Here is a 41002-nt window from a genome sequence, read left to right as displayed (position 1 = left end):
GGATCCTGGTCGAGGCCTTCGTGCCCCGCCGGTCCCGCTACTACGTCCAGGTGTTCCTCGCCGTCGGCGCGCGGGCCGCGGCCGTGGCGGCGGGGGGGGGGCCAGCGGCCCCCCCGGGGGGGGGGGCCCCGCTTCTCGTTGTGCCCACCGGCTGGAACGGCCGAGCGTCGCCGGGGGCCGCTGCGGTACCCTGACGCCATGCGTGCCGTACGCCTTCTGCTTACCGAGCCGCGCTGATCAGTACCGACCCGTCAGACGGTCGGCATCGGCGCGGCGTCCCCTCCTGTGCGAGGGGTTTTTTCGTTTGGGCAGGCAGAGACGGCAGAGACGATCGATGGAGCTTCAGAAATCATGAGCGAGACGAACACCCCGGCCCCCGAGGCGGCCGAGGCGCACCGCTACACGGCTGCCATGGCCGCCGACATCGAGGCACGCTGGCAGGACGCCTGGGACGCGCAGGGGACGTACGAGGCGCCGAACCCGACCGGTGACCTGGCCGGGGACCCGGCGATGGCCGCGCGGCCCAAGAAGTTCATCATGGACATGTTCCCGTACCCGTCCGGCGCGGGCCTGCACGTGGGCCACCCGCTGGGGTACATCGCCACCGACGTCTTCGCCCGCCACCAGCGCATGACCGGGCACAACGTCCTGCACACCCTGGGCTTCGACGCCTTCGGCCTGCCGGCGGAGCAGTACGCCGTGCAGACCGGAACGCACCCGCGCGTCTCGACCGAGGCGAACATCGAGAACATGAAGGTCCAGCTGCGCCGGCTGGGCCTGGGCCACGACAAGCGCCGCTCGTTCGCCACGATCGACCCGGACTACTACAAGTGGACCCAGTGGATCTTCCTGCAGATCTACAACTCCTGGTACGACGCGGAAGCGGGCAGGGCCCGCCCGATCGCCGAGCTGGTCGCCGCCTTCGAGGACGGCTCCCGAGAGGTCGGCGACGGCCGCGCCTGGAGCGGGCTGAGCGCCGCCGAGCGCGCCGAGGTGCTGGGCGGGTACCGGCTGGCGTACTCCTCCGACGCGCCCGTCAACTGGTGCCCCGGCCTGGGCACCGTGCTGGCGAACGAGGAGGTCACCTCGGACGGCCGCTCCGAGCGCGGCAACTTCCCCGTCTTCAAGTCCCGGCTCAGCCAGTGGAACATGCGGATCACCGCGTACGCCGACCGGCTGCTGGACGACCTGGACGAGCTGGACTGGCCCGAGGCCATCAAGCTGCAGCAGCGGAACTGGATCGGCCGCTCCGAGGGCGCCCGCGTCGACTTCGCGCTGGGCGACGAGGCCATCACCGTCTTCACCACCCGCCCCGACACCCTGTTCGGCGCGACCTACATGGTCCTGGCGCCCGAGCACCCGCTGGTGGAGAAGTTCATCCCGGCCGCCTGGCCGGAGGGCACCCGCCAGGTGTGGACCGGCGGGCACGCCACCCCCGCCGAGGCCGTCGCCGCGTACCGCAAGCAGGCCGCCTCCAAGTCGGACGTGGAGCGGCAGGCCGAGGCCAAGGACAAGACCGGCGTCTTCACCGGCGAGTACGCGGTGAACCCGGTCAGCGGCGACAAGGTCCCCGTCTTCATCGCCGACTACGTGCTGATGGGCTACGGCACCGGCGCGATCATGGCCGTCCCGGCGCACGACAGCCGCGACTTCGAGTTCGCGCGCGCCTTCGAGCTGCCCATGCGGTGCGTGGTCGAGCCCTCCGACGACCGCGGCACCGACCCGGGCGACTGGGACGACGCGTTCGTCTCGTACGACGCCAGGCTGGTCAACTCGACCGGCTCCGGCATCGCCCTGGACGGCCTGGACGTCGTCGAGGCCAAGGCCGCCATCACCTCTTGGCTGGAGGAGCGGGGCATCGGCCGGGGCACCGTCAACTTCCGTCTGCGCGACTGGCTGTTCAGCCGCCAGCGGTACTGGGGCGAGCCCTTCCCGATCGTCTACGACGAGGACGGCGTGGCGCACGCGCTGCCCGAGAGCATGCTGCCGCTGGAACTGCCGGAGGTCGACGACTACTCGCCGCGCACCTTCGCGCCGGACGACGCGGACTCCCAGCCGGAGACCCCGCTGTCGCGCCGCGAGGACTGGGTCAACGTGGAGCTCGACCTGGGCGACGGGGTCAAGCGCTACCGGCGCGAGACCAACACCATGCCCAACTGGGCCGGTTCCTGCTGGTACGAGCTGCGCTACCTGGACCCGAACAACTCCGAGGCGCTGGTCGACCCCGCGATCGAGCAGTACTGGATGGGCCCGCGCGAGGGCGCGCCCCACGGCGGCGTCGACCTGTACGTCGGTGGCGCCGAGCACGCCGTGCTGCACCTGCTGTACGCGCGCTTCTGGTCCAAGGTGCTGTTCGACCTGGGCCACGTCTCCTCGGCGGAGCCGTTCCACAAGCTGTTCAACCAGGGCATGATCCAGGCCTACGCCTACACCGACGCACGCGGTGTGTACGTCCCCGCGGCCGAGGTCGAGGAGCGCGACGGCGGCTACTACTACCAGGGCGAGCCGGTCAAGCGTGAGCACGGCAAGATGGGCAAGTCCCTGAAGAACGCCGTCACCCCGGACGAGATCTGCGAGGAGTACGGGGCGGACACGCTGCGCCTGTACGAGATGGCGATGGGCCCGCTGGACGTCTCGCGGCCGTGGGACACGCGGGCCGTCGTCGGTCAGTACCGGCTGCTGCAGCGCCTGTGGCGCAACATCGTGGACGAGGAGACGGGCGCGGTGACGGTCGTCGACGCCGAGCCCGCCGAGGACACCCTGCGCGCCCTGCACAAGGCGATCGACGGGGCGGGGGCGGACCTGGCGGGGCTGCGGTTCAACACCGCCATCGCGAAGATCACCGAGCTGAACAACGCCCTGACGAAGGCGGGCCGCCCGCTGGAGCGCTCGGTCGCCGAGCGGCTGGTGCTGCTGGTGGCCCCGCTGGCCCCGCACATCGCGGAGGAGCTGTGGCACCGCCTGGGCCACAGCGAGTCCGTGGTCCACCAGGACTTCCCGGTCGCGGACCCGGCGTACGTCGTGGACGAGAGCGTGACGTGCGTGGTGCAGGTCAAGGGCAAGGTCAAGGCGCGGCTGGAGGTGTCGCCGACGATCTCGGAGGCGGAGCTGGAGCGGCTGGCGGTGACCGACGAGGGCGTGGTCGCGGCGCTGGGCGGTGCGGAGATCCGCAAGGTGATCGTGCGCGCGCCGAAGCTGGTGAACATCGTCGTCTGACGACCCCGCATGGGGGATGTCCCGTACGGGCAGGTTGGGGGTTCGAAGGGAACCCCTGGCCTGCCTGTGGCGTTTACGGTGGGGGAAGAAGGAAACAGCTGTCCGGCACTGGGGAAGGGACACTCATGGAGGCCGCGTTGATCATCTTCGCGCTGATGGTGCTTTTCGCCTTCCTGGGCCTGGGGGCCTACACGACCGTCAAGGTGGTCGGGGCGGCGAAGCGCGGAGTGGACCGGACCCTCACGCAGGCGCGGCGGACGGTCGAGGACACCACCCTCCGGGCGAAGAGCCTGGGACAGGTCGGGGTCGCGGGGGCGCTGGCGCAGCTGCGGCTGGACCTGCGGACGTCGATGCGGTCCACGCAGGCGACCCTGCACGACGGAGTCCGCACCGACCCCTCCCTGAGGGAGTCCCTCGGACTGTTCCAGCGGCTCAGCGAGCACGGGCGGGAGCTGGACGACGAGCTGAAGCGGCTGGAGCAGGAGCCGGACCGCAAGCGGACGGCGGAGAGCCTGCCCGCACTGCGCGAGCGCGTCGCACAGATCACGAAGGCGGCCGAATCGCTGCGGTGGGCGGCCCGCGACCGGGCCCGGCAGTTCGCGAACGACGACCTGTCCACCCTGTCGGCACAGATCGAGATGGAGTCGGGCGCGCTGCGGGACTGGTCCCGGGAGCCGGTCGACGAGCTGGCGGCGGCCGCCGACGCCTGGGACGCGGCGCAGGCCGCGGGGACGGCGAGCGGGCCCGCCGCGACCCGGGAGGACGCGCCGGACGGCGCCGCGTCAGCCGGCGGACGGGGCACGGGACCGCAGCAGGCGGCCCTGAACCCGGCCGCACCGGCGGCACCGTACCCGTGGCACAAGGCGCGCCGGCCGGAGAGCACCACCTGAACCGGGTCGTGAGTCGGGGCCGGGCGCGGTCCGCGCGGTCCGGCGCCGCGTAGGGTCTCGGGGGCGTACGGTCCGGGGCTGCGTCGGGCACGGGTGGTGCGGGGCTCGTCCGGGCACGGGCGGTGCTGGGGCGGGTGGCCGCGGTGGAGCCGACCGCGGGCCCGGGCTGCCGTAGCGCCCCCACGGGCGGTAACCTCCGGCTCATGTCCCGCCATGTCGCCATCGTCACCGATTCCACGGCCTACCTGCCCCGACCGGCCATGGCGAGGCACGGAATCACCTCCGTTCCGCTCACCGTGGTCCTCGGCGGCGAGGCACTGGAGGACGGCACCGAGATCTCGGCCCGCAAGCTCGCGCTGACCCTGCAGAAGCGCCGCTCGGTCACCACGTCGAAGCCCGGCCCGGAGGACTTCGCCCGGGCCTACCGCTCCGCCGCCGACGCCGGCGCGAGCGCCGTCGTCAGCCTGCACCTGTCCGCCGAGCTGTCCGGGACCTACGACTCCGCCGTGGTCGCCGCCAGGACCGCGCCCGTACCGGTGCGCGTCGTGGACACCGGCATGGTCGCGATGGCCCTCGGCTTCTGCGCCCTGGCGGCCGCCGAGGCGGCCGAGGCCGGCGGCTCCGTCGACGAGTCCGTGGCCGCCGCCGAGAAGCGGGCGTCGGACATGGGCGCCTACTTCTACGTCGACACCCTCGAATACCTGCGCCGGGGCGGTCGGATCGGCGCCGCGCAAGCCCTCCTGGGGTCGGCGCTGGCGGTGAAACCGCTGCTCATGCTGAACGACGGGCGGATCGAGATGCTGGAGAAGGTACGGACGGCGTCCAAGGCTATTGCCCGCCTGGAGGAGCTCGCCGTGGAGCGTGCGGGCTCGGCCGGCGTGGATGTGGCCGTGCACCACCTGGCGGCCCCCGAGCGGGCCGAGAAGCTCGCCCAGCGGCTCCGTGAGCGCATCCCCGGCCTGGTCGAGCTGCACGTCAGCGAGGTCGGCGCGGTGATCGGCGCGCACACCGGTCCGGGCCTGCTCGCCGCGGTCGTCTCGCCGCGCTGATCACCGGAACGGGTGACCCGGTTATCCACAACGGGCCCGCCATCCACCGGAATTGAAGGTTCCGAGCGGGCTTCGCCGGCCGTCCCTACCGTCGTGGCATGACTCTGCGAACGCGCAACCCCTATCCCTCCCGGGCCACCAGTGGACCCGGACGACCCCGCCTCTCCGACGGCCGCCTGTCCGACGGCCGTCTCGCCGACAGCCGGTTCCGGCGCCGTGGGGGCCGCCGGCCCCCTCACCCCGCCGCGGGCGCGGAGCGACGGCGGGCCGAGGCCCTGCTGGGCGGCGAGGCGAGTCCGCCGACGGTGCCGGTCCCGCCCCTGCCGCCGCCCTCCCCTCCGCCTGAGTGGGCGGGCACCGGTGCGCCGTCCAGGTCCGCGGTGCCGCCGGAGGCGGACGGCTCGGGGGAGCCGTCCGCCGGCGGGACCGGTTTGTCGGCGGGGGCCGCGCGGCGGCTGGCCGTACGGGAGCGGTTGCCCGTGTGGCTCCAGGCCCGCTGCGGGATGGAGCCGCGCACGGTGGCCGCCGTGGCGGTGGTGCTCGTCGGTGCGGTCGGCTTCGCCGCGCAGCAGTACTGGTCGGCGCGGCCGACCCCGGTCACACCGGCTGCGGTCGTGGCACCGGCAGCGGGCACGGGACCGGCCTCGGGACCGGGACCGGCCTCGGGACCGGGGCAGGTGAGGGCCCCAGGGCAGGGGTGGGCGGATCCGGTCCCGGCGGGGGCCGTGGCCGGCGCGGCGGTGACCGCCGAGGCGGGACGGATCGTCGTGGACATCGGAGGCAAGGTCCGTGACCCGGGGGTGCGCAGACTGCCCGCCGGTTCGCGGGTGGAGGACGCGCTCGCGGCCGCCGGGGGAGTGCGGCCCGGTACGGACACCACCGGCCTCAACCGGGCCCGGGTGCTCGTGGACGGTGAACAGGTGCTGGTGGGCGTCGTGGCGCAACCGCCCCCCGCGGGGGCGGGCGCACCGCCCGGCCCGCCCAGCCCGCTGAGCCTGGGATCGGCGACCGTCGAGCAGCTCGACGGCCTGCCGGGGGTCGGGCCGGTGCTCGCGCAGCACATCGTGGACTTCCGCACGGCCCGCGGGGGCTTCCGGTCCGTCGAGGAGCTCCGCCAGGTCAACGGCATCGGCGAGCGGCGCTTCGCCGACCTGCGGGCGCTGGTGCGGCCGTGAGCGGGGCCGAGGCCGCCGGCCCGGTGGACCTGCGGATCGCGGGGCCGGCCCTGGCCGCATGGGGCGCCGCGGCGCTCGCGCTGGACGCTCCCGCCGGATGGGCAGCGGCCGGGGCGGGGCTGGGCGCCGCCGGCGCGGGGCTGCTTCTGCTGGCGGGGTACCGCCGTCCCACCGGCCGCGGCCGGTGGCGGGCCGGGACCGCCGTGGCCGCCGCCCTGCTGTGCGCGGCGGCCGCGGCGGGAGTGGCGGGCCTCCAGCGGGCCGAGGCGCGGGCCGGGCCTGTCGTCGGGCTGGCCGGGGAGCACGCCCGTGTCCTCGCCGTGCTCACCGTGGCCACCGACCCGCGCGTCACCGGGGGCGGAAGCGGCCCGCCCGTGGTGGTGCTGGACGCGGTGGTACGGGAGGTCACCGGGCCCGACGGGGCACGCACACGGGTCGAGACACCGGTGCGGGTCCTCGCCGGGCACCCCGGATGGGCCCGGCTGCTGCCCTCCACCCGCGTGGAGGCCGTGGCCCGGCTGGCCCCGGGGCGGGACGGGGAGCGCGCCGTCGCACTGCTGCGGCCGGCCGGGGACACCCCGCCCCGGGTGACCGCCGGCCCCGACACCGCGCAGCGGCTCGCCGGGCGGCTGCGGGCCGGGCTGCGCGAAGCCACCGAGACGCTGGCCCCGGACGCCCGGGCCCTGCTGCCCGGGCTGGTGGTCGGGGACACCTCCCGGGTGCCCGCCGATCTGCACGAGGCGTTCCGGGCCACCGATCTGCTGCACTTGCTGGCGGTGTCCGGATCCAACCTGACCGTGGTGCTGTTCCTGCTCATCGGGCCCCCGTCCCGCGCGCAGCGGGCCGAGCGGCGCGGGCTGGCGCCCCGCCTCGGGCTCTCGCTGCGGACGACGGCCCTGGGCGGCGCGGCCCTGACGCTGGCCTTCGTGGTGGTGTGCCGGCCCGAGCCGAGCGTGCTGCGGGCCGCGGCCTGCGGCGCGGTCACCCTGCTGGCCATCGCCACCGGGCGGCGGCGGTCCCTGATCCCGGCCCTGGGCGCCGCCGTGCTGCTGCTCGTGCTGTGGGACCCGTGGCTGGCCCGAAGCTACGGCTTCCTGCTGTCCGTCCTGGCCACCGGGGCCCTGCTGACCCTCGCGCCCCGGGCGAGCGAGGCGCTGCGGCGCAGGGGAGTGCCGTCCCGGTTGGCCGAGGCGCTCGGGGCCGCCGCGGCCGCCCAGGCGGTGTGCGCTCCCGTGGTCGCCGTGCTGTCCGCCCGGGTCAGCCTGGTGGCGGTGCCCTGCAACCTGCTGGCCGAGCTCGCGGCGGGTCCGGCGACCGTGCTCGGCTTCGCCGCGCTGGGGGCGGCCCCGCTGTGGATGCCCGCCGCGGAGCTGCTCGCCCGGTGCGCCGGGGTGCCGGCCGGGTGGATCGCCGCCGTGGCACGGGCCGGGGCGGGGTTCCCGGGGGCGGAGCTGGCCTGGCCCGGCGGCCTCCGCGGCGGCCTGCTGCTCGCCGCCGCGACCGTGGCCCTCGTAGCGCTGGCAGCGCGGTACAGCCGGCGGACGTGGGCGCGGCTGTGGGCGTGCCCCGTCCTCGCCGTGCTGCTGCTCCTGGCGGTGCTGCGGCCGCCGCAGCTGACCCGTACCCTCACGGGCTGGCCGCCGCCCGACTGGAGCTACGTGCAGTGCGCGGTGGGGCAGGGGGACGCCGCAGTCCTCGCCGTCGGTCCCGGTGAGGCCGTGGTCGTGGACACCGGCCCGGTTCCGGGCCCGGTGGACGCGTGCCTGCGCGCCCTGGGGGTGCGGCGGGTTCCGCTGCTCCTGCTGACGCACTTTCACGCCGACCACGTGGGCGGGCTCGCCGGGGTGCTCCGGGGCCGGTCCGTGGATGTGATCCAGACCACCGCGTGGGAAGAGCCCCCGGGGCGGGCCGAGTTCGTCCGCAGGACCGCGGCGGCCGCGAGAGTCCCCGTGGTCCGGGCGTCGGCGGGGGAGCGGCGCAGGGCCGGGCGGCTGGAGTGGCGGGTGCTGTGGCCGCAGGCGGCCGGACCGCCCGCCGGGGGACCCAACGACGCGAGCGTCACCCTGCTCGTGCGCTCGGCGGGACTCACCCTGCTGCTGCTCGGAGACCTCGAACCCCCCGCGCAGCAGGCCCTGTTGAGGAGCCATCCCGAACTCGGGCCGGTCGACGTCCTCAAGGTCGCCCACCACGGGTCCGCCCACCAGGACCCCGCACTGCACGCCAGGGTCCGGCCGCGGCTGGCCATCGTGCCGGTGGGTGCGGGCAACCGCTACGGCCACCCCGCGCCCGGCACGCTCGCGCGGCTGCGGGCACTGGGGGCGACAGTGCTGCGTACCGACACCCACGGGGCGGTCGCTGTCGCGGGAACGGGCCCGGGGATGCGAGCATTTACCGTCGACCGGCGGCGAAACCGGCGCGGGTACGGAAGGCGTGTCCCTTCTCGTCGCCCACTGTCCGACCGCATGATCGAATGCGTCTTCGCCGACGCGGTCCAAGTCCACGGAGCACGGGGGTGCATCAGCCATGTTCAGTCGCCGACGGGGAATGGAGACGGTCGGAGGGTCCAGCCCGACCACGTCCGCCACGCTGACGTTGCCGCCGACGGCGCGGCTGCTCAGCTGCCGGGTCCTCGATACCGTCCACCAGCCGGTGCGGCAGGCCAGGTTCGAGGTGACCGACCCGATCGGGCGCCGGATCGTCAGCGGGGAGACCGACCCGTACGGCGGGTTCACGGCCGCCGTTCCGGAGGGGGAGTACCGCCTGTCCGTGACCGCCGAGGGGTACGCCCCGTTCCACGGGACGACGCTCGTCGGGAACCCGGCGCAGCCCGGTACCGGAGAGATCGTCCTGGACGCGGTGGAACCGCCGCTGTTGCCGCAGCCCGGCCACTGGGAGCTCGACCCGACGCACTCGACCATCGCCTTCACCGCGCGCCACATCGGCTTCGCGCGCATCGGCGGCCGGTTCAACACGTTCGCTGGGGCCGTGCGGATAGCCGAGCGCATGGAGGACTCCTCCATGCGCGTGATCATCGACGCGGCGAGCATCGACACCGGGGTGCGGCTGCGGGACGACCACCTGAGGTCAGCGGACTTCCTGGACGCGGCCAGGCATCCGACGGTGGAGTTCTACAGCGAGCGGTTCATCCACCGCAGCGGCGGCCGCTGGGCCGTCACGGGCGCCCTCACGCTGCACGGGGTCAGCCGCTCGGTCACCCTGGACACCCGCTACCTGGGTATCGGCACGGGCCTGGAGGGGGAACCGAGGGCCGCCTGCCGGGCCACCACCGAACTCCACCGCGAGGACTTCACCCTCAACTGGCAGTCGGTCCTGGCGCAGGGGATCGCGGCCGTGGGTTCGAGTGTGGAAGTGGCGCTGGACGTCCAGATCGTGCACAAGGCCTGAGGTGCCGGTGCCGGCCCGCGGGCCGGTGCCGCGGGGGGCCGGCCGGAGCCCTACGGGGCTTCGAGCCAGCCCTCGTGCTCGGCGGCGAGCCCGTCCAGCGCGACGGGGTCGAGCCGGAGCCGCGGGTCCTCGACGACCACCAGCCACTGGGCGTCCTCGGCGTCGTCCTCGCCCGCCAGGGCGTCGCGCACCAGCCGGGGCTCCTCCGGGAGGCCGAAGCGGTCGACGGCCTCCCGCGCCACCTCCTCGGCGGCGTCGCGGTCGGGCAGGACGAGTACATGGCGCGCGTTCACCCGGCCATTCTCCGCTACGGGGCGCGAAGGGCTGTCGGTGCGGCGTGGGATGCTGGATCCGATGGCCACCAGGAAGAACCCCACCGACGATCCGCTCGCCCCGCTCACCCTCGCGGTGGGGCAGGAGGACCTGCTGCTCGACCGTGCCGTACGGGAGGTGGTCGTGGCCGCGCGCGCCGTGGACGCCGACACGGACGTGCGCGACCTCGCCTCCGAGCAGCTCCAGCCCGGCACGCTGGCCGAGCTGACGAGCCCCTCGCTGTTCTCCGAGCGCAAGGTGCTGGTCGTGCGCAACGCGCAGGACCTCTCCGCGGACACCGTCAAAGAGGTCAAGGCCTACCTCGGTGCTCCGTACGAGGAGATCATCCTCGTCCTCCTCCACGCGGGCGGCGTCAAGGGCAAGGGCCTGCTGGACGCGGCGCGCAAGGCGGGCGCGCGCGAGATCGCCTGCCCGAAGATGACGAAGGCCGCGGACCGGCTGTCGTTCGTGCGCGGCGAGTTCCGCACGCTGGGCCGGTCGGCGACCCCCGAGGCCTGCCAGACCCTGGTGGACGCGATCGGCAGCGACCTGCGGGAGCTGGCGAGCGCGGCGGCCCAGCTCTGCGCGGACGTCGACGGCACCATCGACGAGGCCGTGGTCGGCCGCTACTACACCGGCCGGGCCGAGGCCTCCAGCTTCACCGTCGCCGACCGGGCGGTGGAGGGCCGTGCGGCGGAGGCCCTCGAAGCCCTGCGCTGGTCCCTGTCCACCGGGGTGGCGCCGGTCCTGATCACCAGCGCCCTGGCCCAGGCGGTGCGCGCCATCGGCAAACTGGCCTCCGCCCCGCGCGGGGCCCGCCCGGGCGATCTCGCGCGGGACCTGGGCATGCCGCCGTGGAAGATCGACCGCGTCCGCCAGCAGATGCGCGGCTGGTCCGCGGACGGCGTCTCGGACGCCCTGCGCGCCGTGGCCGCCGCCGACGCGGGGGTCAAGGGCGGCGGTGACGACCCCGAGTACGCGCTGGAGAAGGCGGTCGTGGCGGTGGCCCGCGCCGCCCGCCCCCAGCGGGGCTGACACAACCCGCCCGGCCACCGCGGCCCGTACCCGTACCCGCCCCGTACCCCTTGCCCCTACCCGCAGGGGCGACCCCGGGGGGCGGCGCGGTCACAGGGCGGGCCCGGCGCAGGGCGGGTTGGCGCAGGGCGGGCGGGCAAAGCGAAGGCCCCGGTCGCCGCCCTGGGGAGGATGGCGGCCGGGGCCTTCGGTCACTGCTGGTGTGCTCCGCACCCGCGTGGCGAACGCTTCGTGTGCGGAGCGGGGTGCCGGTCAGGAGCGGGAGAGAGGGCCCGCTGGGTCCTCACCGGCGATCACATCGAGAGCTCAGCCCTGCAGGGAGGCAACCTTGACCGCCAGCGCCGACTTCTTGTTGGCGGCGGCGTTCTTGTGGATGACACCCTTCGAGACAGCCTTGTCGAGCGCACGCGCGGCGGCACGAGAAGCCACGGTGGCCTTCTCGACGTCACCGGCGACGACGGCCTCGCGGGCCTTGCGGATCGCGGTCTTGAGCGAGGACTTGACGGCCTTGTTGCGCAGGCGCGCCTTCTCGTTCGTCTTGTTCCGCTTGATCTGGGACTTGATGTTCGCCACGAAAGAGCCTTCTCAGGTTCAGAGTTTGATCTTCGAATGTGTGTCCCGACAGCTGAGAGGGCATACGAGACACAGCTGCCCAGGCTACCAGGCACGCTCCCGGCGGCCCAATCCGAGCGCACTCCCCCGTCCATGGGACCATGGGAGCCTGCGTACAGATCCGCCGTCGCGCCGACGAGAGCGACGGGGCCGGAGCTGTCCTCAGACCGACGTCCCGCTCCATGCCTCCGACTGCGACCCGAGAATCAGGACACTGCGTGCCCGCGATCCCCAGCCACGTGCCCGAGCCGAGCCGTACCGACCCGGCGCTGATCCGCAACTTCTGCATCATCGCGCACATCGACCACGGCAAGTCGACCCTTGCCGACCGGATGCTCCAGCTCACCGGTGTGGTCGACCAGCGGCAGATGCGCGCCCAGTACCTCGACCGCATGGACATCGAGCGTGAGCGCGGCATCACGATCAAGTCCCAGGCGGTCCGGCTGCCCTGGGCCCCCACCGCGGGCGAGGGCCGGGGCGACACCCACATCCTCAACATGATCGACACCCCCGGGCACGTCGACTTCACCTACGAGGTCTCCCGCTCCCTCGCCGCGTGCGAGGGCACGGTCCTCCTGGTGGACGCCGCCCAGGGCATCGAGGCGCAGACTCTCGCCAACCTGTACCTGGCGATGGAGAAGGACCTCGCGATCGTCCCGGTCCTGAACAAGATCGACCTGCCGGCCGCCCAGCCGGAGAAGTTCGCCGAGGAGCTCGCGAACCTGGTCGGCTGCCAGCCCGAGGACGTGCTGCGCGTCTCGGCGAAGACCGGTCTCGGCGTGGACGCCCTGCTCGACAAGATCGTCGCCACGGTCCCGGCCCCGGTCGGCCCCAAGGACGCCCCGGCGCGCGCCATGATCTTCGACTCGGTCTACGACTCCTACCGGGGCGTGGTCACCTACGTCCGTGTGGTCGACGGCCAGCTCAACAAGCGCGAGCGCATCCGGATGATGTCCACCGGCGCGACGCACGAGCTGCTGGAGATCGGTGTCTCCTCGCCGGAGATGACCCCGGCCGACGGCATCGGCGTCGGCGAGGTGGGCTACATCATCACCGGCGTGAAGGACGTACGCCAGTCCAAGGTCGGTGACACGATCACCAGCCTGCACAACGGGGCGACCGAGGCCCTCGGCGGCTACAAGGACCCGAGGCCGATGGTCTTCTCGGGCCTGTACCCGCTGGACGGCTCGGACTACCCGGACCTGCGCGAGGCGCTCGACAAGCTCCAGCTCAACGACGCCGCGCTGGTCTACGAGCCGGAGACCTCGGCGGCGCTCGGCTTCGGCTTCCGCGTCGGCTTCCTCGGCCTGCTCCACCTGGACGTGGTCCGCGAGCGCCTGGAGCGGGAGTTCGGCCTCGACCTGATCGCCACCGCGCCCAACGTGGTGTACCGGGTGGTCATGGAGGACGGCAAGGAAGTCTCCGTCACCAACCCGAGCGAGTTCCCCGAGGGCAAGATCTCGGACGTGTTCGAACCGGTCGTCCGGGCCACCCTGCTCGCGCCCTCCGAGTTCATCGGCGCGATCATGGAGCTCTGCCAGCAGCGCCGCGGCACCCTCCTCGGGATGGACTACCTCTCCGAGGACCGGGTCGAGATCCGCTACACGCTCCCGCTCGCCGAGATCGTCTTCGACTTCTTCGACCAGCTGAAGTCCAAGACGCGCGGCTACGCCTCCCTGGACTACGAACCCACGGGCGAGCAGTCCGGCAGCCTGGTCAAGGTCGACATCCTGCTGCACGGCGACAAGGTCGACGCCTTCTCCGCCGTCTGCCACAAGGACGCCGCCTACGCCTACGGCGTCCGCCTGGTCGCCAAGCTGCGCGAGCTGATCCCGCGGCAGGCCTTCGAGATCCCGATCCAGGCCGCGGTCGGCTCCCGCGTCATCGCCCGCGAGACGATCCGCGCCATCCGCAAGGACGTACTCGCCAAGTGCTACGGCGGTGACATCTCCCGTAAGCGGAAGCTGCTGGAGAAGCAGAAGGAAGGCAAGAAGCGGATGAAGATGGTCGGCTCCGTGGAGGTCCCGCAGGAGGCCTTCATCGCCGTCCTGTCGAGCGACGAGTCGGCCGGCAAGAAGAAGTAGCGGCACCGACGGAAGCGGGCCCCCGTGCGAGAGCGCGGGGGCCTCTTTCGTTATGAAGCGGCCGCTCGCCAGCTCTTACGCCCCGGGCGGACGGCCTCTAGTCTGATCACTGCTCGATGGTTACTCGCCAGTCACTAGTTGGCAACGTCTCAAACCCGCCAGTCCCAAGCGCCCCGTAAGCGCCCCACGCCCACGCTCTGCCGCGTGGACCGGTCCGGAGGATGTCGTGAGCGACACACAGACCTTGATCGAGAACCGTCCGCCCACCGTGGCGGCCCTCTTCCTTGAGCGCGTCGCCGCCACGCCCGACGGCGAGGCGTACCGGTTCCCGGTGCCCTCGGCCGGCGGCCCGGGTGCTCCCGACGACTGGAAGTCGCTCAGCTGGGGACAGGCGGCGGAGCGGGTCTTCGCCATCGCCGCCGGGCTGATCGACCTCGGCCTGCGCTCGGAGGACCGCGTCGCGCTCGCCTCCAACACCCGCGTCGAATGGATCCTCGCCGACCTCGGCGTGATGTGCGCGGGCGCCGCGACGACCACGATCTACCCGAGCACGAACGCCGAGGAGTCGGCGTACATCCTCGCGGACTCGGCGAGCCGGGTACTGATCGCCGAGGACGGCAAGCAGCTGGCGAAGGCCCGCGCCCACCGCTCCGACCTGCCCGAGCTGCAGCACGTCGTGGTCCTCGACGCCGACGAGGCCCTCGCGGCCGAGGGCGACCCGGAGGGCTGGGTGCTCTCCCTCGCCGACCTGGAGAAGCGCGGCGCGGAGTACCTCGCCAAGAACCCCGAGGCGGTCAAGGAGCGGATCGCCGCCATCACGGCCGACCAGCTCGCCACCCTCATCTACACCTCCGGCACCACCGGCCGGCCCAAGGGCGTGCGGCTGCCGCACGACAACTGGTCGTACATGGCCAAGGCGACCGTGGCCACCGGCCTGATCACCAAGGACGACGTCCAGTACCTGTGGCTGCCGCTGGCCCACGTCTTCGGCAAGGTGCTGACCTCCGGCCAGATCGAGGTCGGCCACGTCACCGCCGTCGACGGCCGCATCGACAAGATCATCGAGAACCTGCCGATCGTCCAGCCGACGTACATGGCGGCGGTCCCGCGCATCTTCGAGAAGGTCTACAACGGGGTCGCCGCCAAGGCCCGGGCCGCGGGCGGCGCCAAGTACAAGATCTTCCAGTGGGCGGCCGGCGTCTCCCGCGACTACGCCAAGGCCAGCCAGGACAACTTCCGGCGCACCGGGCGGGCGACGGTCCCCCTCGGACTCAACGCCAAGCACAAGGTCGCCGACGCCCTCGTCTACTCCAAGCTCCGCGCCGCCTTCGGCGGCAAGCTGCGGGCCGCCGTCTCCGGCTCCGCCGCCCTGGCCCCCGACATCGGCTACTTCTTCGCGGGCGCCGGCATCCACATCCTGGAGGGCTACGGCCTCACGGAGTCCAGCGCCGCCTCCTTCGTCAACCCGGGCGAGGCCTACCGCACCGGTACGGTCGGCAAGCCGCTCCCCGGCACCGAGGTCCGGATCGCCGACGACGGCGAGATCATGCTGCGCGGCCCCGGCATCATGCAGGGGTACCACGGGCTCCCGGACAAGACCGCCGAGGTGCTGGAGGCCGACGGCTGGCTGCACACCGGCGACATCGGCGAGCTCTCCGCCGACGGCTACCTGCGGATCACGGACCGCAAGAAGGACCTGATCAAGACCTCCGGCGGCAAGTACGTCGCCCCGGCCGAGGTCGAGGGCCAGTTCAAGGCGATCTGCCCGTACGTCTCCAGCATCGTCGTGCACGGCGCGGACCGGAACTTCTGCTCGGCGCTGATCGCGCTCGACGGACCCGCGATCCTCGGCTGGGCCGCGGACAACGGGCTGGAGGGCAAGACGTACGCGGAGGTCGTCGCCGCGCCGGAGACGAACCGCCTCATCGAGACGTACGTCCAGACCCTGAACGAGGGCCTCCAGCGCTGGCAGACGGTGAAGCAGTTCCGGCTGCTGCCGCGCGACCTGGACGTGGAGCACGGGGACCTCACCCCCAGCCTCAAGCTGAAGCGGCCGGTGGTCGAGCGGGAGTTCAAGTACCTGATCGACGAGATGTACGAGGGCTCCCGCGAGGCCTGACGCCCTCGGGGCGAGCCGCCCGGGGCGGGACAGCGCCCGCCCCCGACCCCCGCCGGGCCACCGGTCGGGGGTCGCCGGGCGGTGCGGGACAATGGGGGCATGCCTTCCGCACTGCCCGACGGTGACCCCATGCCCGAAGACGGCTCGCTGCCGGCGCACGCCCTGGCGGCCGCCGGGGAGCGGCCGCTCGGCTTCTACCTGCACGTCCCGTACTGCGCCACGCGCTGCGGCTACTGCGACTTCAACACCTACACGGCCACCGAGCTGCGGGGTACCGGCGGCGTGCTCGCCTCCCGGGAGAACTACGCGGACACCCTGATCGACGAGGTCCGCCTCGCCCGCAAGGTGCTCGGCGACGACCCCCGCGCCGTCCGGACCGTCTTCGTCGGCGGCGGCACCCCGACGCTGCTGCCCGCCCGGGACCTCGTACGGATGCTCGCGGCGATCCGCGAGGAGTTCGGCCTGGCCGAGGACGCCGAGATCACCACCGAGGCCAACCCGGAGTCGGTCGACCCCCGGTACCTGGCGGAACTGCGCGCAGGCGGCTTCAACCGGCTCTCCTTCGGCATGCAGAGCGCGAAGCAGCACGTCCTCAAGGTGCTCGACCGCACGCACACGCCGGGACGCCCCGAGGCATGCGTCTCCGAGGCGCGCGCGGCCGGCTTCGAGCACGTCAACCTGGACCTGATCTACGGCACCCCCGGCGAGTCCGACCAGGACTGGCGCGACTCGCTCACGGCCGCCCTGGGCGCCGGACCGGACCACATCAGCGCCTACGCGCTGATCGTCGAGGAGGGCACGCAGCTCGCCCGGCGGATCCGCCGGGGCGAGGTCCCGATGACGGACGACGACGTCCACGCCGACCGTTACCTGATCGCGGACGAGGTCATGGAGCGGGCCGGGTACTCCTGGTACGAGGTGTCGAACTGGGCCGCGTCGCCGGCCGGCCGCTGCCTCCACAACGAGCTGTACTGGCGCGGCGCGGACTGGTGGGGCGCCGGTCCGGGCGCGCACTCGCACGTCGGCGGTGTGCGGTGGTGGAACGTGAAGCACCCGGGCGCGTACGCCGCCGCGCTGGCGCAGGGACGCTCCCCGGGCGCCGGCCGGGAGCTCCTCTCCGAGGAGGACCGGCGGGTGGAGCGGATCCTGCTGGAGCTGCGGCTGGTGGACGGCGTACCGCTGTCGCTGCTGGCGCCGGCCGGCCTCGCGGCCTCGCGGCGGGCCCTGGCGGACGGGCTGCTGGAGCCCGCCCCGTACGAGGCGGGCCGGGCCGTGCTGACCCTGCGGGGGCGGCTGCTGGCCGACGCGGTCGTCCGGGACCTGGTGGACTGACCGGACCTGATCTGACCTGACCGGAACGGCCCCGACCTGCCCCCTGCCCCCGCCCCGGGCCTCCGGCGCGGGAGCCCGTCGGGCGGGACCGGGGTCAGGGCGCCGTCACGTGGTCGATGAGGTGCTCCACCGCGCCCAGCAGGGTCGGCTCCAGGTCCCTGTACGAGGCCACGCGCGACAGGATGTGCTGCCAGGCGGCCCCCGTGTTCTCCGGCCAGCCCAGGGCCCGGCAGACGCCCGTCTTCCAGTCCTGCCCGCGCGGGACCACCGGCCACGCGGCGATGCCGAGCGCGGACGGTTTCACCGCCTGCCAGACGTCCACGTACGGGTGGCCCACGATCAGGACGTCCGGCGAGGTCACCGACGCCGCGATGCGGGACTCCTTCGAGCCGGGCACCAGGTGGTCCACCAGGACGCCCAAACGGGCGTCCGGGGCGGGTCCGAACTCCGCGACGACGGCGGGGAGGTCGTCGATGCCCTCCAGGTACTCCACGACGACCCCCTCGATCCGCAGGTCGTCGCCCCAGACCCGCTCGACCAGCTCGGCGTCGTGCCGCCCCTCGACGTAGATCCGCCCGGCCCGGGCCACCCGCGCCCTGGCCCCCGGGACGGCGATCGACCCGGACGCGGTGCGGGCCGGGGCCGCCGGCCCCCGGGGCGGGCGGACCAGGGTGACCGCGGCGCCCTCCAGCAGGAACCCCCGCGGCTCCATCGGGAACACCCGCCGCCTGCCGAACCGGTCCTCCAGGGTCACCGTGCCCGCCTCGCAGGCCACCACCGCGCCGCAGAAGTCCGTACCCGCCACCTCGACCACGAGGTCGGGTTCCGCCGGCACCTCCGGCACGGGCTTCGGGCGCTTCCACTGCGGGGTCAGGTCGGGGGAGTACTCGCGCATCCGGCCGACAGTAGGAGAGCGGCCGCCCTCATGCCTCCGACACGCCGAAACGTGCTGCCAGTGTGGCGCGTTGCGCACGGACGAAGTCCGCGTCGACCACCGCTCCGTGACCCGGTACGTACAGCGCGTCGTCGCCGCCGAGCGACAGCAGCCGGTCCAGCGCGGCGGGCCACCGGGCCGGCACCGCGTCCGGGCCGGCCTGCGGCTCGCCGGACTCCTCCACCAGGTCCCCGCAGAAGACCACCTCGCGCTCGCCGGGTACGAAGACCGCCAGGTCGTGCCCGGTGTGCCCGGGCCCCACGTTCGCCAGCAGCACCTGGATCCCGCCCAGCTCCAGCGTCCACTCGCCCGACACCGGATGCCGGGGCCGCACCACCAGCTCGGCGGCCTCCGCCGCCTCGTCCCGCGCGAGCCCGTGCTCCACCGCCGAGCGCCGCAGCCCCTCGCGGTCGGCCGCGAGCACCCCGGCCAGCCCGACCGCCCCGTAGACCTCGGCGCCCGCGAAGGCCGCGCCGCCCAACACGTGGTCGAAATGTCCGTGCGTGAATGCGATATCAGTCACGTGCCGGCCGGTCAGCCGCTCCGCCTCGGCCCGCAGCTGGGCCCCCTCGCGCAGGCACGACCCGGGGTCGACCGCCAGGACGCGGTCGTCCCCCACCACCAGCCCCACCGTGCAGTCCCACACCGGCAGCCGACGCCGGCCGACCCGTCCGGTCAGCCGTTCCCAGCCCGCCTCTTCCCAACGCACGTCCATACGGCGACGCTACCCTGGCGGGCCTCCCTTGCCAGCGGCTTACTGCCCGGCCGTACACTGAGCGGGGGTTCTCTGGCACTCGAACGCTCGGAGTGCCAACGGAGCAGGCAACGGACCACAGCTGGAGGTGTGCGCGAATGCTCAGTGAACGCAGACTCGAAGTGCTGCGCGCCATCGTCCAGGACTACGTCGGGACGGAGGAGCCCGTCGGCTCCAAGGCGCTCACCGAGCGGCACCGCCTCGGCGTCTCACCCGCCACCGTGCGCAACGACATGGCCGTGCTGGAGGAAGAGGGCTACATCGCCCAGCCCCACACCAGCGCGGGCCGGATCCCCACCGACAAGGGCTACCGCCTCTTCGTCGACAGGCTGGCGGGGGTCAAACCGCTGTCGTCGCCGGAGCGCCGGGCGATCCAGAACTTCCTCGACGGAGCCGTCGACCTCGACGACGTGGTCGGCCGCACGGTGCGGCTGCTCGCGCAGCTGACCCGGCAGGTCGCCGTGGTCCAGTACCCGAGCCTGACCCGGTCGACCGTCCGGCACGTGGAGCTGCTCTCGCTGGCTCCCGCGCGCCTGATGCTCGTACTGATCACGGACACGGGCCGGGTCGAGCAGCGGCTGATCGACTGCGCGAGCCCCTTCGGCGAGGCCTCGCTGGCGGACCTGCGGGCCCGGCTCAACAGCCGCGTCGTCGGCCGCCGGTTCACCGACGTGCCGCCGCTCGTGAAGGACCTCCCCGAATCCTTCGAGGCCGAGGACCGCGGCACGGTCTCCACGGTGCTCGCGACCCTCCTCGAAACCCTGGTCGAGGAAGCCGAGGAACGGCTGATGATCGGCGGTACCGCCAATCTCACCCGCTTCGGACACGATTTTCCCCTGACGATCAGGCCGGTGCTGGAGGCGCTGGAGGAGCAGGTCGTGCTCCTCAAGCTGCTCGGTGAGGCCAACGAGTCGGGAATGGCCGTACGGATCGGGCACGAGAACGCCTACGAGGGGCTGAACTCCACGTCGGTCGTCTCGGTCGGTTACGGTTCGGGCGGCGAAGCAGTCGCCAAACTCGGCGTGGTCGGACCGACCCGCATGGACTACCCCGGAACGATGGGAGCGGTACGCGCAGTGGCACGTTACGTCGGACAGATCCTGGCGGAGTCGTAAGTGGCCACGGACTACTACGCCGTTCTCGGCGTGCGCCGCGACGCATCGCAGGACGAGATCAAGAAGGCATTCCGGCGACTCGCCCGCGAGCTGCACCCGGATGTGAACCCCGATCCCAAGACGCAAGAGCGTTTCAAGGAGATCAACGCGGCGTACGAGGTGCTCTCGGACCCGCAGAAGAAGCAGGTCTACGACCTCGGCGGCGACCCGCTGTCCTCGTCGGGCGGCGCCGGCGCGGGCGGCTTCGGGGCGGGTGGCTTCGGCAACTTCTCCGACATCATGGACGCCTTCTTCGGCCAGACCTCGCAGCGCGGGCCGCGCTCGCGGACCCGGCGCGGCCAGGACGCGATGATCCGCCTGGACCTGGAACTGGACGAGGCCGCCTTCGGGACGACCAAGGACATCCAGGTCGACACGGCGGTCGTCTGCACCACCTGCTCCGGCGAAGGCGCCGCCCCCGGCACCTCGGCGCAGACGTGTGACATGTGCCGCGGCCGCGGTGAGGTCTCGCAGGTCACCCGGTCCTTCCTGGGCCAGGTCATGACCTCGCGCCCCTGCCCGCAGTGCCAGGGCTTCGGCACCGTGGTCCCCACCCCGTGCCACGAGTGCGCGGGCGACGGCCGGGTGCGGTCCCGCCGCAGCCTGACGGTCAAGATCCCGGCGGGCGTCGAGAACGGCACCCGCATCCAGCTCGCGGGCGAGGGCGAGGTCGGCCCCGGCGGCGGCCCCGCCGGCGACCTGTACGTGGAGATCCACGAGCTGGCGCACCCGACCTTCCAGCGGCGCGGGGACGACCTGCACTGCACGGTCACCATCCCGATGACGGCGGCGTCCCTGGGCACCAAGTGCCCGCTGGAGACGCTGGACGGCATGGAGGAGATCGACATCCGGCCCGGTACCCAGTCCGGCCAGTCGATCCCGCTGCACGGGCGCGGCGTCACGCACCTGCGCGGCGGCGGGCGCGGCGACCTGATGGTCCACGTCGAGGTCACCACTCCGAGCAAGCTCGACCCGCAGCAGGAGGACCTGCTGCGCCAGCTGGCGAAGCTGCGCGGCGAGGAGCGGCCCACGGGCCAGTTCGCGCCGGGCCAGCAGGGCCTGTTCAGCCGCTTGAAGGACGCCTTCAACGGTCGCTGACGGGGCGGGCCGACCACCGTACGAGCCCGGCCGGGGACGCCCCCGCGCCGGGCTCGGCGCATGTCCGGCAGGGCTCGGTGAAGCGGACTATGCCAGGCGAATGCGATGATTCGGCCCCCCGCACGGGACGTGGCACGATGCGTCCATGTCCTCCTCGCCGAACGGTCTCACCCCTTACCCGATCGTGCAGGCTCCCATGGCGGGCGGCGCCTCGTGCCCGCTGCTCGCCGCCGCCGTGTGCGAGGCGGGCGGGCTGGGATTCCTGGCCGGGGGCTACAAGACCGCCGACGGCATGTACCAGGAGATCAAGCAGGTCCGCGCCCTGACCCGGCGCCCGTTCGGCGTCAACCTGGTCATGCCGCAGACCGGCTGCGTCGACCCGGCCGCGGTGGAGGCCTACCGGGGGCAGCTCGCCGGCGAGGCGAGCTGGTACGGGATCTCCCTGGCCGACGAGGACGTCTACAGCACCTGCGACGACGGCTACGAGGCCAAGCTCGCCATCCTGCTCGAAGACCCGGTCGCGGCCGTGTCCTTCACCTTCGGCTGCCCCGGGGCCTCCGCGCTGGCGGCGCTGCGCAAGGCGGGCACCCGCACCACGGTGACCGTGACCTCCGTCGAGGAGGCCCGTACCGCCCAGCACGCGGGGGCCGACGCCCTCTGCGTGCAGGGCGTGGAGGCGGGAGGCCACCAGGGCACCCACCGCGACGACCCGCAGGCCGACGGCACGGCCGCGGTCGGGCTGCTCGCCCTGGTGGGCCAGGTACGGGAATCCGTGTCGCTCCCGATCATCGCGGCGGGCGGCCTGATGCGCGGCTCGCAGATCGCCGCGGTGCTGGCGGCGGGCGCGGAGGCGGCGCAGCTCGGCACCGCCTTCCTGGCCTGCCCGGAGTCGGGGGCGGACCCCCTGCACAAGAAGTCCCTGACGGACCCGCTGTTCGTCCGGACCGAACTGACCCGGGCCTTCTCGGGGCGACCGGCGCGCGGACTGGTGAACCGGTTCATGCGCGAGCACGGCCCCTATGCCCCTGCCGCCTATCCTCAGGTCCACCACCTGACCTCGGCCCTGCGCAGGGCCGCCGCGGCGGCCGGGGACCCTCAGGGCATGGCCCTGTGGGCCGGACAGGGGCACCGGCTGGCGCGAACGCTGCCGGCCGGTGAGCTGGTGGAAGTCCTCGCGGCCGAACTGGCCGAGGCACAGAGCGCGTTGAAGGCAATGCAGATGAGGAGTGCGTCATGACCGCCCCCGTGTTCGTGGTCGAAGAGGTCCCGCAGGGGCCGGAGTTCGTCCTGGACGGCCCCGAGGGCCGGCACGCGGTGTCCGTGAAGCGGCTGAACCCGGGCGAGGCACTGGTCCTCACGGACGGCCGCGGCGGCTGGGCGGAAGCGGTCGTCAAGGCGGCGGAAGGCAAGGACCGGCTGGTCGTCGCCGTCTCCTCGGCCGGACGGGAACCGGAGCCCGGCGTACGGATCACCGTGGTCCAGGCCCTGCCCAAGGGCGACCGGGGCGAGCTGGCGGTCGAGACGATGACCGAGACCGGCGTGGACGCGATCGTGCCCTGGCAGGCCTCGCGCTGCATCACGCAGTGGCGGGGCGACCGGGGCGCCAAGTCCCTGGCCAAGTGGCGGGCCACGGCCCGCGAGGCGGGCAAGCAGTCCCGCCGGGTCCGCTTCCCGGAGGTGGCCGAGGCCCTGTCCACCAAGCAGGTGGCGGCGCTGCTGGCCGACGCCGACCTGGCGATGGTCCTCCACGAGGACCGCGACACCCCCTCGGACGCGCTGGCCGCGGCCCCGCTGCCGGAGTCGGGCTCCATCGTCCTGGTGGTCGGCCCGGAGGGCGGGGTCTCCCCGGAGGAACTGGCCGTCTTCGCCGCCGCCGGGGCCCGCCCCCACCGCCTGGGCCGCTCCGTGCTGCGCACCTCCACCGCGGGCACGGCCGCCACGGCGGTCCTGCTGGCCCGTACGGGACGGTGGTCCTGACGGGCGGTGCCCGCACGGGCGGTTCCAGTACCCGGCGGCCGTGCGGCCGGGGCCGGGCAGAGGCGTCGCGGCGCGGTCCGGGCTCGGTACGATGCCCGGACCGATCACCGTCACGGGAGGCACCGCAATGGCCGGGGAACCGCAGGCCGACTGCCTGTTCTGCAAGATCGTCACCGGGGAGGTCCCGGCGACCGTGGTCCGCGAGACGGATACGACCGTCGCCTTCCGGGACATCAACCCGCAGGCGCCGACGCACGTCCTGATCATCCCCAAGGTGCACTACCCCGACGCGGCCTCGCTCGCCGAGGCCGAGCCCGCCGTCGCCGCCGACGTGCTGCGGGAGGCCGCGCGGATCGCTCGTGACGAGAAGATCACCGAGCAGGGCTACCGGGTCGTCTTCAACACGGGATCGGGCGCCGGGCAGACCGTCTTCCACACCCACGCGCACGTCCTCGGCGGCCGCGGCCTCCAGTGGCCCCCGGGATAGCCGTGTCCGTACGCGAATTCGTGGTGCTGGGGACCGCCAGCCAGGTGCCCACCCGCCACCGCAACCACAACGGCTACCTGCTCCGCTGGGACGGCGAGGGCATCCTCTTCGACCCGGGCGAGGGCACCCAGCGCCAGATGCTGCGCGCCGGCGTCGCCGCGCACGACATCAACCGGATCTGTGTCACCCACTTCCACGGCGACCACAGCCTCGGCCTCGCCGGGGTGATCCAGCGGATCAACCTCGACCGGGTCCCGCACCCGGTGGCCGCGCACTACCCGGCCTCCGGGCAGAAGTTCTTCGACCGGCTGCGGTACGCCACGGCCTACCGGGAGACGGTCCTGCTCGACGAGGTACCGGTGACCGGGAACGGGACGCTGGCGCAGGGGGCCTCGTACGTCCTGGAGGCGCGGCTGCTCTCGCACCCGGTCGAGTCCTTCGGCTACCGGCTGACCGAGCCGGACGGCCGCCGCATATTGCCGGAACTGCTCGCGCGGCACGGGATCAAGGGGCCCGACGTCGGCCGGCTCCAGCGCGACGGGAGGCTCGGCGAGGTGACGCTGGAGCAGGTCAGCGAGCCCCGACCGGGGCAGCGTTTCGCCTTCGTCATGGACACCCGGCTGTGCCCCGGCGTCGAGGCGCTGGCCGAGGGCTGCGACATGCTGGTGATCGAGTCGACCTTCCTCGACGAGGACGCCGGGCTGGCCGCCGACCACGGGCACCTGACCGCCGGCCAGGCCGCGGGCGTGGCCCGGGACGCGCGGGTCCGGCATCTGGTGCTGACGCACTTCTCGCAGCGGTACCCGGACCCGTCGGAGTTCGAACGCCAGGCGCGCGCCGCGGGCTTCGAGGGCGAGCTCACGGTGGCGGCGGACCTGATGCGGGTGCCGCTGCCGAAGCGGATCTGACGCCGGCGCGCCCCCGCGGGACGGCGCCGGGCATGTCCAGCCGTCCTGCGGCGGGCGGGACCGCCGCCGCGCTGTGTCGAGGGGCCGGAGTCGTGCGGAAGAGCATTCCGGGAGTGATCTGGGACACACTGTGTTTTGGGCCCGTCCGAGCCGGGCAGTGCTCGCGGCTTTCCCGCCGGGAAGCCGCGCGCAGAAACGACCCTTCAAGAACGGGGAGCACACCGTGACCAGTCGGGACGGCCTCGACAGCCGATCAGCAGCAGTGGACCCGCTCGGGCCGGTGCGCGATCCCGAGGAACCGGGCTGCGACGTCTTCCTGACCGGGACCGTCTTCCTTGACATCATCTTCACCGGCCTGGACTCGGCCCCCGTGCGCGGTACGGAGTCCTGGGCGCGCGGCATGGGATCCAGCCCCGGCGGAGTCGCCAACATGGCCACCGCACTGGCCCGGCTCGGCCTGCGCACCTCGCTCGCCGCGGCCTTCGGGGACGACCACTACGGCGAGTACTGCTGGGACGCCCTCGAACAGGGCGAGGGCATCGACCTGTCGATGTCCCGTACGGTCCCGGGCTGGCACAGCCCCGTCACCGTCTCCATGGCGTACGAGGGCGAGCGCACGATGGTCTCGCACGGCCACGAGGCCCCGCCCCCGGCGGGCCCCGGACCGTTCCCGCAGTGCCCGCCGCGGGCCCGGGCCGCCGTCGCCTCGCTGGGCCCGGGCCGGGGCGAGGACTGGGTCGGCGCGGCGGCGCGGCGCGGCTCGCGGGTCTTCGCGGACGTGGGATGGGACGAGAGCGGACGGTGGGACCTGGGAGCCCTGGGCGACCTGGAGCACTGCGAGGCCTTCCTGCCGAACGCGGGCGAGGCCATGCGCTACACCCGGACCGACTGCCCGCTCGCGGCCGCCAGGGCGCTGGCGGAGAAGGTGCCGATCGCGGTGGTGACGATGGGGCCCGAGGGCTCGTACGCCGTCGACGGGCGCACCGGCGAGACGGCCCGGGTCCCGGGGATCACCGTCGACGCGCTGGACCCGACGGGGGCGGGCGACGTGTACGTGGCCGGCTTCGTCACCGGAACCCTGGCGGGCTGGCCGCTGGCCGACCGGCTCGCCTTCGCCGGCCTGACGGCGGCGCTCTCGGTTCAGGAGTTCGGCGGCTCGCTGTCCGCCCCCGGCTGGCCGGAGGTGGCCCACTGGTGGCGGGCCGCCCCGGAGGAGCTGCGCGGCCGCTACGGCTTCCTGGACGACCTCATCCCACGCGGGTCCACCCCCGCCGCGCGCCGCCGCGCGGTGCCGACGATCGGATTCCGGTACCCGGTGTAGGGGCGTGCCGCCGTACAGTGCCCGAGCGCGGCGGGCGAGCGCCGGACACGGGCCCCGCCCCGAGTCGGAAAACCTCTCGGGGATACCCCGGCGGCGACGTACGCTTGAAGTCCGGAGGTCGTCGATCGGCGAGGCCCCTCAGCGGGAGGTATGCGCAGGCCACAGTGCCGGCCCATGACTCAGACACCGACAGCCCACATCCCCGCGCCGGGGCAGGCGCGCGCCCACTTCACCGTACCGGCCACGCACCCGATGGTGACCGTGCTCGGCTCGGGCGACGCCCTGCTGCGCGTGATCGAGAAGGCCTTCCCGAAGGCCGACATCCATGTTCGGGGCAATCAGGTCAGCGCGATCGGCGAAGCGGCGGAAGTCGCGCTGATCCAGCGCCTGTTCGACGAGATGATGCTGGTGCTCCGCACCGGGCAGCCGATGACGGAGGACGCAGTGGAACGCTCGATCGCCATGCTCAAGGCGAGCGGCAACGGCAACGCGAACGGCACCGGGCCGCAGGAGACCCCCGCCGAGGTCCTCACCCAGAACATCCTCTCCAGCCGCGGCCGGACCATCCGCCCCAAGACCCTCAACCAGAAGCGCTACGTCGACGCGATCGACAAGAACACGATCGTCTTCGGCATCGGCCCCGCCGGTACCGGCAAGACCTACCTGGCCATGGCCAAGGCGGTCCAGGCCCTGCTGTCCAAGCAGGTCAGCCGGATCATCCTGACCCGGCCCGCCGTGGAGGCGGGGGAGCGGCTCGGATTCCTCCCGGGCACCCTCTTCGACAAGATCGACCCGTACCTGCGCCCGCTCTACGACGCGCTGCACGACATGCTCGACCCGGATTCGATCCCGCGCCTCATGGCCGCCGGGACCATCGAGGTGGCCCCCCTGGCCTACATGCGCGGGCGCACCCTCAACGAGGCGTTCGTCGTCCTCGACGAGGCGCAGAACACGAGCCCGGAGCAGATGAAGATGTTCCTGACCCGGCTCGGCTTCGACTCGAAGATCGTCATCACCGGCGACGTCACCCAGGTCGACCTGCCGAACGGCACCAAGTCCGGTCTGCGCCAGGTCCAGGACATCCTCGACGGGGTCCCGGACGTCCACTTCTCGCGGCTCACGTCCGAGGATGTCGTCCGGCACAAGCTGGTCGGCCGTATCGTCGACGCGTACGAGAAGTACGACAGCCGGCAGGCACCGGGTACTCCGGGCGGCCGGGGCGGCCCACACGGGAAGTAGAACTCAGCGCACCATGTCGATCGACGTCAACAACGAGTCCGGAACCGAGGTCGACGAGCGGGCGATCCTCGACATCGCCCGCTACGCGCTCGCCCGGATGCGGATCCACCCGCTCTCCGAACTCTCCGTCATCGTCATCGACGAGGCGGCGATGGAGCAGCTCCACATCCAGTGGATGGACCTGCCCGGCCCCACCGACGTCATGTCCTTCCCGATGGACGAGCTCCGTCCGCCGGCGAAGGACGAGGAGGAGCCCCCGCAGGGCCTCCTCGGCGACATCGTGCTCTGCCCCGAGGTCGCGAAGAAGCAGGGCGAGGACGCGCCGACGCAGCACTCCATGGACGAGGAGCTCCAGCTCCTGACCGTCCACGGGGTGCTGCACCTGCTCGGTTACGACCACGAGGAGCCCGACGAGAAGGCCGAGATGTTCGGCCTCCAGGCGGCCATCGTCGACGGCTGGCGCGCCGAACGCGGCATGACCGGCCCGTCACCTGCCCCGACCGTCTCGTGAACGCCGCGCAACTGATCACCGGCGCGGTCCTGCTCGTGGTGGTGGCCTGGTTCGCGGCCTGCGCCGAGTCCGGGATCGCCCGGATCTCGGGCTTCCGCGCCGAGCAGGCGGTGCGGGAGGGCAGGAGGGGAAGCGACAAGCTGCTCCACGTGGCCTCCGACCCCACCCGCTACCTCAACGTGGCGCTGCTCGTGCGGGTCACCTGCGAGATGGCGGCCGGGGTACTCGTCACGTACGTGTGCCTCGACGAGTTCGGTGAGAACTGGACCGCGCTGTTCGTGGCCATCGCCGTGATGGTGCTCGTCTCCTTCGTGGCCGTCGGCGTGTCCCCCCGTACGATCGGCCGCCAGCACCCGCTGAACACCGCGACGGCGGCGGCGTACGTCCTCGTGCCCCTCGCCCGGATCATGGGGCCGATCCCGCAGCTGCTGATCCTCCTCGGCAACGCGCTCACACCCGGGAAGGGCTTCCGTAAGGGGCCGTTCGCCTCCGAGGCGGAGCTGCGCGCGATGGTGGACCTGGCGGAGAAGGAATCGCTGATCGAGGACGACGAGCGCCGGATGGTGCACCAGGTCTTCGAGCTGGGCGACACGCTGGTCCGCGAGGTGATGGTGCCGCGGACCGATCTGATCTGCATCGAGCGGTACAAGACGGTCCGTCAGGCCACCACGCTCGCCCTGCGGTCCGGCTTCTCGCGCATCCCCGTGACCGGGGAGAACGAGGACGACATCGTCGGGATCGTGTACCTGAAGGACCTGGTCCGCAAGACCCACATCAGCCGGGACGCGGAGTCCGACCTCGTGTCGACGGCGATGCGGTCGGCCGTCTTCGTGCCCGACACCAAGAACGCGGGCGATCTGCTGCGGGAGATGCAGCAGGTGCGCAACCACGTGGCCGTCGTCATCGACGAGTACGGCGGCACGGCGGGCATCGTCACCATCGAGGACATCCTGGAGGAGATCGTCGGCGAGATCACCGACGAGTACGACCGGGAGATCCCGCCGGTGGAGGAGCTGGGCGGCGACCGCTACCGGGTGACGGCCCGCCTCGACATCACGGACCTGGGCGAGCTGTTCAAGGTCGAGGCCTTCGACGACGAGGATGTCGAGACCGTCGGCGGACTGCTGGCCAAGGCGCTGGGCCGGGTCCCGATCGCGGGCGCCTCGGCGACGGTGGACCTGCCCGACGGGCGGCCCCTGCGGCTGACGGCCGAATCCCCCGCAGGGCGGCGGAACAAGATCGTGACGGTGCTGGTGGAGCCGGTGGCCGTGGCGGAGGCGGCCGCCGAGGGGAACGCGTGACCCCGGCGGAACTGCGGGACCTGTGCCTGGACTTCAACGCGGCGGTGGAGGAGTTCCCCTTCACGCCGGAGATCTCGGTGTTCAAAGTGCTGGGCAAGGTGTTCGCGCTGACCGCCCTGGACGCGGAGCCGTTGAAGGTCAACCTCAAGTGCGATCCGGAGCAGGCGGTGCGGTTGCGGGCCGAGCACGAGGCGGTCGTCCCGGGCTACCACATGAACAAACGGCACTGGAACACCGTGACCGCCGGCGGCCCGGGCGCCCTGCCGGACGCGCTGGTGCGGGAGCTGGTGGAGGACTCGTACGACCTGGTCGTGGCGGGTCTGCCGAAGGCGGAGCGGCTGCGGCTCGACCGGGCGTGACGCGGCGGCGGCGCCCAGTGCGCCGGAGGGAGTCCCGGCGGGGTCGTCGCACGGCCCCGCCGAGGTGCTCCCTAAGCTTGCGTCCATGACCGACAGCACCGGGATCGACCCCGAGGACAGCAAGATCATCACGCTGGCGCGCAGCGCCCGGGCCCGCAACGGAGTGCCCGAGGGGGCGGCGGTGCGGGACGAGACGGGACGCACCTACGTCGCCGGCACGGTGGAGCTCGACTCGCTCCGGCTGAGCGCGCTGCGGACCGCCGTCGCGATGGCGGTGGCGAGCGGGGCCCGCTCCCTGGAGGCCGCCGCCGTCGTCAGCGCGGCGGACGCCCCGGCCGAGGCCGACCGCGCGGCCGTCCGCGACCTCGGCGGCCCGGACACCCCGATCCTCCTCGCCACCCCCGACGGCACCCTCACGTCCACCACCCCGGCGGGCCGGTAGTCCCACCGCCGGCCCCCGCCGCCGGCCCGGTCCGGGTCCGGGGGCGGGCCGGCGGTCCCGCGAGACGCCTAGGTCGTCCCCGGGCGGCGGATGACCATCGACATCAGCGCCGCCATCGCGCACAGCGCGCCCGACGCGTACCAGACCACGTCGTACGAGCCGAAGACGTCCCGCGCCACACCCCCCAGGAAGGCCACCACCGCCGCGCCGATCTGGTGCGAGGCCAGGACCCAGCCGAAGACGATCGCGCTGTCGTCCCCGTAGTGCTCGCGGCACAGGGCGATCGTCGGCGGGACCGTCGCCACCCAGTCCAGGCCGTAGAAAACGATGAAGAAGATCAGCGGCGGCCGCACCGACGGCGCCAGCAGCATCGGCAGGAGGAGCAGCGAGATCCCGCGCAGGGCGTAGTAGACGGCCAGGAGGCGCCGCGCCGCGAAGCGGTCGGTGAACCAGCCCGAGGCGATCGTGCCGACCACATCGAAGACACCGATCACGGCCAACAGCCCGGCAGCCGCCGTCACCGGCATGCCGTGGTCATGGGCGGACGGCACGAAGTGGGTCCTGACCAGGCCGTTCGTCGAGGCCCCGCAGATCGCGAAGGTGCCCGCCAGCAGCCAGAACGGACCGGTCCGGGCCGCATCGAACAGGACCGTCACCGCCCGGCGGGCCGCACCGGGGACGGGCGCGGGCTTCTCCGCGTGGACGCCGCCGTACGGGGCGAGCCCCACGTCCGCCGGATGGTCGCGCAGCAGCAGCCAGACGAAGGGGACGACGGCCAGCGCGGACAGCGCCACGGTCACCGTCGCCGGACGCCAGCCGTGGTCCTCCACCAGCCAGGCCAGCAGCGGCAGGAAGACCAGCTGCCCGGAGGCGCCGGCGGCGGTCAGGATCCCGGTGACCAGCCCGCGCCGGGCGACGAACCAGCGGTTGGTCACCGTCGCCGCGAAGGCCAGGGCCATCGAGCCGCTGCCCAGCCCGACCAGCACGCCCCAGAACAGGATCAGCTGCCAGGCGGCGGTCATCCACACCGTGGCCAGCGCACCGCCCGCTATGACGAGCAGGGCCGTCGCGACGACCCGGCGGATGCCGAAGCGGTCCATCATCGCGGCGGCGAAGGGCGCGGTGAGCCCGTACAGCGCGAGGTTGACCGAGACGGCGAGGCCGATGGTGCCGCGGGACCACGCGAACTCCGTGTGCAGCGGCTCCACGAGCAGTCCGGGCAGGGAGGCGAAGCCGGCGGCGCCGATGATCGTCACGAAGGCGACGGCCGCGACGAACCAGGCGCGGTGGATCCGGCCGGCGGGCCGGGGGGCGGGCGGCGAAGGAGTGGGGGAAGGAGCTGTCTGCGTCACGCGGACAGCTTCCGGCCGCCGGGGGCCCGCGAGAAAGTGGCCTGGATGTCAGTGTTCGCTACGATCGGGCCATGGAAGCGAAGCCGGCGCATGCGGGAGTGAAGCCGGCGACCGTGGGAGCGCAGCCAACGCCCGGGCAAGCGACGCCGCCGCACCACGTGGTCGTGCTCGCCCTCGCCGGGCTGCTGCCCTTCGAGCTCGACATCCCGCACCGTATCTTCGGCAAGGTCGCGGACCCGGCCGGTCGGCCCCTCTACGCGATCTCCACCTGCGGCCTCGCCCCCGGCCTGGTGCGCACCGAGTCCGACTTCGCGATCGAGGTCGCGCACGGCCCCGAGCTGCTGGCCACCGCCGACACCGTGGTGGTCCCCGCCTCGCACGAGCTCGGCCCCGTGCACGAGGAGGGCCGGCTCACGCCGGAGCTCGCCGAGGCCTTCGCGCACATCCGCCCCGGCACGCGGCTGGTCTCCATCTGCACCGGTGCCTTCGTCCTGGCCGCCGCCGGGTACCTGGACGGCCGCCCCGCGACCACCCACTGGGCCTTCGCCGAGCGCTTCCAGCGGCTCTTCCCGGCCGTACGGGTGGACGCCGGCGTGCTCTACACCGACGACGGGGACGTCCTGACCTCCGCCGGGGTCGCCGCCGGCATCGACCTGTGCCTGCACATCGTGCGCGCCGACCACGGCGCCGCCGTCGCCAACGAATCGGCCCGGCGGACCGTCGTACCGCCGTACCGGGACGGCGGGCAGGCGCAGTTCATCGAGCGCCCGATGCCGCAGCCGCAGTTCGCCACCACCACGGCGGCCCGCGCCTGGGTGCTGGACCGGCTGCACGAGCCCGTGCGGCTGACGGACCTGGCCCGGCAGGGGGCCGTCTCGGTACGGACCTTCACGCGCCGCTTCCGGGAGGAGTCGGGGGTCAGCCCCGGCCAGTGGATCGTGGGCCAGCGGGTGGAGCGGGCCCGGCGGCTGCTGGAGCGGACGGACCTGCCGATGGAGCAGGTGGCACGGGAGGCGGGCTTCGGGACGGCCCAGTCGCTGCGCAAGCACGTGCAGGCGGCGCTCGGGGTGAGCCCGACCGCCTACCGGCGCACCTTCCGGGTGTCCGGGGAGCCCTCGGGGCCCGCGCGGGCCCGGACGTCCGGGAGCGAGGAAGGTGCGCCGGTAGGCGGAAGAGGCTGACATTCCCTGATGGGTCATCAGTCGATGCGGGGCCCGCGCCTTGACTTCTCCCGGCCCCCGCTCGTCAATGACCCCCTGTCGGCGCGAGGGAACCCAGGGGGCGGGCAGTGCGAACAGGGGCACGGAACCGGAGATGGTCGGCAGCCGTCGGGATGGCCGCGCTCGCGGCCGCGACCGGGGGCGCGCTGGGCGCACCCGCCGCCGCCGAGGGGGGAACGCCCCCGGGCCGGGTGGAGTTCCCGACGCACTGCCTGCCGCCCCAGGAAGCCGGACTGCCGCCGGCGGACGGTCCGACCACCGCGCGGATCAGCGTCGCCGACCCGGCCCCGCGGGTCGGCGACACCGTCACCGTGACCTACCAGGTGGCCGCGACCCCGGCCGTGAACCCGATCGGCGGCGAACTCCCCGCCGGCGTGCTGACCCCGACCGGACGGGTACGGCTGGCGGGCGCGCAGAGCGGCGAGGTCACCGTCGTCGGCGCCGAGCAGGGCGACGCCGTCCCCGCCGGCGCACCCCTTCCGGCCGTCACGATGACCGGCACCTTCACCGTCACCGCCCCCGGCGTGACCACCCTGGCCCCGGGCGGCTACACCCTGCACACGGCCCACCTGATGGACCTCGACACCGTCTGCACGCCCGCCGCCCCCGCCGGCGGGCCGCCCGCCGACCCGGACGAGCCGGCCGCTCCCGCGACCCCCGTCTCCCAACGCCTCACCGCGACCCCGCTGCCCGAGGCCAACCTGCGCCGCGTCTTTCTCGGCACGGCGTACGGGAGACCGGGCGCCCGGGTCGAGGCCACCGCCGCCGGTTTCCCCCCGGGCGCGGCTGTGACGCTGGCCGGGCGGGCCGGCGCCGCCGAGACGGCCGACCGGGTCGCCGCCACCGCCGACGGCGCGGGCGTGGTCCGGGCAGCCCTCCCCGTCACGGACCGGACCACCACCTCGGTGGTCGCCTACGAGGGCCCGGCCTGGTCGGCGGGGCGGGGCTCCGGCCCGGCCGCGTACACGGTCGTCGCCCCGGCGCCGCCGCCCCCGGGCACCCGGAAGGTGACCGCCACCGTCGAGGCGGGCGACCTGGCCATGACGCAGACCGGCGAGGACATCGCCCTCGGCCCGGTCCCGTACGGCGAAGGCGGCGCCGCCACCGGCCGGATCGGCACCGTCACCATCAAGGACGCGCGGGGCGGCCCCGCCGGCTGGTCCCTGATCGGCAGGGTCAGCGACTTCACCGGCCCGGGCGGGGTCCGCATCCCGGCCGGCGCCCTCTCCTGGACCCCGTCGTGCACCGCCGCCGCGGGCAGCCCGAGCCCCTGCGCGCCGGGCAGCGCGGGCGCGGTCGGAGCGGACGGCGCGGTCCTGGCCGCGACCCCCGACGCGCCCCTGGTCGGCGGCACGTTCACCGTCGACGCCGAGGTGGCCCTCCAGGTGCCGCCGTACACCCCGCCGGGCGCGTACACGGCGCTGCTGACGCTGACCCTGTCGTGAACGGCCCGGCCCCGTCGCCGGCGGCCCGGCGGGCGAGGGGCGGGGCACCCGTCGCCGTCGCCGCGTACGTGCTGGCCGCCCTCGCCCTGCTCGCCGCCCTCATCCTGGTCGCCGCCGGGCCGGCCCGGGCCGCCGACAACGGCCGGTGGTCGGTGCTGCCCGCGGCCAACACCGTGGGTCAGCGGCCGTACTTCTACCTGGCCGCCGCACCCGGCGTGAGCGTCGCCGACTCGGTCACCGTGACCAACCGCACCGACCGGCCCCGTACCTTCCGCCTCTACGCCGCGGACGCCTACAACACCGCCCGGGACGGCGGCTTCGCGCTCCGCGGCCCCGACGAGCCGCGTACGGCCGCCGCCGCGTGGACCGCGCTCGCCGTCGAGCGGATCACCGTGCCCGCCGGAGGGTCGGTGAGCGTCCCCTTCACCCTCGCCGTCCCCGACCGGGCGGAACCGGGAGACCACCCCGGCGCCATCGTCGCCGAGGAGGACCGCGTCGCCGCCACCGCCCGGGGGATCGGCGTGCGGCAGGCCGTCGCCGCCCGCCTCTACCTGCGGGTGACCGGTCCCACCGCGCCCTCCCTCGCGGTCCGGGACGTCACCGTCGGCCGCCGGGGCGCCGGCGCCGAGGTCTCGTACACGCTGCACAACACCGGCAACGTCACCCTCCGCCCCCGGGCCGCCCTCTCCGCCGCCGGGGCGCTCGGGCGCCCGCTGCCCGGCGGCGAGCTCACCGGACTGCCGGCCGAACTGCTGCCGGGCCGGGAAGTCCGCCTCAGCGCCCCCTGGAACGACGCGCCCGCGGCGGAATGGGCCGAGGTGACGGTACGCGCCCGGGCCGACGGAACCACAGCTCAGAGCGGTGCCGCCTACGCCGTGCGCCCCCTGCTGCCCACCGTCCTGGCGTCCGCTCTCGCCCTCCTCGCGGCGGCCTGGTCGGCGCTGGGAGCCGCATCGGGGAGAATGGCCCGTATGAGCGATCGTTCCCCCGAGTCCACCAGCCCGCACCGTGCGGGCTTCGCCTGCTTCGTCGGCCGCCCCAACGCGGGGAAGTCGACCCTCACCAACGCACTCGTGGGCACCAAGGTCGCGATCACCTCCAACCGGCCGCAGACCACCCGCCACACCGTCCGCGGCATCGTGCACCGCCCCGACGCGCAGCTCGTCCTCGTCGACACGCCCGGCCTCCACAAGCCGCGGACACTGCTCGGCGAGCGCCTCAACGACGTCGTACGGACCACCTGGGCCGAGGTCGATGTGATCGGCTTCTGCCTGCCCGCCGACCAGAAGCTCGGCCCCGGCGACAAGTTCATCGTCAAGGAGCTCGCGGGGATCAAGAAGACCCCCAAGATCGCCATCATCACCAAGACCGACCTGGTCGAGTCCAAGGCGCTGGCCGAGCAGCTCCTCGCGGTGCACCAGCTCGCCGCCGAGCTGGGCTTCGAGTGGGCCGAGATCGTCCCCGTCTCGGCGGTGGGCGACACCCAGGTCCAGCTGCTGGCCGACCTGATCGCGCCGCTGCTGCCGGAGAGCCCGCCGCTCTACCCCGAGGGCGACCTGACCGACGAGCCCGAGATGGTGATGGTCGCGGAACTGATCCGCGAGGCCGCGCTCGAAGGCGTACGGGACGAGCTCCCGCACTCCATCGCCGTGGTCGTCGAGGAGATGATCCCGCGCGAGAACCGCCCGGCCGACCGGCCGCTGCTCGACATCCACGCCAACGTGTACATCGAGCGGCCGAGCCAGAAGGGCATCATCATCGGCCCCAAGGGCGCCCGCCTCAAGGAGGTCGGGATGAAGTCGCGCAAGCACATCGAGGCGCTGCTCGGGACCCCCGTCTTCCTCGACCTGCACGTGAAGGTCGCCAAGGACTGGCAGCGGGACCCCAAGCAGCTCCGCAAGCTCGGCTTCTGACGCCTTCGGGCCCGACCGGCGGGGCAGGCCCCGCCGGTCAGGGCAGGCGCCGGACCTTCACCACGTTGTCGGGGCGGGTTCCGGCGCTGCCGTCCGGCGCCTTCACGGGCTGTTCGTGCTCCTCAGCGAGCAGGACCTCCCAGGCCCCCGCCGGCAGTTCCAGCTGCTCCAGGACCTCTTGGGGCGAGGGGAGCGCGATCCCCGGGTGGGCCTCGTCCGGAGCCCACGAGGGGCCGCCCGCGTGGCCGACGACCAGGAGGATCCCGCCGGGGGCCACGGCCGCGGCGGCCGTGCGCAGGATCCGGGGCCGCGGGAACTCCCCGTAGGTGTGCAGGAAGCAGGCCGACACGAGGTCGAACTCCCCCTCGGGGAAGGACTGGGCGAAGTCGTGCCGCTGCCACTCCACGCGGTCGGCGACGCCGGCCTCGGCGGCGTGCTCGGCCGCCCGTCCCAGGGCCACCTCGGAGATGTCGGTCCCGGTGACCCGCCAGCCCCGGCGGGCCAGCCACACCGCGTCGGCCCCCTCGCCGCAGCCCAGGTCGAGGGCGCGGCCCGGAGCCAGCCCCCCGGCCTCGCGCACCAGGACGGCGTTGGCGTTGCCGCTCCAGACACGGTCGCTCTCGCGGTAGCGCTCGTCCCAGAAGTCCGCGCCCCCGACCGGGCCGTCGTGCGCGCCGTGGCGGTCGTGACGCTGCTCATCGTGGGAGTCGTGCGGGTGCGCGTGCTCGGTCACGGCGGCCTCTTCTCTGTCTGCATGCCTGTGCGGCGTCTGCGTGCCTGCGGGCGTCTGCGTGCCCGTGCGGCCGATGCTCCGCCGGGGGCGCGCCGGAGGCAAACATCCTTGCCGTCCGGCAAACCCTCGCCGCGCCTCACGCCGCGGGCGGCTCCGCGATCAGGGCCGTCGCCACCCGGCGGAAGCCGAGCCGGGCGTAGACCCGCGCCACGTCCTCGTCCCCCGCGGAGAGGAAGACCGTACGGATCCCGCTCTCCCTGGCCCGCGCGACCAGGGCCGCCGTCACCCCGAGGGCCAGGCCGCGGCGCCGCGCCGCGGGCAGGGTGGCGACACCCACCACCTCGGCGACATCGCCGACCGGGTTGTACTGGCCCGAGCTCAGCACCACGCCGTCCCGCGCGGCCGCCGCCATGACGGTGCGGCCCGACGCCAGCATCGCGGACACCCGGTCCCGGCGGGCCCCCGCCTCCGGGTCCGCGGTCGCCGCCGCCAGTTCCGCGACTCCGGCCTCGCCCACCGCCGTCCCCGGCTCCGCGAAGCCCAGCGCCGGGACCGTCACCGCGGCCGTCAGCAGCGGGTCGTCCGCGCCCAGCAGGCGCACCTCGGGGAGAGCAGGGACCGCCGCCGCGGCCGGGTCCAGGACCATCAGGGGGTGGGCGTGGACGTGCAGGCCCGCCGCCTCCACCGCGGTCCGGAGCGAGGGACTGTTCTCGGCCACCCACTCGAAGGCCTCGGGGACCCCCAGCTCGCGCTGGCGGGCCCGGACCCGCTCCACGTCGGCGGCGGTGGCCCCGGCGCCGCCCAGGGCGGGCCGCGCGTAGTACTGCCAGCCGTCGCCCTCCTGCACGAACAGGGTCAGCGGGCCGAAGTCCTCGGCCCGCGCCCCGCCCGCGCGCGGCACCGTGTCGTAGTACCGCTCCAGCTCGGACAGCGTCGTTTCGATCATGTGGTCGGACATCCGGCCATCCAAGCAAAACGACGCCCCCCGGGCACCCCCTTATCGGGGGCCCGGGGGCCGCCCGGCCGCCCCGCTCAGGCGCCTTCCTTGAGCACGCGCGAGACCAGCGCCCGCTGCGCCTCCGTCAGGTGCGGCTCCTGGCATGCCACCGTGTGCTCGTCCACCGTGATCCGGTACGAGAACCCGTCCCGTACCCGGTCCGCCGGATCCGCCGCCCGGCCCGGCCGGAGCGCCAGCCGGGCCAGGGCCAGCCACTCGTCCTCGTCCGACCGGCCCGAGGTGTCCACCTCGGCCTGCCGCTCGATGCCCGCGAAGCCGCCCGTCCGTACCACCTGAATACGCATGGGAGCCGTCTACCCCACCAGCGGGACGCCCACCGCGGACCACGCCTTCTGGAGCGCCCGGTGCTCGGCGCCGCCGTCCCCGTACCGGGCGACGGCCGCCGCCGCCGACAGCCGGGCGAAGTCCCGGAAGTCCGCGTCCGGGGTCAGCCGGCCGCCGGTCAGCGTGTCGTACCAGACCTGCCCGGCCCGCTCCCAGGCCTTGCCGCCCAGCTCGGTCGCGACGATGTAGAAGGCGTGGTTCGGGATGCCGGAGTTGATGTGCACCCCGCCGTTGTCCCGCCGGGTCTCCACGTAGTCGTCCATCGTCGCCGGTTGCGGGTCCTTGCCGAGCTCGTCGTCGTCGTACGCCGTCCCGGGCGCCTTCATCGAGCGCAGCGCCACCCCGGTCACGCTCGGTCCGAGCAGCCCGGCGCCGATCAGCCAGTCGGCCTCCTGCGCCGTCTGCTCCAGGGTGTACTGCTTGATGAGCGAGCCGAAGACGTCCGACATGGACTCGTTGAGGGCGCCGGACTGCCCGTAGTACTCCAGGTTCGCCGTGTACTGGGTCACGCCGTGGGCCAGCTCGTGGCCGATGACGTCCACCGCCACGGTGAAGTCGAGGAAGAGGTCGCCGTCGCCGTCGCCGAAGACCATCTGCCGGCCGTCCCAGAAGGCGTTGTTGTACTCCTCGCCGTAGTGGACGGTCGCGTCGAGGGGCAGTCCCGAGTCATCCATCGAACGCCGGCCGAAGGCCTTGAGGAACAGCTCGTACGTCGCTCCGAGCCCCGCGTACGCGCGGTTGACGGTGACGTCCTCGCCCGCCGGGTCGCCCTCGCCGCGCACCTTCTTCCCGGGCAGCCGGGTGAGGTGGTGGGCGTCGTAGAGGGTGCGCTCCGGCCCGTCGGGGACGGGCGCCCCCAGGGCGGGCGCCACCGCCCGTACGGTGGTCACCCGGCGCCGGGTGCGCAGCAGGGAGTCGCGCTCCAGGGTGCGCTGTGCGAGATCCGCGCGCCGGGCGTCCCGGGAGCGGGCCGCCCTGTCGAGCAGGTGCGGGGGCACCACGGTGCAGAACACGGGGTGGCGGGGGGCGAGGGAGGCGTCCATGACCGCAATGTGGCAGTGCGTCACTGTCCTGTCACTACCTGCGACCATGATTCATTCGCTCGTCTGACGCGGCGTGCGCCGTATTGACGTTTCGTATGGACTTCGCGGACGAAACCATGAATTGGCTTATATTTAATGCAAATAGGACGCGAGGGTCTTGCATGCTGAAACGGGTCCTCGCATCACGGCTCGGCTCGGCTAGGCTCGGTCCATCATGCGTTTCGGGCTGCTTCTCCTTAGCTGCCGCGGCGAGGGTCTGTAGTCGTAGGCCGACCCCCTCCCCGCGGAGTTCGGTGTGCGGTCCCTGCGACCGCGGTCGGCCGTCCCAGCGAACTACACGCGGACACGCGAGGAGCCCCACGCCATGAGCCAGCAGTCTTTCGTCGGTCGCCCCACGCCCATCACCAACGCGACCCACACCCAGAAGCCGTCCGGGATGCCGATCCACAAGTACGGCTTCTACGAGCAGGTCGAGATCCCGGACCGCACCTGGCCGAACGCCCGCATCACCAAGGCTCCCCGCTGGCTGTCCACGGACCTGCGCGACGGCAACCAGTCGCTGATCGACCCGATGACCCCCGCCCGCAAGCGCGAGATGTTCGACCTGCTGGTGCGCATGGGCTACAAGGAGATCGAGGTCGGCTTCCCCTCCTCCGGCGACACCGACTTCGCCTTCGTGCGTTCGATCATCGAAGAGGGCGCGATCCCGGACGACGTCACCATCTCCGTACTGACCCAGGCCCGCGAGGACCTGATCGAGCGGACCGTGGAGTCCCTGGTGGGCGCCAAGCGCGCCACCGTGCACCTGTACAACGCCACCGCCCCGACCTTCCGGCGGGTCGTCTTCCGCGGCTCCAAGGAGCAGATCAGGCAGATCGCCGTCGACGGCACCCGCCTGGTCATGGAGTACGCCGAGAAGCTGCTGGGCCCCGAGACCACCTTCGGCTACCAGTACAGCCCGGAGATCTTCACGGACACCGAGCTGGACTTCGCGCTGGAGGTCTGCGAGGCGGTCTGCGACGTGTGGCAGCCGGCCGAGGGCCGCGAGATCATCCTGAACCTGCCCGCCACCGTGGAGCGTTCGACGCCGTCCACGCACGCGGACCGCTTCGAGTGGATGGCCCGCAACCTGACCCGGCGCGAGCACATCTGCATCTCCGTCCACCCGCACAACGACCGCGGCACCGCCGTCGCCGCGGCGGAGCTGGCCCTGATGGCCGGCGCCGACCGCGTCGAGGGCTGCCTGTTCGGCCAGGGCGAGCGCACCGGCAACGTCGACCTGATCACGCTGGGCATGAACCTGTTCTCCCAGGGCATCGACCCCCAGATCGACTTCTCGCAGATCGACGAGATCCGGCGCACCAGCGAGTACTGCAACCAGATGGAGGTCCACCCGCGCCACCCCTACGCGGGCGACCTGGTCTACACCGCCTTCTCCGGCTCCCACCAGGACGCCATCAAGAAGGGGTTCGACGCCATGGAGGCCGACGCGGCCGCCGCCGGCCCCGGCGTCACCGTGGACGACCTGGAGTGGGCCGTGCCGTACCTGCCCATCGACCCGAAGGACGTCGGCCGCTCCTACGAGGCCGTCATCCGCGTCAACTCGCAGTCCGGCAAGGGCGGCATCGCGTACGTCCTCAAGAACGACCACAAGCTGGACCTGCCGCGCCGCATGCAGATCGAGTTCTCCCGGATCATCCAGGCCAAGACCGACGCCGAGGGCGGCGAGGTCACGCCGAAGGCGATCTGGGACGTCTTCTCGGACGAGTACCTGCCCAACCCCGCCAACCCCTGGGGCCGCGTCCAGCTGCGCTCGGGCTCCACGGCCACCGACAAGGACGGCACGGACACGCTGACCGTCGAGGCGGTCGTGGACGGCGTGGAGACCGTGCTGACCGGCACCGGCAACGGTCCGATCTCGGCCTTCTTCGACGCCCTGGCCGGCATCGGCATCGACGCCCGGCTGCTGGACTACACCGAGCACACCATGAGTGAGGGCGCCTCCGCCGTGGCCGCCTCGTACATCGAGTGCGCCATCGACGGCCGGGTCCTGTGGGGCATCGGCATCGACGCCAACACCACCCGCGCCTCGCTGAAGGCGGTCATCTCCGCCGTCAACCGCGCGGGCCGCTGACCGCCGCCTCCGCCGGCGGTCCAGGCCGCCGACCGCGTGGGCCCCGCCCCCCCCCCCGGGGGGGGGGGGCCCCGCCCGGGCCCGGGGCGGGGCCCGCCCCCCGCCC

The 41002-nt window shown here is 73.4% G+C and carries 35 protein-coding genes and 2 pseudogenes; 27 read left to right on the top strand and 10 right to left on the bottom strand.

The window, feature by feature from the left end:
* Nucleotides 1–351: 351 nt before the first annotated feature.
* The 3 genes from leuS (at nucleotide 352) to ACFWUQ_RS15900 (ending at nucleotide 5155) form a co-directional block, all read left to right on the top strand.
* Complete coding sequence (gene leuS / locus ACFWUQ_RS15910; RefSeq protein WP_384538161.1) at nucleotides 352–3216, top strand: leucine--tRNA ligase; 2865 nt, start codon at nucleotides 352–354, stop codon at nucleotides 3214–3216.
* A gap of 125 nt (nucleotides 3217–3341) precedes the next feature.
* The gene (locus ACFWUQ_RS15905) at nucleotides 3342–4106 is read left to right on the top strand and encodes a hypothetical protein (protein ID WP_384538159.1); all 765 of its coding nucleotides are present in this window, start codon (nucleotides 3342–3344) and stop codon (nucleotides 4104–4106) included.
* A gap of 203 nt (nucleotides 4107–4309) precedes the next feature.
* Nucleotides 4310–5155, top strand: a complete 846-nt coding sequence (locus ACFWUQ_RS15900) for a DegV family protein (protein ID WP_384538157.1) — start codon at nucleotides 4310–4312, stop codon at nucleotides 5153–5155.
* Nucleotides 5156–5390: 235 nt separating this feature from the next.
* Here the strand turns inward: ACFWUQ_RS15900 and ACFWUQ_RS15895 are convergent, their stop codons facing one another.
* Nucleotides 5391–5930: a hypothetical protein gene (locus ACFWUQ_RS15895; protein ID WP_384538155.1), complete on the bottom strand. Its 540-nt coding sequence runs from the start codon at nucleotides 5928–5930 to the stop codon at nucleotides 5391–5393.
* On the opposite strand from ACFWUQ_RS15895, the gene ACFWUQ_RS15890 reads away from it, so the two are divergent.
* The 3 genes and pseudogenes from ACFWUQ_RS15890 to ACFWUQ_RS15880 all read left to right on the top strand — a co-directional run bounded on the left by ACFWUQ_RS15890 (nucleotide 5923) and on the right by ACFWUQ_RS15880 (nucleotide 9735).
* The gene (locus tag ACFWUQ_RS15890; protein WP_384538153.1) at nucleotides 5923–6330 is read left to right on the top strand and encodes a helix-hairpin-helix domain-containing protein; all 408 of its coding nucleotides are present in this window, start codon (nucleotides 5923–5925) and stop codon (nucleotides 6328–6330) included. The genes ACFWUQ_RS15895 and ACFWUQ_RS15890 overlap by 8 nt on opposite strands.
* Nucleotides 6327–8717 (top strand): annotated as a pseudogene (locus ACFWUQ_RS15885) (ComEC/Rec2 family competence protein); the annotation flags it as partial. The gene ACFWUQ_RS15890 and the pseudogene ACFWUQ_RS15885, both read left to right, overlap by 4 nt.
* Before the next feature lie 136 nt (nucleotides 8718–8853).
* Nucleotides 8854–9735, top strand: coding sequence for a YceI family protein (locus ACFWUQ_RS15880; protein WP_384538152.1), 882 nt, complete (start codon nucleotides 8854–8856; stop codon nucleotides 9733–9735).
* Between the two features lie 50 nt (nucleotides 9736–9785).
* On the opposite strand, the gene ACFWUQ_RS15875 is transcribed toward ACFWUQ_RS15880, so the two are convergent.
* Nucleotides 9786–10028, bottom strand: a complete 243-nt coding sequence (locus ACFWUQ_RS15875; protein WP_384538150.1) for a hypothetical protein — start codon at nucleotides 10026–10028, stop codon at nucleotides 9786–9788.
* 61 nt (nucleotides 10029–10089) lie between these two features.
* Here ACFWUQ_RS15875 and holA point away from each other — a divergent pair, with 61 nt between their 5' ends.
* Nucleotides 10090–11082, top strand: a complete 993-nt coding sequence (gene holA, locus ACFWUQ_RS15870) for a DNA polymerase III subunit delta (RefSeq protein WP_384538148.1) — start codon at nucleotides 10090–10092, stop codon at nucleotides 11080–11082.
* Nucleotides 11083–11388: 306 nt separating this feature from the next.
* On the opposite strand, the gene rpsT is transcribed toward holA, so the two are convergent.
* Nucleotides 11389–11655, bottom strand: coding sequence for a 30S ribosomal protein S20 (gene rpsT, locus ACFWUQ_RS15865; RefSeq protein WP_362808311.1), 267 nt, complete (start codon nucleotides 11653–11655; stop codon nucleotides 11389–11391).
* A gap of 257 nt (nucleotides 11656–11912) precedes the next feature.
* Between rpsT and lepA the strand changes: the two genes are divergently transcribed.
* The 3 genes from lepA (at nucleotide 11913) to hemW (ending at nucleotide 17229) form a co-directional block, all read left to right on the top strand.
* Entirely contained in the window at nucleotides 11913–13778 is a 1866-nt protein-coding gene (lepA, locus tag ACFWUQ_RS15860; protein WP_384538146.1) for a translation elongation factor 4, read from the top strand.
* Nucleotides 13779–14004: 226 nt separating this feature from the next.
* Entirely contained in the window at nucleotides 14005–15897 is a 1893-nt protein-coding gene (locus ACFWUQ_RS15855) for an AMP-dependent synthetase/ligase (protein WP_384538144.1), read from the top strand.
* 99 nt (nucleotides 15898–15996) lie between these two features.
* On the top strand, nucleotides 15997–17229 hold the full coding sequence (gene hemW / locus ACFWUQ_RS15850) for a radical SAM family heme chaperone HemW (RefSeq protein WP_384538142.1): 1233 nt from the start codon (nucleotides 15997–15999) through the stop codon (nucleotides 17227–17229).
* 94 nt (nucleotides 17230–17323) lie between these two features.
* Here the strand turns inward: hemW and ACFWUQ_RS15845 are convergent, their stop codons facing one another.
* Both ACFWUQ_RS15845 and ACFWUQ_RS15840 read right to left on the bottom strand, forming a co-directional pair.
* Nucleotides 17324–18124 carry a DUF3097 domain-containing protein gene (locus ACFWUQ_RS15845; protein WP_384538141.1) on the bottom strand — a complete coding sequence of 267 codons (801 nt, stop codon included), beginning with the start codon at nucleotides 18122–18124 and terminating at the stop codon, nucleotides 17324–17326.
* Between the two features lie 28 nt (nucleotides 18125–18152).
* Entirely contained in the window at nucleotides 18153–18878 is a 726-nt protein-coding gene (locus ACFWUQ_RS15840; RefSeq protein WP_384538139.1) for an MBL fold metallo-hydrolase, read from the bottom strand.
* Nucleotides 18879–19015: 137 nt separating this feature from the next.
* Here ACFWUQ_RS15840 and hrcA point away from each other — a divergent pair, with 137 nt between their 5' ends.
* From hrcA to ACFWUQ_RS15780, 12 genes are all read left to right on the top strand, one after another.
* Nucleotides 19016–20032 carry a heat-inducible transcriptional repressor HrcA gene (gene hrcA, locus ACFWUQ_RS15835; RefSeq protein ID WP_384538138.1) on the top strand — a complete coding sequence of 339 codons (1017 nt, stop codon included), beginning with the start codon at nucleotides 19016–19018 and terminating at the stop codon, nucleotides 20030–20032.
* Nucleotides 20033–21169, top strand: coding sequence for a molecular chaperone DnaJ (gene dnaJ, locus ACFWUQ_RS15830; protein ID WP_384538136.1), 1137 nt, complete (start codon nucleotides 20033–20035; stop codon nucleotides 21167–21169).
* 145 nt (nucleotides 21170–21314) lie between these two features.
* Nucleotides 21315–22406, top strand: coding sequence for a nitronate monooxygenase (locus ACFWUQ_RS15825; protein WP_384538134.1), 1092 nt, complete (start codon nucleotides 21315–21317; stop codon nucleotides 22404–22406).
* A complete protein-coding gene (locus ACFWUQ_RS15820) occupies nucleotides 22403–23146 on the top strand; it encodes a 16S rRNA (uracil(1498)-N(3))-methyltransferase (protein ID WP_384538133.1) in 744 nt (247 codons plus the stop codon). The genes ACFWUQ_RS15825 and ACFWUQ_RS15820 overlap by 4 nt, the downstream gene beginning before the upstream one ends.
* Nucleotides 23147–23273: 127 nt before the next feature.
* Nucleotides 23274–23633 (top strand): histidine triad nucleotide-binding protein, encoded by a 360-nt coding sequence (locus tag ACFWUQ_RS15815; protein ID WP_384538131.1) that lies wholly within the window; start codon nucleotides 23274–23276, stop codon nucleotides 23631–23633.
* Between the two features lie 2 nt (nucleotides 23634–23635).
* Nucleotides 23636–24541, top strand: coding sequence for a ribonuclease Z (locus tag ACFWUQ_RS15810; RefSeq protein WP_384538129.1), 906 nt, complete (start codon nucleotides 23636–23638; stop codon nucleotides 24539–24541).
* 223 nt (nucleotides 24542–24764) lie between these two features.
* Nucleotides 24765–25862, top strand: coding sequence for a carbohydrate kinase family protein (locus tag ACFWUQ_RS15805; RefSeq protein ID WP_384538127.1), 1098 nt, complete (start codon nucleotides 24765–24767; stop codon nucleotides 25860–25862).
* A gap of 174 nt (nucleotides 25863–26036) precedes the next feature.
* Nucleotides 26037–27101, top strand: coding sequence for a PhoH family protein (locus tag ACFWUQ_RS15800; RefSeq protein ID WP_384538125.1), 1065 nt, complete (start codon nucleotides 26037–26039; stop codon nucleotides 27099–27101).
* Between the two features lie 13 nt (nucleotides 27102–27114).
* Nucleotides 27115–27612 carry an rRNA maturation RNase YbeY gene (gene ybeY / locus ACFWUQ_RS15795; protein WP_384538123.1) on the top strand — a complete coding sequence of 166 codons (498 nt, stop codon included), beginning with the start codon at nucleotides 27115–27117 and terminating at the stop codon, nucleotides 27610–27612.
* The gene (locus ACFWUQ_RS15790) at nucleotides 27609–28913 is read left to right on the top strand and encodes a hemolysin family protein (protein WP_384538121.1); all 1305 of its coding nucleotides are present in this window, start codon (nucleotides 27609–27611) and stop codon (nucleotides 28911–28913) included. Before ybeY ends, ACFWUQ_RS15790 begins: the two co-directional genes overlap by 4 nt.
* A complete protein-coding gene (locus ACFWUQ_RS15785) occupies nucleotides 28910–29272 on the top strand; it encodes an MmcQ/YjbR family DNA-binding protein (protein ID WP_384538119.1) in 363 nt (120 codons plus the stop codon). The genes ACFWUQ_RS15790 and ACFWUQ_RS15785 overlap by 4 nt, the downstream gene beginning before the upstream one ends.
* A gap of 85 nt (nucleotides 29273–29357) precedes the next feature.
* Complete coding sequence (locus ACFWUQ_RS15780) at nucleotides 29358–29714, top strand: cytidine deaminase (protein WP_384538118.1); 357 nt, start codon at nucleotides 29358–29360, stop codon at nucleotides 29712–29714.
* Between the two features lie 68 nt (nucleotides 29715–29782).
* Here ACFWUQ_RS15780 and ACFWUQ_RS15775 read toward each other — a convergent pair whose 3' ends face one another.
* A complete protein-coding gene (locus tag ACFWUQ_RS15775; protein WP_384538117.1) occupies nucleotides 29783–31066 on the bottom strand; it encodes an MFS transporter in 1284 nt (427 codons plus the stop codon).
* Between the two features lie 71 nt (nucleotides 31067–31137).
* Here ACFWUQ_RS15775 and ACFWUQ_RS15770 point away from each other — a divergent pair, with 71 nt between their 5' ends.
* From ACFWUQ_RS15770 to era, 4 genes and pseudogenes are all read left to right on the top strand, one after another.
* Nucleotides 31138–32247 carry a GlxA family transcriptional regulator gene (locus ACFWUQ_RS15770; protein WP_384538115.1) on the top strand — a complete coding sequence of 370 codons (1110 nt, stop codon included), beginning with the start codon at nucleotides 31138–31140 and terminating at the stop codon, nucleotides 32245–32247.
* A gap of 152 nt (nucleotides 32248–32399) precedes the next feature.
* Nucleotides 32400–33731 carry a beta-xylosidase gene (locus ACFWUQ_RS15765; RefSeq protein ID WP_384538113.1) on the top strand — a complete coding sequence of 444 codons (1332 nt, stop codon included), beginning with the start codon at nucleotides 32400–32402 and terminating at the stop codon, nucleotides 33729–33731.
* A pseudogene (locus ACFWUQ_RS15760) lies at nucleotides 33728–34204 on the top strand (WxL protein peptidoglycan domain-containing protein); the annotation flags it as partial. The gene ACFWUQ_RS15765 and the pseudogene ACFWUQ_RS15760, both read left to right, overlap by 4 nt.
* 489 nt (nucleotides 34205–34693) lie before the next feature.
* Complete coding sequence (gene era, locus ACFWUQ_RS15755; protein WP_384538187.1) at nucleotides 34694–35644, top strand: GTPase Era; 951 nt, start codon at nucleotides 34694–34696, stop codon at nucleotides 35642–35644.
* A gap of 37 nt (nucleotides 35645–35681) precedes the next feature.
* On the opposite strand, the gene ACFWUQ_RS15750 is transcribed toward era, so the two are convergent.
* From ACFWUQ_RS15750 to ACFWUQ_RS15735, 4 genes are all read right to left on the bottom strand, one after another.
* A complete protein-coding gene (locus tag ACFWUQ_RS15750) occupies nucleotides 35682–36377 on the bottom strand; it encodes an SAM-dependent methyltransferase (RefSeq protein WP_384538111.1) in 696 nt (231 codons plus the stop codon).
* A gap of 136 nt (nucleotides 36378–36513) precedes the next feature.
* The gene (locus ACFWUQ_RS15745; protein WP_384538109.1) at nucleotides 36514–37335 is read right to left on the bottom strand and encodes a GNAT family N-acetyltransferase; all 822 of its coding nucleotides are present in this window, start codon (nucleotides 37333–37335) and stop codon (nucleotides 36514–36516) included.
* Nucleotides 37336–37409: 74 nt separating this feature from the next.
* A complete protein-coding gene (locus tag ACFWUQ_RS15740) occupies nucleotides 37410–37679 on the bottom strand; it encodes a protealysin inhibitor emfourin (RefSeq protein ID WP_384538107.1) in 270 nt (89 codons plus the stop codon).
* A 9-nt stretch (nucleotides 37680–37688) separates the two neighbouring features.
* Nucleotides 37689–38762 (bottom strand): M4 family metallopeptidase, encoded by a 1074-nt coding sequence (locus tag ACFWUQ_RS15735; protein WP_384538105.1) that lies wholly within the window; start codon nucleotides 38760–38762, stop codon nucleotides 37689–37691.
* 364 nt (nucleotides 38763–39126) lie between these two features.
* On the opposite strand from ACFWUQ_RS15735, the gene leuA reads away from it, so the two are divergent.
* Nucleotides 39127–40896: a 2-isopropylmalate synthase gene (gene leuA, locus ACFWUQ_RS15730; RefSeq protein WP_384538104.1), complete on the top strand. Its 1770-nt coding sequence runs from the start codon at nucleotides 39127–39129 to the stop codon at nucleotides 40894–40896.
* Nucleotides 40897–41002: the final 106 nt, after the last annotated feature.

The sequence above is a fragment of the Streptomyces sp. NPDC058662 genome (assembly GCF_042716255.1).
Classification (GTDB): Bacteria; Actinomycetota; Actinomycetes; order Streptomycetales; family Streptomycetaceae; genus Streptomyces.
This window is presented reverse-complemented; position numbering and strand designations above follow the sequence as displayed.

Coding starts and splice junctions, on each gene's coding strand:
- hrcA (WP_384538138.1), top strand. CDS start 19,016: ATGCTCAGTGAACGCAGACTCGAAGTGCTGCGCGCCATCGTCCAGGAC.
- ACFWUQ_RS15820 (WP_384538133.1), top strand. CDS start 22,403: ATGACCGCCCCCGTGTTCGTGGTCGAAGAGGTCCCGCAGGGGCCGGAG.
- ACFWUQ_RS15840 (WP_384538139.1), bottom strand. CDS start 18,878: ATGGACGTGCGTTGGGAAGAGGCGGGCTGGGAACGGCTGACCGGACGG.
- ACFWUQ_RS15735 (WP_384538105.1), bottom strand. CDS start 38,762: ATGGACGCCTCCCTCGCCCCCCGCCACCCCGTGTTCTGCACCGTGGTG.
- ACFWUQ_RS15780 (WP_384538118.1), top strand. CDS start 29,358: ATGACCGACAGCACCGGGATCGACCCCGAGGACAGCAAGATCATCACG.
- ybeY (WP_384538123.1), top strand. CDS start 27,115: ATGTCGATCGACGTCAACAACGAGTCCGGAACCGAGGTCGACGAGCGG.
- hemW (WP_384538142.1), top strand. CDS start 15,997: ATGCCTTCCGCACTGCCCGACGGTGACCCCATGCCCGAAGACGGCTCG.
- ACFWUQ_RS15845 (WP_384538141.1), bottom strand. CDS start 18,124: ATGCGCGAGTACTCCCCCGACCTGACCCCGCAGTGGAAGCGCCCGAAG.
- ACFWUQ_RS15770 (WP_384538115.1), top strand. CDS start 31,138: ATGGAAGCGAAGCCGGCGCATGCGGGAGTGAAGCCGGCGACCGTGGGA.
- ACFWUQ_RS15880 (WP_384538152.1), top strand. CDS start 8,854: ATGTTCAGTCGCCGACGGGGAATGGAGACGGTCGGAGGGTCCAGCCCG.
- holA (WP_384538148.1), top strand. CDS start 10,090: ATGGCCACCAGGAAGAACCCCACCGACGATCCGCTCGCCCCGCTCACC.
- era (WP_384538187.1), top strand. CDS start 34,694: ATGGCCCGTATGAGCGATCGTTCCCCCGAGTCCACCAGCCCGCACCGT.
- ACFWUQ_RS15740 (WP_384538107.1), bottom strand. CDS start 37,679: ATGCGTATTCAGGTGGTACGGACGGGCGGCTTCGCGGGCATCGAGCGG.
- leuS (WP_384538161.1), top strand. CDS start 352: ATGAGCGAGACGAACACCCCGGCCCCCGAGGCGGCCGAGGCGCACCGC.
- ACFWUQ_RS15765 (WP_384538113.1), top strand. CDS start 32,400: ATGGCCGCGCTCGCGGCCGCGACCGGGGGCGCGCTGGGCGCACCCGCC.
- ACFWUQ_RS15815 (WP_384538131.1), top strand. CDS start 23,274: ATGGCCGGGGAACCGCAGGCCGACTGCCTGTTCTGCAAGATCGTCACC.
- ACFWUQ_RS15800 (WP_384538125.1), top strand. CDS start 26,037: ATGACTCAGACACCGACAGCCCACATCCCCGCGCCGGGGCAGGCGCGC.
- leuA (WP_384538104.1), top strand. CDS start 39,127: ATGAGCCAGCAGTCTTTCGTCGGTCGCCCCACGCCCATCACCAACGCG.
- ACFWUQ_RS15900 (WP_384538157.1), top strand. CDS start 4,310: ATGTCCCGCCATGTCGCCATCGTCACCGATTCCACGGCCTACCTGCCC.
- ACFWUQ_RS15745 (WP_384538109.1), bottom strand. CDS start 37,335: ATGTCCGACCACATGATCGAAACGACGCTGTCCGAGCTGGAGCGGTAC.
- ACFWUQ_RS15905 (WP_384538159.1), top strand. CDS start 3,342: ATGGAGGCCGCGTTGATCATCTTCGCGCTGATGGTGCTTTTCGCCTTC.
- ACFWUQ_RS15895 (WP_384538155.1), bottom strand. CDS start 5,930: ATGTCCACGACGATCCGTCCCGCCTCGGCGGTCACCGCCGCGCCGGCC.
- ACFWUQ_RS15825 (WP_384538134.1), top strand. CDS start 21,315: ATGTCCTCCTCGCCGAACGGTCTCACCCCTTACCCGATCGTGCAGGCT.